We start from the raw sequence: 56,394 nt of genomic DNA, 5'->3' as shown, positions 1-56,394 counted from the left end.
GCACGCCGCGCATGTAGCAGGCGGCCGCAAAACCCGTCATGTCGCCGATCACGCCGCCGCCGAGCGCGATCAGCGTGGTCTTGCGATCGGCCCGTGCGCCGAGCAGCGCGTCGAAAATCAGATTCAGCGTTTCCCAGTTCTTGTGCGCCTCGCCATCGGGCAGCACGACCGTCGTCACTTCCTTGCCGAGCGGCGCGAGTGCCTGACGCAAGGCGTCGCCGTACAGCGGGTCGACCGTCGTGTTGGTGACGATCGTCACCGACGCGCCGCGAATGTGCGGCGCGAACAGTTCGCTCTTGCCGATCAGATCGGAGCCGATGTGGATGGGATAGGCGCGCTCGCCCAGTTCGACGTTGACGGTAATCATGGCAGTCATCTCGTCATTATGACGCAGTAGGCTTGGCGACGCCCGCCATCTCGAGCTGCATCAGCACCATGTTGACGAGCCCGTTGACGGACGGACGGCCTGTTTCGATTACGAAGTCGGCGCATTCGCGGTAGAGCGGATCGCGGACTTCATAGAGTGCTTCGAGACGCCCTTTCGGGTCTTCCGTCTGCAGAAGCGGCCGGTTTTTGTCGCGGCGCGTGCGCAGCCAGAGGTCATGCGGATTGGCGCGCAGATAGACGACGATGCCGTGCGCGCGCAGCGCCTCGCGGTTTTCCGGGCGCAGGACCGCGCCGCCGCCCGTTGCGAGGACGATGCTTTCGCGGCCCGTGAGATCGGCGATCACCTGCGCTTCGCGGTCGCGGAAGCCCGATTCGCCTTCCATTTCGAAGATCACCGGGATGCGCGCGCCCGTGCGCGCTTCGATTTCATGATCGGAGTCGAAGAACGGGCGATCCAGCCGGCGCGCCACGGCCCGGCCCACGGTGGTCTTGCCTGCCCCCATGAGCCCTACGAAAAAAACGTTGGCGTGTGCGTCCCGCGGTTGCAACTTATCCTCTGGCTAATCCGGTGTAGTTCGTGCGGCAGCTTACTGGCAAAGCGCCTGCCTTGTCGAGCCTGACGGCCTGCGCGCCTGCCGCACGTCGTGCTTTCGGCCCGCGCCCGTGGCGCTTTGCCGACGATTGGTCAATTTGTCTGCACAACCCTCGGCGTGATGAAAACGACGAGTTCGCTGCTCAGATCGCGATGGGCGCGATGACGGAAAAAGACGCCCAAAAGCGGTATTTTGCCCAGGAGTGGCACGCGCGTCACATCATCGCGGCCGTCCGTCTCGTAGATTCCGCCGATCGAGACCGTTCCGCCGTCCTCGACTTCGACCCGCGTCTGCACGTGCTTGGTGTTGATGGCCGGTCCGGACGCGGTCTGCTCGCCGACGCTGTCCTTCGCGACATCGAGATCCAGTACCACCCGGCCGTCAGGCGTGATCTGCGGCTCGACCTCCAGTTTGAGGCTCGCACGGCGAAACTGCACGCCCGACACACCCTGGCCGACTTTTGCCTGGTACGGCAGTTCGGTGCCCTGCTCGACGATCGCCTTCATCCGGTCCGCCGTCACGACGCGCGGACTCGATACGATCTGGCCGCGCCCCTCGGCCTCCAGCGCGCTCAACTCGATGTTCACGAGCCGCGTCGCCTGTGCCGCGAACAGCGTCAGGCCCGCCGTGGCCGCGTCGAAACCGGAGATCGGCCGCGCCGACAGATCGAGAATCGCGCCGTCCTTGCCGCCGACCAAACCCGTCGCCTTGCCGTCCTCGTTGGTGCCGACCATCGACAGCTTCACGCCCAGATTGCGCGAAAAGCCTTTTTCCGCTTCGACGATACGCGCCTCGATCAGTACCTGGCGCGTCGGCCGGTCGAGCGACGCGATCAGTTCCGCGATCTGTGCGAGCCGTGCGTCGAGATCGGTGACGAACAGCAGGTTGGTGCGCGGGTCGGCCATCGCCGCGCCACGCTTCGAGAGCACGCGCTGATTGCCCGATGCCGTCAGCAGCTTGCGCAGCTCTTCGGCGTGCGCATAGTGCAACTCGAAGGTGCGGCTCGAGAGCGGTTCGAGTTCGGCAGCACGGGCGTGCGTCTCGAAACGCTGACGCTCGCGTGCGGCCAGTTCCGATAATGGCGCGACCCAGATCACGTTGCCGCGCTGCTCCATCGCGAGGCCGTTGACATCGAGCAGCGTATCGAATGCGGCGCGCCACGGCACATTGTCCAGATGCAGCGTGACCGCGCCGCGCGCCTTGTCGCTGGCGACGATATTCAGGCCGGTGAACTTCGCGAACGCGCCGAGCACCGCGCCGAGTTCGGCGCGCTGGAAATGCAGCGTGATCGGCCGGTCAGCGGGAATCGATGCCGACGCGTTCGTGCTCAGACGCGCAGCGGCCGCGAGCGGAACGGGCGGACCTTCGAGCACTTCCTGCCGTGCTTCCGGTCGTGTTTCGCCTTGAGATTTCGGCTCGGCGTCGTCGCGTGCGAGAGCGCGCGCATGCGCGACCTCCGACGTTGCTCCGTCCTCGCCCGTGTCCGGCGTGAACGGATTCGCGACGTCCGTCGTGATCACGCGGGGCAACGGCGGCATGCCCGACGGTGTCATCGCGTCGTCGAACGGCATGTCGGCGGGAAGCGGGGGCAAGGCAGCGCGTGCCGTCGTCGCGGCGACGACAGCACATGCGAGCGTCCATCGCAGGGTGGCGATCCATGTCATTCGATAGCCTCCGCCAACGTCAGCGAATGCGCGCTGCCGTCCCGTTTCGCCAGCGTCAGCGCACGGGCATCGACATTGGCGACACGTTCGTCACCCCACTGCTGCCCCGCTTCGAGCGTCGTTTCCCCCTCGCCCGTATCGATCAGCGCAAGCCCGCGCAGATGGTCGGCCAACAGCCCGCCCAGCCGCATCGGCGACGAACCGTCCTCAAGTGCCGATGCAATCGAAGCCGGCTGAAACGGATCGTAGAAAACGATCTCCTCATCGGGATCGAAAGCGTCGGGATCGTTACGCAAGCTTCGACGCGCAACGTCCTGCACGGGATGAATCGCGCCGAACGAGCGCAACGTCGCGTTGACGGACAAACCGTCGCCTTGATGCCTGAGCGTCACCTCGTCCGGCACGACAAGAACCGGCAAGCTCGTGAGCGCTTCGAAGAAGTCGACGACATGATCGAAATCCGCCCGCGCCGTCACATGCAGCGAACGCGCCGCCTCGAGCCCGCTTCCCGTGACGGCTGCCGGTTCGATCGAAAGCAGTGTCATGTCGTTGCGGGACGCGAGTTGCGAGATCACGCGAATGTCGTCCGCGGAGGTCCAGTTGGCCGGCATGCGCGCGACGCTCGCCGCCTTGCGCAGAACCGGCAATTGCGCGACGGCCGCTTCGACGTCGCTCAATTTGCGTTGCGCGGCAGACAATGCCTCGCGGCTCGACTGCACGCCGCTCATGTCCGTCGCAAGCCAGGCATTCGCGCCCAGCGCGAATGCCGCCACGGCGACGCACGACGCGACAAACCAGCGTCGCCGCACACTCCATGCTTCGAGCGGCATGCGCAGGCGTGCGGCGAGCGCGTGTACAACACGCTCGCGCGCCGCCGGCCTGCCGAAGCGCCCAGCAATCGTCATGTTCATTTTTTACCTCTTGTGATCGGCGATGAGACTGCCGGTACTTTGGACTTCACCGGTACGCCATCCCATCTCAGATGCGCGGTGACCTCGAAGGCCGTCGCCGGATCGGTTGCGTCCTTCACATTGGTCGCTCGATGCACGTCGCCCAGATCCGAGTCCTTCACGCCTTTCAGTGCTGCGAGGCGGTTCAGCCACGCCGCCGACGCCGCATGATCCGAGGACGCCGCGAGCAGTTCCGTGTCGCGCTCGCGGTGCCGCAACTGCCTCACGACGACAGACGCGGACGACTCCTGACTCAACGCATCGAGCAGATCGAGCAGATGAACGAGCGGCTCGGAAAGCGCCGCGGCGCGCTCGTTCTGCAGGCGCTCGTTGCGGGCTTCTTCCGTCAGCCGCCCATGCTCGGCAAGCGGCGACGCAAGCGCGGCAAGCTCTCGCCCGACGGCTGAACGCTCGCTGTCCAACCGCGAGCGTTCGAACGCCTGCCACGTCGTCAGTAACGCCACGGCAACACAACCGCACAGCGCGGCACCCGTCCATTCGATATAGCGGCGCCGGCGCGCGAGCCGCGCATCGCGCTGCCGGTGCGGCAACAGATTGAAGCCCGGCGGGCTCGAACGCGCCGCCGTCATTGCGCGACGCCACGCAGCGCCAGACCGAAAGCAACCGCGAACGCAGGCTCGTGCATCAGCTCCGAATGCGGGATGACGTTGCCTTCGGTCAGCGACGAACAGTCGAACGGCAGCACGGAGCAACCCAGCACATCGCCGATGTCGGCGAGCGAGAAGCACACGCCTTCGAGCAGCTCGATTTCGCCGCCCACCAGCGCACAGACGTTCAGACTGTTTTCCGCGAGATCGCGCAACGCATCGGCCACGCAGGAATACTCCGGCGACGGATACCGGATTTCTTCCGCGATGGTTTCGTCTTCGATGCGCCAGCCATATACACCATCGCTGCCGATCCAGATCGCGGCATACGGCTCATCCAGTTCGAGTTCGAACGTCGCGGCATGGCGCAGCGCGCGCAATGCTGCCTGGGGTTCGACATCGACCGTGGTGAGCGTGACACCTGCCATCGCGGCGCATTCGATGCGCGCTTCGAGATGCTCGCGCGCCGTCGCGGCGATGCACACGGCGCCGAGATGCGGCGGCGTGTCCTCGACGTACCAGTCGACGGCCAACGCATGACGCTCGATGCCCGCAACCCGCTCGGCCTCCATCAACACGGCCGGTTCAAGAGACGCGGACGGGCGCGGCGGACCGCTCACCTGACTTCCTGGCAGATGAGCAGTGAAGGTTGCGGAGCCGGGAATCGCCATCGCGCAACGCAACGCCGCCGACACGCATTGCGGCGGCACGCTGCCGAAGGCCGCGCACAACGCGCGCGCCACTGCCTGCCGGTCCACGATTTCCGCGCCCGCCATCGCGCCCGGCGCAAGCGGCTCCAACGCGACGCATTCGATGCGCACAGGTCCCATCTTTCGCCCGCTGCAACTCAGCACGACGAGCCTCACCGCTTGCGCGCCGACATCGATGCCGACTGCCTGACGGCGCATCGCCATCCGTAACGAGTCTTTCAACGCCATTCCTTTCCCCTCGGATATCAACGGAAACTGAAGGCCCGCGGCATGCAGACGACGCGGGCAACGGAAAGGATTCTGCGTAGCGCGAAACGGAAGCGAAATTCGTCCGAATGGCTAATGGTCGGGTCATCGATATCCGGCGACAATCAAACGAACTAGAGTGTTCTCATCGGTGTGCGATTGCGGCAGCCGTAAGCACGCCGAAAGCTGCCAGATCGGGCGGCTATAATCGCGGGACCGTTTTCTGGTGTTCATATGCAATCCACGACTCCTACGTCTCCGCCTCCGGCGCCGCAGAAGCGCAAGCGTCCTCTCTGGCTGAAGATCATCCTCGGCTTCGTCGGGCTGATCTTCGCCGGGATCATCAGCGTCGTGCTCGTGCTGGGTTACGCGCTGGTCGTCGCGACGCCGAATCTGCCGTCGCTCGACGCGCTCACCGACTATCGTCCGAAGGTGCCGCTGCGCATCTACACAGCCGACCACGTGCTGATCGGCGAATTCGGCGAGGAGCGGCGCGACATCGTGCACATGCGCGAGGTGCCGGACAACCTCAAGAAAGCCGTGCTCGCGATCGAAGATGCCCGCTTCTACGATCACGGCGGCGTCGATCTGATGGGCATCGCGCGCGCCGGTGTGGTCGCACTCACCAACGGCCACGCGACGCAAGGCGCGAGCACGATCACGATGCAGGTCGCGCGCAACTTCTTTCTCTCCAGCGAGAAGACCTACACGCGCAAGATCTACGAGATGCTGCTCGCGTACAAGATCGAATCGAAGCTGAGCAAGGATCAGATTCTCGAGGTGTACATGAATCAGATCTACCTCGGCCAACGCGCCTATGGCTTCGCGAGCGCCGCGCGCGTGTACTTCGGCAAAGACCTGAAGGACCTGTCGCTCGCCGAATGCGCGATGCTCGCGGGGCTGCCGAAAGCGCCGTCGGCATACAACCCGGTGGTGAATCCGAAGCGCGCGAAGGTGCGTCAGGAATACATCCTCCAGCGCATGCTCGAACTCGGCTACATCACGCAGGACCAGTACGACACGGCAAGCCGCCAGCCGCTCATCGTGAAGGGCGCGGGCAAGGAATTCAGCGTGCACGCGGAATACGTCGCGGAAATGGTGCGGCAGATGATGTACGCGCAATACCGCGAAGAGGCGTACACGCGCGGCCTGAACGTCGTGACGACGATCGATTCCGCCGATCAGGACGCCGCCTACCGCGCGCTGCGCAAAGGCTTGATGGACTATGAGCGGCGTCACGGCTACCGCGGTCCGGAAGCGTTCATCGACTTGCCGGGCGACGCCGACGAACGCGAGCAGGCAATCGACGACGCGCTTCTCGAACATCCCGACAACGGCGAGATCATCGCGGCCGTGGTGACGTCGGCAAGTCCGAAGCAGGTGCAGGCCACGCTGATCGACGGCAATGTCGTGACGATCCAGGGCGATGGGCTGCGCTACGCAATCTTCGCGTTGAGTTCGCGCGCGCAACCGAACCAGCGCGTGCGGCCGGGCGCCATCATCCGGCTCGTGAAGGGCGACGAAGGCAACTGGTCGATCACGCAATTGCCGCAGATCGAAGGCGCGTTTGTCTCGGTCGTGCCGCAGGATGGCGCGATCCGCGCACTCGTGGGCGGCTTCGACTTCAACAAGAACAAGTTCAATCACGTGACGCAGGCCTGGCGTCAGCCGGGTTCGAGCTTCAAGCCGTTCATCTACTCGGCTTCGCTCGAAAAAGGCCTCGGCCCGGCAACCGTCATCAACGACGCGCCGCTCTTCTTCAGCGCGGCCGAAACGGGCGGCCAGGCGTGGGAACCGAAGAACTACGGCGGCGGTTTCGACGGCCCGATGTCGATGCGCACCGCGCTGCAGAAGTCGAAGAACCTCGTGTCGATCCGCATCCTCAATCACATCGGCACGAAGTACGCGCAGCAGTACATCACGCACTTTGGCTTCGATGCGGAGCGGCATCCCGCGTATCTGCCGATGGCGCTCGGCGCCGGCCTCGTCACGCCGCTGCAGATGGCGGCCGGCTACTCGGTATTCGCGAACGGCGGCTATCGCGTGAATCCGTATCTGATCGCCGAAGTGACCGATCAGCGCGGCATGGTGGTCGCGCATGCGGAACCGCTCGTCGCGGCCAGCAACGCGCCGCACGCCATCGAGCCGCGCAATGCATACGTGATGAACAGCCTGCTGACGAGTGTCGCGCAGCGCGGCACGGGCGCGAAGTCGAACGTATTGAAGCGCACTGACCTCGCGGGCAAGACGGGCACCACCAACGATTCACGCGACGCCTGGTTTGCCGGCTATCAGCACACGCTGTGCGCGATTGCGTGGATGGGCTACGACAACCCGCGCAGCCTCGGCGACAAGGAAACGGGCGGCGGGCTCGCGCTGCCTGTGTGGATCGAGTACATGGGACGCGCGCTAAAGGGTGTGCCCGAGTACAAGATGCCGATGCCGGAAGACGTCGTGACGATCGGCGACGAGTTGTACTTCGACGACTTCACGCCGGGCAACGGCTTCGTGTCGACGGTCGGCGTATCGCAGGCGCCAACAGAAGCGAGCGGCGCAAGCGGCGCACCGGCTCAGGTCGACGCGCAGGAAAAAGAGAACATCATGAATCTGTTCAGGGGCCACTAGGTCTGCCGTGCCGACAGAAAAAAAGCCGCCGCGTGTCGTACGCGGTGGCTTTTTTTACTTTCTGCGCCTCACACCGGCTGCGAGTGCGCCAAAGCGATCTGCTTACGGCGCGATCTCGACCGGCTCGCCCGCCTGCTGCGTCGCGTATTCGGACAACGCGGCGTAGAACTCGGTGCCGTTGCGCGTATCGCGCCACTCGCCGTCGACGAAACGGAAGTGGTATCCGCCCGACTTCGCGGCGATCCAGATCTCCTGCATGGGCGGCTGCAGATTGACGATGATCTTCGTGCCGCTCTCGAATTCGAGCGTCAGTACGTTGCCGCTGCGCTCGAATTCGATGTCGGCATCCGCATCGTCGAGAGAGCGTTCGATGGCCGCGAGCACAGCCTCGGCACGGGTCAGGTATTCACTGTCGGACATGCTAAACTCCAGCGATTATTTATTCAGGGACAGTCATGCGCGGCGTTTTCCGGAAAAGCGGCACGGCCACGATTCTAGCGACTCTGGCTATTGTCGCAGGTGTCGCGCTCAGCGGCTGCGGCCAACGCGGTTCGCTGTATATGCCGACCGTTCCGCCGCTTCCGGCCAAGCCGGTCCAGACGCAGCCCGCGTCGTCGGACGCAGTGAAATCCGACAACGCCCAAGGTTCCGTTCCCGATACGTCGGGCACGCCGCTGTCCCTGTCGCCTGATTCCGAACTGCGCACTGCGCCGAATTCGAACACGCCCGCCCAACCGGCGTCCGGCGCGTCCGAAGCTCAATAAGACTGTCGCAATGACTCAATCCGCTTTTGCTTATGTCGACGGTGTGCTGCACGCCGAAGGCGTGTCCGCCGTGTCGCTTGCCGAGCAATTCGGCACGCCGCTCTATGTCTACTCGCGCGATGCGCTGACCAAAGCGTGGCACGCCTACGCCGATGCATGCGCCGGCCGCCGCGCCACCGTGCACGTCGCCGTCAAGGCGAACAGCAACCTGGCCGTGCTGAATCTGTTCGCACGCGTGGGTGCAGGGTTCGACATCGTGTCGGGCGGCGAGCTGGCCCGCGTGCTCGCAGCGGGCGGCAAAGCGGAAAACACGGTGTTCTCCGGTGTCGGCAAGAGCGTCGCGGAAATGCGCGAAGCACTGGCGGCAGGCGTGAAGTGCTTCAACGTCGAATCGATTCCCGAACTGGACCGCCTCAACGCAGTGGCGGGCGAAATGGGCAAGAAGGCGCCCGTGTCGCTGCGCGTGAATCCTGACGTCGACGCGAAGACGCATCCGTATATCTCAACGGGCCTGAAGTCGAACAAATTCGGCGTCGCATTCGACGACGCGCGCGCAACGTATCGCGCCGCCGCGGCGATGAAGCATCTCGACGTAGTCGGCATCGACTGCCATATCGGTTCGCAGATCACGGAAGTCGCGCCTTATCTCGACGCCGTCGACAAACTGCTCGAACTCGTCGCCCAGATCGAAGCGGACGGCGTGACGATCAAGCACGTCGACGTAGGCGGCGGCCTCGGCATCACGTACGACGACGAAACGCCGCCGGACATCGGCGACTTCGTGCGCACGCTGCTCGACCGGATCGAAGCGCGTGGCCACGGTCATCGCGAAGTGTATTTCGAACCGGGCCGCTCGCTCGTCGGCAATGCGGGCATGCTGCTCACGCGCGTCGAATTTCTGAAGCCCGGCGCCGAGAAGAACTTCGCCATCGTCGACGCCGCGATGAACGATCTCGCCCGTCCCGCGATGTACGAGGCGTATCACGCGATCGAACCCGTGGTGCAGCGTGACGGCGCCAGGCATGTCTACGACATCGTCGGCCCGGTGTGCGAAAGCGGCGACTGGCTCGGCCGCGAACGCGAACTCGCCGTCGAACCCGGCGATCTGCTCGCGATCCGTTCGGCAGGCGCCTACGGCTTCGCGATGAGCTCGAACTACAACACGCGCGCGCGCGCCGCCGAAGTGATGGTCGACGGCGACAAGGCGTACGTCGTGCGCAAGCGCGAGGAAGTGAGAGACCTGTTCGCTGGCGAGACGGTGCTTCCGTAACAGCGCTGGGCGTTTTCAGACGCTCAAAGCAAAAAGGCGATGCGTTCATCACGCATCGCCTTTTTTGTTGCCGTCGGATTCCGGCTTCTCATTCTCTCGCCCGCTGTCTGACCCGGTCACGCGCCCAGACGGCCACGCGCCAACCCAGCAACGCGATTACGATCGCGCCGTAAATCTTCGGCAAGATCAGATCGTGCTTGCCCGCTTTCATCCACCAGAAATGCAGGATCGCGAGTGCCGCGGTCGCGTAGATCGCGCGATGCAGCGTCTGCCATCGACGGCCGAGCTTGCGCACCATCGCTTTCGGCGACGTGACGGCAAGCGGAATCAACAGCACGAACGCCGCGAAGCCCACCGTGATGAACGGCCGCTTGCCGATATCTTTCACGATCTCGGCGAGATCGAACCACTTGTCGAACCAGAAATACGTCGTGAAATGCAGCGCGCCGTAGAAGAACGCGTAGAGGCCGAGCATCCGGCGAAAGCGCAGCAACGCGTTCCAGCCCGTCAGCTTGCGCAGCGGTGTCACGGCAAGCGTGATGCAAATGAACACGAGCGTCCACAAGCCTGTCGAGCGCGTGATGAACTCGATGGGATTGGCGCCGAGCCGGTCGGTGAAGCCGAACAGCACGATGCGCGCAAGCGGATACAACGCCGCGACGAACACGGCGATTTTTGCGGGCACGATCCAGCCGCCTGCGCTCGTGCCTGGCTTGCGCGGCGCGGCCGCCGGTTTCATGGCTTTGGCGTCCGTGCGCGCACCGTTGCCTGCAGTCAGAGTTCGTGTCGTGTCGGTTCCCATGCGCGCCGCCATCAGAAGTTCTTCTTCAGATCCATGCCCTGATACATCGACGCGACCAGATCGCCGTAGCCGTTATAGATCAGCGTCTTGCGCTTCGGCGTGAAGAAACCGTCCTCACCGATGCGCCGCTCCGTCGCCTGGCTCCAGCGCGGATGATCGACGTTCGGATTCACGTTCGAATAAAAGCCGTACTCGTTCGGCGCGTAGGTGTTCCAGCTGGTCGGCGGCTGCTTGTCGACGAAGCGGATTTTCACGAGCGACTTCGCGCTCTTGAAGCCGTACTTCCACGGCACGATGATGCGCACGGGCGCACCGTTCTGATTCGGCAACACCTGGCCGTAGACGCCCATCGTCAGCAATGTCAGCGGGTTCATCGCCTCGTCCATCCGCAGCCCTTCGGAATACGGCCATTCGAGAATCGGCTCGGACAAACCGGGCATCTGCGACGGATCGGCGAGCGTGATGAACTGCACGTACTTCGCGTTCGCGGTCGGCTGCGCGCGCTTGATCACTTCCGACAGCGGAATGCCGATCCACGGAATCACCATCGACCAGCCCTCGACGCAGCGCAACCGGTACACGCGCTCTTCGAGCGGCGCGAGCTTCAGCAATTCGTCGATGTCGTACACCTTCGCGTTCTTCACCTCGCCCTCGACACTCACCTTCCACGGATGCGGCCTCAGCGAGCCCGCGTTGTGCGCCGGGTCGCTCTTGTCGGTGCCGAACTCGTAGTAGTTGTTGTAGGTGGTGATGTCTTTGTACGGCGTGACCTTGTCGGTGACGACGAACTTCGGATTGGTCTTGGCGCCGAGCTTTTGCGCCTTCGGGTCGGACGACGAATACGCCGCGAACGCTTCACCGTGCACGCCCATCAATCCGCCGAGCGCCACCGCGCCCGCTGCCTGCAGGATTCGCCGGCGATTCTCGAACACGCGTTGCGGCGTAATTTCGCTGCGCGCGATGTCGTCGCCGTAGAGTTGGCTCCGTTCGCTTCGCTTGATCCACATGCTGAAAACTCCTTGCCGGGCATTGGGCGCCCATCGGTATTCGTTCGACTCGCGCCTGGGAGTCGCCGTTCTTCGTTTGGTTAACACACGAGGCGCGCGATCCTTCCATATCGGCATAAAAAAACCGCCGGTGCAGTGCACGCGGCGGTTTTTCATCATTCGAAACCTAGCGACTATTACAGCTTGCCGTAGCTGTGCAGTCCCGACAGGAACATGTTGACGCCGAGGAACGCGAACGTCGTGACCACCAGGCCCGTCAACGCCCACCATGCCGCTGCCACGCCACGCAGGCCTTTCATCAGACGCATGTGCAGCCACGCCGCGTAGTTCAGCCAGACGATCAGCGCCCACGTTTCCTTCGGATCCCAGCTCCAGTAGCCGCCCCATGCTTCCGCGGCCCACAGCGCGCCGAGAATCGTCGCGATCGTGAAGAACGCGAAACCGACGGCGATCGATTTGTACATCACGTCGTCGAGCACGTCGAGCGTCGGCAGACGATCGGACAGCACGCCGTGTTCCTTCATCAGATACGCCACCGCGACCATCGCCGACAGCGCGAAGCTGCCGTAGCCGATGAAGTTCGCCGGCACGTGAATCTTCATCCACCAGCTTTGCAGCGCGGGGACGAGCGGCTGGATCTGCTGCGCGTCGCGCGCGATCGAGTACCACATCAGGAAGCCGACGGCCGCGCTGATCACCAGCAGCACGAACGCGCCGAGCGAGCGCGTGTTGTAGTGCTGCTCGTAGTACAGATAGAACAGCGCTGTAATCAAACTGAACAGTACGAACACTTCGTACAGGTTCGAGATCGGAATGTGCCCGACGTCCGAGCCGATCAGATACGACTCGTACCAGCGAACCATCAGGCCGACGAAGCCCATCAGCACCGCCACCCACGTCATCTTCGAACCGATCGCGGCGCCCGTCGGCGAGCGCGACAGCATGCCGATCCAGTAGAACAGCGTGGCCAGCACGAACAGCGCGCTCATCCACAGGATGGCCGACTGGCTCGACAGGAAATACTTGAGGAAGAACGCGTGATCGGCGCGGGCCAGATCGCCGCCGTAAATCTGGATTGCCGACAGCGACAGCACCGCGATACACGCCATCAAGAGACGCGCAGGCTTCCATCGCCAGCCGAGCACGACGCCAGCGGGCACCGTGCACACCAGCACCAGCTTGTCGTAGTAATTCATGTACGGGTGATAGCGCGACAGCGCGAACCCGGCGCCTGCCACCATCGCCAGGGCGAACAGCCAGTCGAACAGACCGAGACGCTTCAGGAACGGACGATCGTCCAGCAACGTCTGGCCAGGCAGATGCGGGGTCGCATGCGCCGCCGTATCGGCGCGCGGCTTGGCGCGCGAGGATGAGGAAACTTGGGTCAGGTCCATATGCTTACCGGGTCGAATCGGATGAATCTGCGGACGCCTCGCTCGTAGCCCGGGCGGCGTCCTTTGCCTCGGGGGCGGAATCGGCGTCGACGGGCTTGCCGCCCAGCGCCGCGCCCACCGCGTCGCGCGTCTGGGCGAATTCCTTCTCGAAATCGAAGGTCTTGCGTGCACTCGACATCGCCATCACGACGCTCACGCCGCGGTTCGAATCCTTGAGCCAGAACCACAGGCGCCGTTCGCGGACGTAGAACATCGAAAAGATGCCCAACACGAGGAGCAGGCTGCCAAGATACACGACTTTTTTGCCCGGCGCGCGCGTCAACTGAAATACCGAAGCTTGCACCTGCTTGAAGGAGTCAAGCTGCAAATAGACGGGCGAACCGTACAGAAAGCTGTCGGATAGCGCGTTGATCGAGCTCTGGACGAAACGGCTCGCGGTCGCATCGGCCGTTACCGGGGCTTCCCCGGCTTGCTTCCGCGCGATCTGCCATACGTCCCACATCGAACCTTCCAGCATGCGAAGCAAGAGTCCTGCCGCCTTCTCCTGCTCACCCTTGGGGACGGAACGATCGATGAACGCGGCGATCGCCTGAAAACCGCCGACCTTCTGACCATTGGCTGCCTTGCCGAGCGACGGGTCATCGCCTGCGAAGAGCGTCAGCACGCGCGACGCGCTTTCTTCCAGATGCTGCTGCAGCTCCGCGTTCGACTGCACCGAGCGCTCCGCGAAGTCGCGCGCCGCCTGCGCGCGGACGGCGGGATCTTCCAGCGCCGAACGGATATGCATCCATTCGTTGACGGTGCCGCTTGCATCGGCGGGGATGCGCAGATAGCGGAATGCGTCGTCCGGGTTCGCGCGCATGCCGGCGAGGAACACGCGCTCGCCGCTCACATCGACGGGCAGCATGTAGTTGTTGTACTCGCGCGCCTGGCCGTCCTTGTCGCGCACCTTGTACTGGACCGACGGGCCGACGTTGCGCAGGTCGACCGGCCTCGACGTCTTCGCGCCGGAGCCGAGGCGCTCGTCGAAGGCCTCTTTCAGCGACTGATGCGCGGCCACGCCGCGCGCATCGTTCTGACCGTTACCGTTCGAGATGTTCTCGACGTTGATCGCGCGGAAATCGGCGAATTCGACCGTCTGGCCATCGGCGCCCGGCACCGACGCGCTCAGCACCTTCGAGCCGCCAATCTCACCGTTGAACGGCTCGGTCTTGTTGCTGCTGCCCGTCATCGGCCAGGCCGTCATCTGCATCTGCGAGCCGCCGTCCTGGAAGCTGGACTGGTAGATCGACACGCCGGCGTATTCGAAGGGCTTGTTCACCTCGACACGCGCCGGAATGCGCGCGCCCGTCTTGTGATCGATCACGACGATGTCGCTCGCGAAGAGCTTCGGCATGCCCGTCGTGTAGTAATCGACGATGAACTTCTTCAGTTCGATCGAAAAAGGCAGGTCCTGGATCAGCGAGCCGTCTTGCTGGTTCAGGATCGCCGTCGACACGTGCTGGCCCTCGGGCACCCACGCATAGCCGCGGAACGTCGGATTGCCCTGCGACAGCCGGTGTTCGGGCGGAATGTCGTTGATGACGGTGTTGCTGCGGATCGGTGTCTTGTCGAAGAGCCACATCTGCAGCTTGATGGGCAGATTGCTGTCCAGCAGGCCGCCGATACAGATGATCACGATGGCAAGATGCGCGGAGATGTAGCCGAGCTTGGTCAGCGCGCCGCGCTTCGCGGCGATCAGCGTCGCGCCTTCGCTCTCGCGCGTCACGTACTTGTAGCCGAGCTTCGCCGACAGCTTGCCCAGCGTGGCCGCGGCTTGCGCGCGCGTCGCGTTCGGCACGTCGAACTCGCCCTTGTGATGGAACGCGCGCAGGCTGCCTTCGCGGACCTTGTCCTTCCAGCTCTTGGTATCCGCGATCATCTTCGGCGCATTGCGGATCACGCACAGCGAGACCGACACGACCAGAAAGCCGAGGATCAGCATGAACCACCACGCGCTGTACACGTTGTACAGGCTCAGCGACCGGAAGATGTCCGCCCAGAACGGGCCAAACTGGTTGACGTAGTTCGGATACGGGTCGTCCTGCGTGAGCACCGTGCCGATGATGCTCGCGATCGACAGGATCACGAGCAAGGCGATCGCAAAGCGCATCGAACTCAGCAATTCGACCGACGTGCGCACGAAGCGCTGCCGCGACTTCAATTCCAGACCCGACGTGGTGACGCTCATTCAAACTCCGACTGAACAGCAAAAAAGGGTGCAGGGACATCGCTGTATGCGATTCCCTCACCCTTTTCTTGTTTTCTCGCCAACCGCTTTTACTGTCTTGCGGCCGGCTTCGCTTTCGTGCGGACTCTTAATGCAAGCCCGCGATGTAATCGGCGACGGCCTTGATCTCGCTATCCGACAGGCGGGACGCAATGGCATGCATCGCTTCGTTGTTGTTGCGCGCGCCCGGCCCCTGCGTGAACGCGCCCAACTGCGCCACGGTGTAATCCGACCATTGCCCCGAGAGGCGCGGATACTGTGACGGAATCCCCTGCCCCGTCGGCCCGTGACAGCTTGCGCACGCCGGGACGCCCTTGTCGGCGATGCCCCCCCGATAGATCTTCTGCCCGAGGGGCACCGTGTCCTTGTTGTGCGCGTAACCGGGCTTCGGTGCCTGCGACGCGAAGTACGCCGCCACGTTGACCATGTCCTGATCGGTCAATGCTGCCGCCATTCCCGCCATGATCGCATTGTTGCGAGCGGGCTGCCTGGCGCCGGCTTGTGTCTTGAAGTCTTTGAGCTGCTTGACGAGATATTCGGGGTGTTGCCCGGCAAGCTTGGGATACGCGCCGCCCGCGCTGTTGCCGTCCGCACCGTGACACGAAGCGCACACCTGCGTCGCGATGGCCTGCCCCCGATTCAAATCCGGCTTTGTCTGATCTGCCGCTGCTGCCTGTACCGCGAAACCTGAAAGACCTGCTGCTGTGTGAAGTACCACCAGAAACTTGCCCAGTCGATTCATTCGCACACCCTGTTTCGTCTTGTGGGAATTAGAGGTTCTGCAAAATACGACAACGACCACCCGGTCGCCGAGGCCCGCGCGGCGGCCTCACAGGTTTTCAGTAAACCATCGTATTGTACAATACCTTGCTAATCGATCTGGCGCCAGTCGGGCCTCTCCGGCCTTTACGGCGGGGCTGCATCACCCTTGCACGGCTTTTCACCATCTCCGTCGATGTGCGCAGGACGTCCGCTCGACGTCCATTCACCCGTCCTTCTGGTCCTCTCATGTCTTTCCTGCTCCACCAAGCCCGCTTCTTCACGACCGTCAATCACTTGCGCGATCTGCCGCCCTCGCCGCAGCCTGAGGTCGCTTTCGCCGGGCGGTCGAACGCGGGGAAGTCAACGGCCATCAACATCCTCTGCAACCAGAAGCGGCTCGCGTTTGCGAGTAAGACGCCGGGGCGCACGCAGCACATCAACTACTTTTCGGTTGGGCCGGCGGCCGAGCCGGTCGCGAATCTCGTCGATCTGCCTGGCTACGGCTACGCCGAAGTGCCCGGTGCCGCGAAAGCCCATTGGGAACAGTTGCTGTCGACGTATCTGCAAACGCGCTCGCAGCTGCGCGGCATGATCCTGATGATGGATTCGCGACGGCCGCTGACGGAACTGGATCGCCGGATGATCGAGTGGTTCGCGCCGACGGGCAAACCGATTCACACACTGCTCACCAAGTGCGACAAATTGACCCGGCAGGAGAGCGTCAACGCACTGCGTGCGACGAAGAAGGGGCTGGATGAATATCGTGCGGCGGGCTATCAGGGCGAACTGACCGCCCAGCTCTTTTCCGCGCTCAAGCGGATCGGCCTCGATGAGGCGCACGAGCTGATCGAAAGCTGGGTCGCGCCCGGCCTGGCGGGTGATTCCGACGAGCCGGCGGCCGCGGAATAAGGCGCGAACGCCCGCAAGCGGCGCTTTTCGTTCGCCCAGAAAAAAACCCGCCGCTATTGACGGCGGGTTAAACAGCCTAATCGAAAAACGACAGGCACCCGCTCAGGGAGGAGAAGCGGGGAGGTCAGCGCTAGGCGCCTTGCTCGATCGGTATGATATACCATTGTCTCGAAAAGTTTCTGGCAAGGCACGGCCAGCATTTTTGACCTTTGCAGATATCCTCACATGAGCTTCTATCCGCATCACCGCCCGCGCCGCATGCGCCGGGACGACTTCTCGCGCCGCATGATGCGCGAGAACATCCTCACCACCAATGATCTGATTTACCCCGTCTTCGTGATCGAAGGGACGAACGTGCGTCAGGCCGTTCCGTCGATGCCGGGCGTCGAGCGCGTATCGGTCGACCTGCTGATGGGTGTCGGCGAGCAGTGCATGGAACTCGGCGTGCCCGTTCTGTCGCTGTTCCCAGTGATCGAACCGTCGCTGAAGACGCCCGACGGCCGCGAGGCAACCAACGAAGCCGGTCTGATTCCGCGCGCCGTGCGCGAACTGAAAAAGCGCTTCCCAGAACTGGGCGTGCTGACGGACGTCGCGCTCGATCCGTACACGAGCCACGGCCAGGACGGCGTGCTCGACGAAAATGGCTACGTGATCAACGACGAAACCGTCGAAATCCTGGTCGAGCAGGCGCAGACGCAGGCGCAGGCAGGCGTCGACATCGTTGCGCCATCCGACATGATGGATGGCCGGATCGGCGCGATTCGCGAGATGCTCGAAAGCGAAGGCCACATCCACACGCGGATCATGGCGTATTCAGCGAAGTTCGCGTCCGCGTTCTACGGCCCGTTCCGCGATGCCGTGGGTTCGGCAGCGAACCTCGGCAAGGGCAACAAGATGACGTATCAGCTCGATCCTGCCAACTCCGACGAGGCGCTGCGCGAAGTGCGCGCCGACATCGAAGAAGGCGCGGATATGGTGATGGTCAAGCCGGGCATGCCGTATCTGGATATCGTGCGTCGCGTGAAGGACGAATTCCGATTCCCGACTTACGTCTATCAGGTCAGCGGCGAGTACGCGATGCTGAAGGCCGCTGCGCAGAACGGCTGGCTGGATCACGACAAGGTGATGATGGAATCGCTGCTTGCGTTCAAGCGCGCCGGCGCGGACGGCGTGCTGACGTATTTCGCGCTGGACGCTGCGCGGTTGTTGCGGGCGCAGAAGTAAGCGGGGCAATGGCCGCGTATATCGTTACACGGTGGTCGTCTCACGATAGTGAATGAAAGCGGAGGTTGCCTTGTGGCAGCTTCCGCTTTTTTGTATCCGGTTGATGCAGGATGCAGGCATTGGCGCAGGCGATTCGCGCCAGTCTGCCGCTCGATTCTCAGGTTTGAGGGCCCGGCATCGCGCGGTCGAGGCTTTTCAGAAATTTGTCCGCCGACTCATACCCGACGACGCGCAGCACTTCTTTGCCGCCACGGTCGAAGAAGATGATTCCGGGCGGTCCGAACAGGTTGAACCGTTTGAGCAACACCTGATCGTCCGTGTTGTTGGCTGTTACATCGGCACGCAGCAGGTTCATTTGCTTGAGCTTCGCCTGCACGCGCGGATCGCTGAAGGTGAACTTCTCCATTTCCTTGCAGCTGACACACCAGTCTGCGTAAAAATCGAGCATGGCGGGCTGTGCAGCCGTTTTGACGGCTTCGTCGAGCTGGCCTGAGCTACGCACAGGGGCAAACGCCAGATCGGTCTGCTGAGCCTGCTCGGAAGCCGCGTTCGATGTACGGCCGGCGAGCACGGCGAGCGGTTTCAGCGGATCCGTCGACCCCGCCGCCAGACCGACCAGCAACGTCGCGGCCCAGATCGCCAAAGCAGCGCCCAGCCCGCGACCAAGACCGCGCCAGATCGAGCCCGCCGCTCCCGCATGCGGAGAAAACAGTCCCAGAGCGGCAGCCGCAGTCAGCAGCCACGATGCGGCCAACAACATTTGCGCGGTCGAGCCCAAAACCGGCCAGACGATCCACAACGCCGCCGCGAGCAGAATCACGCCAAAAAAGACTTTCACACGATCCATCCAGGCGCCGGCACGCGGCAGCAACGTTCCCGCGCCTAGCCCGATGATCAGCAACGGTACCCCGAGGCCGACACCCATCGAAAACAAGGCCGCACCGCCCAGCGCGGCGTTGCCTGTGTGCGCGATGAAGGCTAGTACCGCGAACAGGGGCGCCGTCATGCACGCCCCAACCACCAGCGCCGAAAGCGCCCCCATCACCGCAACAGCGGCGAACTTGCCGCCCGAACGCCCCTCAGATGCCTGCGAAACGCCGCTCTGCCAGCGGTGAGGCAACACGATATCGACGCCGGCGATCAGCGTCAGAGCAAATGCGGTGAGCAGCACTGCAAACGCGCCGAGCACCCACGGGTTTTGCAGCCAGGCGCCGAGGCTCTGTCCGACGAGCGCCGCGGCGATTCCAAGCACCGTGTACACGAGCGCCATCCCGACAACATAGGCCAGCGACAGCGCGAAACCGCGCGCCCGCGTCACGCGCGGCCCTTCGCCAATGATGATCGCAGACAGGATCGGGATCATCGGGTAAGAACACGGCAACAGACTCAGCACGACACCGGCGACGAAGTACAGGCCGACGATCGCGAAGAAGCCGCCGCCTTGAAGCAGCGATTGCGCGTAGTCGGCGCTGGTTGCGCGCTCGTACCAAGAGGTGTTGCTCGAGTTGTCCTGGGGCTGTGCAGTGCCTGCGGCGGCGGCATGCAGGGCGGCGCCTGTTACTTGGTAGACGCGCTCCATCGGCGGATAGCAGATGCCGGCGTCCGCACAGCCCTGCGACGTCACCGCAAGATCAAACGGACCGCTCGCCTGGCTCACGGGCACGTGAATGGTCAATTCGCCGCGATATGTCTCGACATTCTTGTTGAACGTCTGGTCGAACTTTACGTGACCTGCAGGCAATTGCGCTTCGCCGATCGTGGCGGCGCCGTTGCGTGTCGCGAACGCGAACCGCTCGCGGTACATGTAGTAACCGTCGGCGATCTTGTAGTGCACCAGCACCTCGCCCGGTTGCTCGGATGCGCTGAATTTGAATGCGACAGCAGGATCGAGGAAGTCGTCCGCGTGGACAAAGCCAAACGAACCCAGCGACACCAACAAGATGCCGGCGACAAAGGTGAGGACGCGCGCGACATCGCGCCAGCGACGGGACAAACGGTTAAACATGGATCGGGCGTTGTGTTTCGGTGTTCACCCATTGGCCGTAAGCGGCCGATGCGGTGACTTGCCATGAAAGGATCTCGGGCGTGTCGTACGGATGCTGAGCCTGAATGAACCGTTCGAGTTCGAGCGCACGCACGACGCTCGTCTTGAACATCAACTGGATCTCTTCCGCCGATTCGATCTTGCCCTGCCAGTGGTAGCTCGACTGGACACTGCCAAGTTGTGTCACGCAGGCAGCGAGACGCGCTGAGAGCGCGTCCTGAGCCAATTTTTGCGCCGTTGCCCGGTCCGGCACGGTCGTCAGTACCAAGCTCACATTCACGTTCACCGACCGCTCCAACACTTTCCAAGACAGGGTGACGGTATCGTATCACCTTGCCCCGACACCACGCTGGCTGTCGAATGGCATAGGCAAAGTGGACGCTGAAAACAAAAAAGCCAAGCTTTCGCCTGGCTTTTTAGTCGTTGCCGGAACGCTTATTCAGCTTCTGCAACGTTTTCGACTTCCTCGACTTCCGGACGGTCGAGCAGTTCGACCAGTGCCATCGGTGCGTTGTCGCCGACGCGGAAACCGAACTTCAGGATGCGCAGATAGCCACCCGGACGGTTCGCGAAACGCGGGCCCAGCACGTCGAACAGCTTCGAGACCGAGTCACGATCGCGCAGGCGGTTGAACGCCAGACGACGGTTAGCCAGCGACGGCTTCTTGCCGAGCGTGATCAGCGGCTCGACGACTTTACGGAGTTCCTTCGCCTTAGGCAGCGTCGTCTTGATGACTTCGTGCTCGATCAGCGAGTTGGACATGTTACGGAGCATTGCCAGACGGTGGCTGCTCGTGCGGTTCAGTTTCCGCAGACCATGACGGTGACGCATTTCAATTTCCTTGAATCAAAGTTTTGGTCCAGCTCTTCTATCGCTTTCTTTGAAACCGAAAGCACGGGCCGGTAGTGAAAAAGGCAAGACGCGGATTTTAAAGGAAAATCCGCGTCCTGACCAGTTGCGGTACTACTTCAGTTCGACCGTATTACTTGTCGAGACCAGCCGGCGGCCAGTTTTCGAGCTTCATGCCGAGCGTCAGGCCACGCGAAGCGAGCACTTCCTTGATCTCGTTCAGCGACTTGCGGCCCAGGTTCGGCGTCTTCAGCAGCTCGTTTTCCGTGCGCTGGATCAGGTCGCCGATGTAGTAGATGTTCTCGGCCTTCAGACAGTTCGCCGAACGAACCGTCAGTTCGAGGTCGTCCACCGGACGCAGCAGGATCGGATCGATCTGCGGAGCGCGCGACGGTGCTTCTGCCGCTGCTTCCGTGCCTTCCAGCGCCGCGAACACCGACAGCTGATCGACCAGAATACGCGCCGATTGACGGATCGCTTCTTCCGGCGAAATCACACCGTTCGTTTCGATGTTCATCACGAGCTTGTCGAGGTCGGTACGCTGTTCGACACGCGCGCTTTCCACGGCATAGCTGACACGGCGAACCGGCGAGAACGATGCGTCCAGCACGATGCGGCCGATGATCTTCGCCGACTCTTCGCCGTAACGACGCACGTTGCCCGGCACATAGCCACGGCCCTTCTCGACCTTGATCTGCACGTCGAGCTTGCCGCCCTTCGACAGATGCGCGATCACGTGATCCGGGTTGATCACTTCGCAGTCGTGCGCGAGCTCGATGTCGCCAGCCGTGACGACGCCTTCGCCTTCCTTGCGCAGCGTAACCGTGACTTCGTCGCGGTTATGCAGCTTGAACACCACGCCCTTCAGGTTCAACAACAGGTTGACCACGTCCTCTTGCACACCATCGAGCGTCGAATATTCATGCACGACGCCTGCGATCGTCACTTCGGTCGGCGCGTAGCCCACCATCGACGACAGCAACACGCGCCGAAGCGCGTTACCCAAGGTGTGGCCATAGCCGCGTTCAAACGGCTCCATGACCACTTTCGCGTGGCTTTCGCCAAGCGATTCAACTGCGATGATCTTGGGCTTCAACAAACTGGTTTGCATAGGTTTTCCTTTTCAATACCCTCGGCTCGTTACACCGATAAGGCTGACCGGTAACAACCTGAAATTAAACAGCCGAGGCGCCCCCTTGCCCAAGGCAATCAGGGAACCTCGGCCGTTAATCCGATTAGCGCGAATACAATTCGACGATCAGGCTTTCGTTGATGTCGCCGGCGATGTCGCTGCGTTCCGGCATCGACTTGAACGTGCCTTCGAATTTCTTCGAATCGACAGCAACCCACTGCGGCAGACCGCCTTGTTCGGCGAGCGACAGCGCTTCGAGAATACGAGCCTGCTTCTTCGCCTGTTCGCGCACAGCGACCACGTCGCCCGCCTTCACTTGCAGCGACGGGATGTTCGCGACGACGCCGTTCACCGTGATCGACTTGTGGCTCACGAGCTGACGCGCTTCTGCGCGCGTCGAGCCGAAGCCCATGCGATACACGACGTTGTCGAGACGCGACTCGAGCAGCTTCAGCAGGTTTTCACCCGTGTTGCCCTTGCGACGGTCGGCTTCAGCGAAGTAACGGCGGAACTGACGCTCGAGCACGCCGTAGATGCGCTTCACTTTTTGCTTTTCGCGCAGCTGCGTGCCGTAGTCGGACGTACGGGCGCCCGAGGTGCGGCCATGTTGACCCGGCTTGCTGTCAAGCTTGCACTTGTCAGCGAGCGAACGACGTGCGCTCTTCAGGAAGAGATCGGTGCCTTCACGGCGAGACAGCTTGGCTTTAGGGCCGATATAGCGTGCCACTTTGCATTCCTTCTATGATTGATCACGTGAACTTGCGTTCACGCTAGTCCGAACCCTTTGGGTCGAACGGTGGGCTTAGTCAATTCAATAACGCAAGCAGCCTGCTACCGCCTTTAGCGGCAACAGGCGCATGCGGAGCAAGCGTCTTAGATACGACGACGCTTCGGCGGACGGCAGCCGTTGTGCGGAACCGGCGTCACGTCGGAGATCGCGGTGATCTTGATACCAAGACCATGCAGCGCGCGCACCGCGGACTCGCGGCCGGGGCCGGGGCCCTTGATCCGCACTTCGAGGTTCTTCACGCCGTATTCCATCGCCACGCGGCCAGCCGATTCAGCGGCAACCTGAGCTGCAAACGGGGTCGACTTACGCGAACCCTTGAAGCCCTGACCACCCGACGTTGCCCAGGCCAATGCATTGCCTTGACGATCGGTGATCGTGATGATGGTGTTGTTGAACGACGCGTGAACGTGAACCACGCCCTCGGCGACGTTCTTCTTGACCTTCTTGCGAACGCGTTGCGCCGCGGAGTTGTTCGAAGCCTTAGCCATTACGTTTTCCTGTAACTGTCAGTCCCGCTTACTTCTTCAGCGATTGCGCTGCGCGACGCGGACCCTTGCGCGTACGGGCATTCGTACGCGTACGCTGGCCACGCAGGGGCAGACCCTTACGATGACGCACGCCACGATAGCAACCGAGATCCATCAGGCGCTTGATGTTCATCGTCGTTTCACGGCGCAGATCGCCTTCAACGATGAACTTGCCGACTTCTTCGCGCAGCTTTTCGAGATCTGCGTCGGTCAGGTCCTTCACCTTCTTCGAAAATGCCACACCAGCGGCGACGCAAATGTCGCGCGAGCGCGTGCGGCCAACACCGTAAATTGCCGTCAGGCCGATTTCGGTATGCTGGTGATTCGGGATGTTAACCCCTGCGATACGAGCCATTGTTTTTCCTCAAACAAAAAGCGCAAACAAAAGCGCGGCGTTCAGCCTTGACGCTGCTTGTGGCGCGGATCAGAGCTGCAAATCACGCGAACGACGCCCTTGCGCTTGATGATCTTGCAATTGCGGCAAATGCGCTTAACCGATGCCATCACTTTCATGATATTACCCTTTTTTCAAATCACTTCGCCCGGAACACGATCCGCGCACGCGACAGATCGTAAGGCGTCAATTCAACCGTCACCTTGTCGCCGGGGAGGATACGGATGTAATGCATCCGCATCTTGCCGGATATGTGTCCCAATACGACATGGCCGTTTTCCAGCTTCACCCGGAAGGTAGCGTTGGGGAGGTTTTCGATCACCTCGCCCTGCATCTGGATTACATCGTCTTTGGCCATAAGTCCTTTCAACGCATCGGGACGCCGCCGCCCTTGAAGTTTGCCTTCTTCAGCAGCGACTCATACTGTTGCGACATAACGTACGACTGCACCTGCGCCATGAAATCCATTGTGACGACGACAATGATCAGCAGCGACGTTCCACCAAAATAAAACGGCACATTCCAGCGCAGCACCAGGAACTCGGGCAGCAAGCAAACGAACACGATGTAGATCGCACCAGCCAACGTCAGACGCGTCAGAATGCGGTCGATATAGCGTGCCGTCTGGTCACCCGGACGAATACCCGGGACGAATGCACCACTCTTCTTCAGGTTGTCGGCCGTCTCTCTGCTGTTGAACACCAGTGCGGTGTAGAAGAAGCAGAAGAATACGATCGCCAACGCATACAGCAACACGTACACCGGCTGACCTGGCTTGAGCGCTTCGGCCACATTGTGCAGCGTGTCTGCGAACCAGCCAGTCCGCGATCCGGAACTGAACCAGTTCAGGATGGTTGCCGGGAACAGGATGATCGACGATGCGAAGATCGGCGGAATCACGCCCGACATGTTCAGCTTCAGCGGCAGATGAGACGACTGTCCACCGTAAATCTTGTTGCCAACCTGACGCTTCGCATAGTTCACGAGGATCTTGCGCTGGCCGCGTTCGATGAACACTACCAGGTACGTCACGGCTGCGATCAGCGCCACGATGATGATCGCCGAGACGGGGCCCATCGAGCCGGTTTGCACCAGCGAGAAGAGACCGCCGATCGCGTTCGGGAAACCCGCTGCGATCCCGCCGAAGATGATGATCGAGATACCGTTACCCAGACCACGTTCCGTGATTTGCTCACCGAGCCACATCAGGAACATCGTGCCGGTCACGAGCGTCACAACCGTCGTCAGCCGGAAGACCATACCAGGATCGATCACCAGTGCCGGCTGGTTTTCCAGCGCAACAGCGATACCGAAAGCCTGGAACGTCGCCAGAACCACCGTGAAGACCCGCGTGTACTGCGTAATCTTCCGTTGACCTGCCTGCCCTTCCTTCTTCAGCGCTTCCAGCTGCGGCGAGACGATCGCCAGCAACTGCATGATGATCGACGCCGAGATGTACGGCATGATCCCCAGCGCGAAAATCGTGAACCGCGAAAGTGCGCCACCCGAGAACATGTTGAACATGCCAAGGATGCCGCCCGACTGGCTTTGGAACAGCTTTGCCAGCTGGTCCGGGTCGATGCCCGGCACCGGAATATGCGCGCCGATTCGGTAGACGACCAGCGCCAGCAGCAGGAACACTGCTCGCCGACGCAGATCGCCAAACTTCGCCGCGCTTCGACCGGGTTTTGCGAGACTCGGGCTGTTAGCCAAGTACCTTCTCCGATGCAAATGCTAGTGACGGCAATCGACTTGCACGTTACTCGGCGAAAGAACCGCCCGCTGCTTCGATCGCAGCGCGCGCGCCCTTCGTCGCAGACAGGCCCTTCACGACGATCTTGCGCTTCAGCTCGCCCGTCGCGATGATCTTGGCGCTCGTCATCATCTCGCCAATCAGACCGGCTTGCTTCAGTGCCAACAGATCGATGTCGTCGACCGGCAGCTTCTCGAGGTCACCGAGGCGCACTTCACCGACGAATTCCTTCGTCAGCGAGGTGAAACCACGCTTCGGCAGACGGCGTTGCAGCGGCATTTGACCGCCTTCGAAGCCGACCTTGTGGAAGCCACCCGAACGCGACTTCTGACCTTTGTGACCACGGCCAGCGGTCTTGCCGAGGCCCGAGCCGATGCCGCGACCCACGCGACGCTTCGCGTGCTTCGAGCCTTCAGCCGGCTTCAGGTTATTCAATTCCATTATCAACTCCTTGAGTGCCCGAACGGCCGCTTAGCTGATGACCTTAACGAGGTACGAGACCTTGTTGATCATGCCGCGCACAGCCGGCGTGTCCTGCAGCTCGCTAACCGAGTTCAGGCGACGCAGGCCAAGACCGCGCACGGTAGCGCGGTGCGATTCGCGGGTCCCAATCAGGCTCTTGACGAGCTGAACCTTGACAGTTTTTTCAGACATGGTGACCACCTTAGCCCAGAATGTCTTCGACGGACTTACCACGCTTCGCCGCGATGTCAGCCGGCGTGGACTGCTTGCGCAGACCGTCCAGCGTTGCGCGAACGAGGTTGTACGGGTTCGTCGAACCGTGGCTCTTGGCCACAACGTTTTGCACGCCCATCACGTCGAACACTGCGCGCATCGGGCCGCCAGCGATCACGCCGGTACCGTCCTTCGCCGGAGCGAGGAGAACCGTCGATGCGCCATGCTTGCCGTGCACTTCGTGTTGCAGCGTACCGTTCTTGAGCGGCACCTTAAACATGTTGCGGCGGGCCTGTTCCATTGCCTTCTGAACAGCGACCGGAACTTCCTTGGCCTTGCCCTTGCCCATGCCGACGCGGCCATCACCGTCGCCAACCACGGTCAGTGCGGCGAAACCGAGAATACGGCCACCCTTCACGACCTTGGTCACGCGATTGACCGAAATCATCTTTTCGCGAAGGCCGTCGTCGCGTTCGTCAGCCTGAACTTTCGCTTGCATCTTTGCCATGACGAATTTCTTCCTTAGAACTTGAGCCCGGCTTCGCGCGCCGCATCAGCCAGCGCCTTCACGCGGCCGTGGTAGCGGAAACCCGAGCGGTCAAAGGCGACGGATTCGATGCCGGCAGCCTTAGCCTTTTCTGCAATGCGCTTGCCGATCAGGGTTGCAGCAGCAACGTTGCCACCCTTGCCCGATTGGTCGGCCAGTTGCGCACGCACTTCGGCTTCGAGCGTCGATGCGCTTGCGAGCACCTTGGTGCCGCACGGCGAGAACACTTGCGCATAGATGTGCGTGTTCGTGCGGTGCACGGCCAGACGCGCGACTTGCAGCTCAGCGATCTTGATCCGCGTCTGACGAGCGCGGCGCAGGCGAGATTGAGTCTTATCCATGATTGCGCACCCTTACTTCTTCTTCGTTTCTTTGAGGATCACAACCTCGTTGGCATAGCGCACGCCCTTGCCCTTGTAGGGCTCCGGCGGACGGTAGCCGCGCACTTCTGCAGCGACCTGGCCAACTTTCTGCTTGTCGATCCCCTTGATCACGATTTCGGTTTGCGACGGGGTTTCAGCCTTGATACCTTCCGGCATCTGGTGCACCACAGGGTGCGAGAAACCCAGCGACAGATTCAGCTTGTCGCCTTGCGCTTGCGCACGATAACCGACGCCAACCAGCGTCAGCTTGCGCTCGAAACCCTTCGTCACGCCGTGCACCATGTTCGCGACCAGCGCGCGCATCGTGCCCGACATCGCATTTGCTTCGCGGCTTGCGTCAACCGGCTCGAACTTCAGCGTGCCGTTGTCGTTCACCACTTTCACCAGGCGATTCGCGTTCTGCGAGATCGAACCCAGCGGGCCCTTGACGGTAATGCGCTCGTCGCTCAGGGCCACTTCTGCGCCTTGCAGCGCGATCGGGCTTTTACCTACTCGAGACATGTTTCTTCTCCCTTCGGCTTTAAGCGACGTAGCAGATGACTTCGCCGCCCACGCCCGTAGCGCGCGCCTTGCGATCAGTCATCACACCCTTCGGCGTCGAAACGATCGCAACGCCCAAGCCATTCATGACCTGAGGAATGTCGTTGCGGCCGCGGTACACGCGCAGACCAGGCTTCGAAACGCGCTCGAGGCGCTCGATAACCGGACGGCCGGCGTAGTACTTCAACGCGATGTTCAATTCCGACTTCGCACCTTCAGCCTTCACTGCGAAATCGTCGATATAGCCTTCATCCTTCAGGACTTGCGCGATTGCAACCTTGACTTTCGACGAGGGCATCGTCACCGAAACCTTCTCGACCATCTGCGCGTTGCGGATGCGAGTCAGCATATCGGCGATAGGATCACTCATGCTCATTTACGTTTCTCCTATTACCAGCTCGCCTTGGTCAGGCCAGGGATTTCGCCGCGGAACGCGATTTCACGAATCTTGTTACGCGCCAGCCCGAATTTACGGAACGTGCCACGCGGACGACCGGTGATCGCGCAACGGTTGCGCTTACGGGTCGGATTCGAATTGCGCGGCAGTTGTTGCAGCTCAAGGCGAGCCGAGTAACGCTCTTCTTCCGACTTGCTTTGGTCGTCGATGATTGCCTTCAGTTCTGCACGCTTCGGTGCGAACTTGGCAGCCAGGCGCGCACGCTTCTTTTCACGTTCGATCAGTGCCAGTTTAGCCACGGTAACCTCAGTTTCTGAACGGGAACTTGAAGCTGGCGAGCAGTGCCTTTGCTTCGTCGTCAGTCTTCGCAGTCGTCGTGATGCTGATGTTCAGCCCACGCAGCGCGTCGATCTTGTCGTAGTCGATTTCGGGGAAAATGATCTGCTCTTTCACACCGATGTTGTAGTTACCACGGCCGTCGAACGCCTTGCCCGATACGCCACGGAAGTCACGCACGCGGGGGAGCGCAACCGTCACGAAACGGTCCAGGAATTCGTACATAGCCTGGCCACGCAGCGTGACCATCGTGCCGATCGGGTAGCCTTCACGGATCTTGAAGCCCGCAATTGCCTTACGCGACTTCGTGATAACCGGCTTCTGGCCAGCGATCTTCGTGAGATCGCCAACAGCGTGCTCGAGCACCTTCTTGTCGGCGACGGCTTCGCCAAGACCCATATTCAGGGTGATCTTGGTGAGGCGCGGCACTTCCATGATCGACTTGTAACCGAACTTCTCGATCAGGCCGGGAACGACCTTCTCTTTATAAAATTCTTGCAAACGTGCCATTTTTTACTCCGCAGCGTCAGGCGCTCAGAACAGCACCGGTCGTCTTCAGGAAACGAACCTTCTTGTCCCCTTCGACCTTGATGCCCACGCGCGACGGCTTGCCGTTCGCGTCGACCAGCGCGACGTTGGAAATCTGCAGCGGCATTGCCTTCGCTTCCACGCCGCCCGTCGTACCCTTCATCGGGTTCGGCTTCACATGCTTCTTGGCGATGTTGAGGCCTTCGACGGTCACACGGTTTTCGCCAACAGCCAGCACGACACCGCGCTTGCCCTTGTCTTTGCCGGTGATGACGACGACCTCGTCACCTTTACGAATCTTGTTCATCTCGGCTCCTTACAGCACTTCCGGCGCGAGCGAAACGATCTTCATGAAGCGTTCGCTACGCAGCTCACGCGTGACCGGCCCGAAAATGCGGGTGCCGATTGGCTCGAGCTTGGTATTCAAAAGCACGGCGGCGTTGCCGTCGAACTTGATCAGCGAGCCGTCTTGACGGCGCACACCCTTGGCGGTGCGAACCACAACGGCGTTGTAAATTTCGCCTTTCTTCACGCGCCCGCGCGGCGTTGCCTCTTTGACGCTCACCTTGATGATGTCGCCGATGTTGGCATAACGACGCTTCGAGCCGCCGAGCACCTTGATGCACATGACTTCACGTGCACCCGTGTTGTCGGCCACTTCGAGCCGAGTTTCGGTCTGGATCATGGTTTATCTTTCCCAACTTAATCCGATCGCACCACCATGATGCATTCGGTCAGTCTTGGTCCCGTCAGCCAACGGCTGCTTGGGTTAGAACAGCAGCGACGGCAAACGAAACCCGCCATCGCAATCCGGTGAATCTGCCGACACGGACTGGCGTCCATATCGCTTCCCCCACCTACAACTTCGCCCGCGATGGGGCTCCCACAAAGAGGGAAGACCGAGATTATAACAAATAACCTCGGTCTTGCAAGCGAAATCTACTGCGATTTCAACAACTTCTGTTGCTCAGCTGCTTAGATGATGCGAGCAGCTTCGACCAGACGGGACACCGTCCAAGCCTTCGTCTTCGACAGAGGACGAGTTTCCTGGATTTCGACGAGGTCGCCCTCGTTATAGGTGTTCGCTTCGTCGTGAGCGTGGTACTTCTTCGAACGTACGACGTACTTGCCGTAGATCGGGTGCTTCACGCGGTGCTCGACCAAGACGGTAACCGTCTTGTCCATCTTGTTGCTGACGACCTTGCCGACCAGCGTCCGCTTGAGCGAGGTTTTTACGCTATCGTTCATTTCTGGTTCGCCTTCTCAGTCAGGACGGTCCGCACACGTGCGATGTCGCGACGAACCTTCTTCAGCTGGCTCGTGTTCGTGAGCTGCTGGGTCGCGAGTTGCATGCGCAGGCCGAATTGCGCCTTCAACAGGTCCGACAGCTCCTTGTTGAGCGCGGCCTTATCTTTCTGGTGAAGTTCGGATGCCTTCATCATTCACTCCTTAGGCGCCGAGCTGACGAACCATGAACGTCGTCTTCAGCGGCAGCTTCGCTGCAGCCAGACGGAACGCTTCACGTGCCAGTTCTTCGGTCACACCGTCCATTTCGTACAGCATCTTGCCCGGTTGAATCTCGGCGACATAGTACTCAGGGTTGCCCTTACCGTTACCCATACGTACTTCAGCCGGCTTTTGCGAGATCGGCTTGTCCGGGAAAATGCGAATCCAGATGCGGCCGCCGCGCTTGATGTGACGCGTCATTGCACGACGCGCTGCTTCAATCTGACGCGCGGTCAGGCGGCCGCGACCGATAGCCTTCAGACCGTATTCACCGAACGACACCGCGTTACCACGCGTTGCGACGCCCGTATTACGACCCTTCTGCTCTTTGCGATACTTCCTGCGTTTCGGTTGCAGCATCGTTATTCTCCAGTCTTACCGTCGCCAGCACCGCCACGGCGCGGAGCGCCACGGCGAGCACCTGCCGGTGCACCTTCACCATCGCGACGCGGACGGCGGTCGCCCGGACGTGCGTTGCGGCGCGGACGCTTTTCTTCGGCGACTTCTTCAACCACCGGAGCGTCGTTGCGGCCGAGCGTGTCGCCCTTGTAGACCCACACCTTCACGCCGATGATGCCGTACGTCGTCTTCGCTTCCGAGGTCGCGTAGTCGATGTCAGCGCGCAGCGTGTGCAGAGGCACGCGACCTTCGCGATACCATTCCGTACGAGCGATTTCGATACCGTTCAGACGGCCTGCGCTCATGATCTTGATGCCTTGAGCACCCAGACGCATCGCGTTTTGCATCGCACGCTTCATCGCGCGGCGGAACATGATCCGGCGCTCGAGCTGTTGCGTGATCGAATCGGCGATCAGTTGCGCATCGGTTTCCGGCTTGCGGATTTCTTCGATGTTGACGTGAACCGGAACGCCCATGCGCTTTTGCAGCTCGGACTTCAGCAGTTCGATGTCTTCACCCTTCTTGCCGATCACGACACCCGGGCGCGAGCTGAAAATCGTGATACGTGCGTTCTTTGCAGGACGCTCGATCACCACGCGGCCGACGGACGCGTTCTTCAGCTTCTTCTTCAGGTATTCACGAACACCGATGTCTTCCTGCAACATCGCCGCGAAATTGTTGTTGTTCGCGTACCAACGCGAAGCCCAATTGCGGCTGACGGCCAAACGGAAGCCAGTCGGATGAATTTTCTGTCCCATCGTATGGCTCCTTAATTCCCGACCGTCACAGTGATGTGACAGGATTGCTTCTCGATGCGGTTACCGCGACCCTTTGCACGTGCGGTGAAACGCTTCAGCGAAGCAGCCTTGTCGACGTAGATGCTCTTGATCTTGAGCTCGTCGATATCGGCGCCTTCGTTGTGCTCCGCATTCGCGATCGCAGACAGCACGACCTTCTTAACGATACCCGCCGCCTTCTTCGGCGAGAACGTCAGAACGTTCAGCGCCTTGTCGACCGGCAAACCACGAATCTGGTCAGCCACAAGGCGCGTCTTCTGCGCCGAGATGCGGGCACCGCGATGAATTGCTTTCACTTCCATCTTGATTGCCCCTTATTTCTTGGCCTTCTTGTCGGCCGCGTGACCCTTGAACGTACGGGTCAGTGCGAACTCGCCAAGCTTGTGGCCGACCATGTTTTCCGTGACATACACCGGAACGTGTTGACGGCCGTTGTGAACGGCGATAGTCAGGCCGATGAAGTCCGGCAGGATCGTCGAGCGACGCGACCAGGTCTTGATAGGCTTCTTGTCGCGCGATGCTGCAGCCGCCTCAACCTTCTTCAGCAAATGGGCGTCGCAGAACGGACCTTTTTTAATAGAACGTGCCATTGCCTACTCCTTAACGCTTGTGACGGCGCTGGACGATCATGCTCGTCGTGCGCTTGTTGCTACGGGTGCGATAACCCTTCGTCGGCGTGCCCCACGGGCTCACCGGATCGCGACCTGCAGCCGTCTTGCCTTCACCACCACCGTGCGGGTGATCGACCGGGTTCATTGCAACGCCACGCACCGTCGGGCGGATACCGCGCCAGCGGTTCGCACCAGCCTTACCGATTTGACGGAGGCTATGCTCTTCGTTGCCCACTTCACCGATCGTCGCGCGGCACTCGATGTGAACGCGGCGGATTTCGCCCGAACGCAGACGAACCTGTGCGTACGTGCCTTCACGAGCCAGCAGCATCGCCGACGTACCAGCCGAACGCGCCATTTGCGCGCCCTTGCCCGGCAGCATTTCGATGCAGTGAATCGTCGTACCGACCGGGATGTTGCGGATCGGCAGCGCGTTGCCTGCGCGGATCGGAGCTTCCGAACCCGACATCAGTTGCTGACCAACCGTCACGCCCTTCGGAGCGATGATGTAACGGCGCTCGCCATCTGCGTACACGACCAGCGCGATGTTCGCGCTACGGTTCGGATCGTATTCAAGGCGTTCAACCTTTGCCGGAATACCATCTTTCGTGCGACGGAAGTCGACAATACGATAGTGTTGCTTGTGACCACCGCCCTTGTGGCGGGTGGTGATACGACCGTTGTTGTTACGGCCGGCGGTCGAGCTCTGCGTGTCGAGCAGCGGTGCGTACGGCTTGCCCGTGTGCAGATCCTTGTTGACCACCTTGACCATCGCGCGGCGACCCGGCGAAGTCGGCTTAACTTTCACGATTGCCATGATTACTTGGCCTCCGCTTCAAAGTTGATTTCCTGGCCGGGCTTCAGGCAGACGTACGCCTTCTTCACGTCCTTGCGCTTGCCCATGAAGCGGCCAAAGCGCTTGGCTTTGCCCTTCTGGACCAGCACGTTGACGGAATTGACTTCCACCTTGAACAGCAGCTCGACAGCAGCCTTGACTTCCTGCTTCGTAGCGTCCGGCGCAACTTCGAACACGACTTGCTCGTTCTTGTCAGCCACCAGCGTCGCCTTTTCGGAGATCACCGGCGCGAGCAGAACTTGCATCAAACGATGATCGTTTTTGCGAACTTCGCTCATGACAGCAACTCCTCGATCTGGGCGACCGCAGCCTTCGTGATCAGCACTTTCTTGAAGTAGATCAGCGACAGCGGGTCGGCGTAACGCGGCTCGACAACGGCCACGTGGGCCAGATTGCGCGACGCGAGGTACAGGTTTTCGTCAACCGTGTCGGTGATGACCAGCACGGAATCGAGACCCATCGCCTTGAACTTTTCGGCCAGCAGCTTCGTCTTCGGCGCCTCGAGCGTCAGCTCGTCGACAACCGCGATGCGGCCTTCGCGGGCCAGCTGCGAGAAGATCGAGCAGAGACCTGCGCGATGCATCTTCTTGTTGACCTTGTGCGAGAAATTTTCTTCCGGCGAATTCGGGAAGATACGACCACCGCCACGCCACAACGGGCTCGACGACATACCGGCACGAGCACGGCCCGTACCCTTCTGGCGCCACGGCTTCTTCGTGGTGTGCTTGACCTGCTCGCGATCCTTCTGCGCGCGGTTGCCGCTACGTGCGTTCGCCTGATAAGCGACGACGATCTGGTGGATCAGGGCTTCGTTGTAGTCACGACCGAACACGACGTCCGATGCGTTGACTGCCGCGCCTTCCTGACCGTTGGCGTTCAGGAGCTTAAGTTCCATTATTTCGCTCCTTTCACGGCACGCGTCTTCACAGCCGGCGTCACGAACACCTTGCCGCCCTTCGCACCTGGAACAGCACCCTTGATCAACAGCAACTTGCGGTCTGCGTCGATACGCGCGATTTCGAGGTTCTGCACGGTGACCGTCTCGTCACCCATGTGACCCGTCATGCGCTTACCCGGGAAAACACGACCCGGATCCTGCGCCATACCGATCGAACCCGGCACGTTGTGCGAACGCGAGTTACCGTGCGTAGCACGACCCGAAGCGAAGTTGTAACGCTTGATAGTACCGGCGTAGCCCTTACCGATCGAGGTGCCTTGCACGTCGACCTTCTGACCTACTTCGAAGAGATCCACACCGACCACAGCGCCATTCGACAGTTCGGCGGCCTTCGCGGCGTCGATCTGGAATTCCTTGAGGATTTCACCGGCTTGGACGCCGGCTTTGGCGAGATGACCTGCCAGCGGCTTCGTCACGCGCGATGCACGGCGCGTACCGAAGGCAACCTGAACGGCCGTGTAGCCGTCGGTTTCAACAGTCTTGATCTGCGTCACGCGGTTGTCGGACACGTCCAGCACGGTGACGGGAATCGAATCCCCTTCAGCCGTGAAGATACGGGTCATGCCAACCTTGCGACCTACGAGTCCAAGGCTCATCGTTTTCTCCATTCCCGACTGCGATTGGTCGGGGCTAATTTACAAAATGCCGCGCATTTCGAAGTCGAAGTGCGACGACTTTTTTGCGCAAATGCGCGAAAAGCCTTGCATTATAGCGAGGCTTTTCGTTTTCTGCAAGCAATCAAAGACTTAGCGGCATCCAATAGTCTGGATGCCGCTCGGAACCTTTACTGCAGCTTGATTTCGACGTCCACGCCAGCCGGCAGATCCAGCTTCATCAGTGCGTCGACGGTCTTGTCCGTCGGATCGACGATGTCCATCAGGCGTTGGTGCGTGCGAATTTCGAGCTGATCGCGCGACGTCTTGTTCACGTGCGGCGAACGCAGGATGTCGAAACGCTGAATGCGGGTCGGCAGGGGCACCGGACCACGAACGATTGCGCCAGTCCGCTTTGCCGTGTCGACGATCTCAGCTGCCGATTGATCGATCAGACGATAGTCGAAAGCCTTCAGGCGAATGCGGATTTTCTGGTTCTGCATGACGAATTCCTTGGAAAGAGCGAGGCGATATTGCACCGCCGATGAATAAAAGAACGTAGGTCTGGGCCGCTCGCGGAGGGTGAGTACCCAGACCCGGGCACTGCATACTACTACAGCAATCGTCGATTTTACTCGATGATCTTGGCGACGACACCTGCGCCGACGGTACGGCCACCTTCGCGGATTGCGAAGCGCAGACCTTCTTCCATCGCGATCGGAGCGATCAGCTTCACCGTGATCGACACGTTGTCGCCCGGCATGACCATTTCCTTGTCCTTCGGCAGCTCGATCGAGCCCGTCACGTCCGTCGTACGGAAGTAGAACTGCGGACGGTAGTTGTTGAAGAACGGCGTGTGACGGCCGCCTTCGTCCTTGCTCAGCACGTACACTTCAGCCGTGAAGTGCGTGTGCGGCGTGATCGAACCCGGCTTCGCCAGAACCTGGCCGCGCTCCACGTCTTCACGCTTCGTGCCGCGCAGCAGGATACCGACGTTGTCGCCTGCCTGACCCTGGTCGAGCAGCTTGCGGAACATTTCCACGCCCGTGCAGGTCGTCTTCACCGTCGGCTTGATACCGACGATTTCGATTTCCTCGCCGACCTTGACCACACCGCGCTCAACGCGGCCCGTCACCACCGTGCCACGACCCGAGATCGAGAACACGTCTTCCACCGGCATCAGGAACGCGCCGTCAACTGCGCGCTCCGGCGTCGGGATGTACGTGTCCAGCGCGTCGGCCAGATTCATGATCGCCACTTCGCCCAGCTCGCCCTTGTCGCCTTCCAGCGCCAGCTTCGCCGAACCCTTGATGATCGGCGTGTCGTCGCCCGGGAAGTCGTACTTCGACAGGAGTTCGCGAACTTCCATTTCGACCAGCTCGAGCAGCTCGGCGTCGTCGACCATGTCGCACTTGTTCAGGAACACGATGATGTACGGAACGCCAACCTGACGCGCCAGCAGGATGTGCTCACGCGTTTGCGGCATCGGGCCGTCAGCAGCCGAGCACACCAGGATTGCGCCGTCCATCTGCGCCGCGCCCGTGATCATGTTCTTCACATAGTCAGCGTGGCCCGGGCAGTCGACGTGTGCGTAGTGGCGGTTCGCCGTTTCGTACTCGACGTGTGCCGTGTTGATCGTGATACCACGCGCCTTTTCTTCCGGCGCCGCGTCGATCTGGTCGTAGGCCTTTGCTTCGCCACCGAACTTCGCGGTCAGCACCGTCGTGATCGCTGCCGTCAGCGTGGTCTTGCCGTGGTCAACGTGACCGATCGTGCCGACGTTCACGTGCGGCTTGGTCCGTTCGAATTTACCTTTAGCCATGTTTCTCTTCTTTCAAAAAAGTTGTTCGATGAATGACTATGCGAGGTCTTACTTCGACTTCGCGTTGATGATCGCTTCCGACACGTTACGCGGTGCTTCAGCGTAGTGCTTGAATTCCATCGTGTACGTTGCGCGGCCTTGCGTCAGCGAGCGCAGCGACGTCGAGTAGCCAAACATCTCCGACAGCGGCACTTCGGCGCGGACGATCTTGCCGCCGCCCACCATGTCTTCCATGCCCTGGACGATACCGCGACGGCCCGACAGGTCGCCCATCACGTTGCCCATGTAGTCTTCAGGCGTTTCGACTTCCACGGCCATCATCGGCTCGAGGATAACCGGGCTCGCCTTGCGCATTGCTTCCTTGAACGCCATCGAACCGGCCATGCGGAACGCATTTTCGTTCGAGTCAACGTCGTGGTACGAACCGAAGGTCAGGTGAACCTTGACGTCGACGACCGGGAAGCCTGCCAGCACGCCGGCCTTCAGCGTTTCCTGGATACCCTTGTCGACTGCCGGGATGTATTCACGCGGAATCACACCACCCTTGATCTCGTCGAGGAACTCGTAGCCCTTGCCCTGCTCGTTCGGCTCAAGCGTAATGACAGCGTGACCGTACTGGCCGCGACCGCCCGACTGCTTGACGAACTTGCCGTCGACGTCGGCTGCCGTGCTGCGGATCGTTTCACGATACGCGACTTGCGGCTTGCCAACCGTTGCCTCGACGTTGAACTCGCGCTTCATCCGGTCGACCAGAATTTCGAGGTGGAGTTCGCCCATGCCCGAAATGATGGTTTGACCCGATTCTTCGTCCGTTTGAACGCGGAACGACGGATCTTCCTGAGCCAGACGGTTCAGCGCCATGCCCATCTTTTCCTGGTCGGCCTTCGTCTTCGGCTCGACGGCCTGCGAAATCACCGGCTCCGGGAAAATCATGCGTTCCAGAACGATCGGGTTTGCCGGGTCGCACAGCGTGTCGCCCGTCGTCGCTTCCTTCAGGCCCACAGCGGCAGCGATGTCGCCTGCGCGCACTTCCTTGATTTCTTCGCGCTGGTTCGCGTGCATCTGCAGAATACGACCCAGACGTTCCTTCTTGTCCTTCGTCGCGTTCAGCACCGTGTCGCCCGAATTGACGACGCCCGAATACACACGGAAGAAGATCAGCTGACCGACGAACGGATCCGTCATGATCTTGAATGCCAGTGCCGAGAACTTTTCGTCGTCCGATGCGCGGCGCTCTGCCTTTTCACCGTTTTCGAGTTCGCCCGTGACCGGGGGAATGTCGATCGGCGACGGCAGGAAGTCGAGCACGGCGTCGAGCATACGCTGCACGCCCTTGTTCTTGAACGCGGTACCGCACAGCATCGGCTGGATTTCGCAAGCGATCGTACGGTCGCGCAGACCCTTGATGATTTCCGCTTCGCTCAGTTCGCCGGACTCGAGGTACTTGTTCATCAGTTCCTCGCTCGACTCAGCCGCAGCTTCGATCATCTTTTCACGCCATTCGTTGCACGTGTCGACGAGTTCTGCCGGGATGTCTTCGTACGAGAACTTGGTGCCTTGGGACGCTTCGTCCCAAATGATCGCCTTCATCTTCATCAGATCGACGACGCCCGTGAAGTTCTCTTCTGCACCGATAGGCACAACGACGGGAACCGGGTTCGCCTTCAGACGCAGCTTGAGCTGGTCGTAGACCTTGAAGAAGTTCGCGCCGGTACGGTCCATTTTGTTGATGAACGCGAGACGGGGCACCTTGTACTTGTTAGCCTGGCGCCACACCGTTTCCGACTGCGGCTGCACGCCGCCCACTGCGCAGTAGACCATGCACGCACCGTCGAGCACGCGCATCGAGCGCTCGACTTCAATCGTGAAGTCGACGTGACCCGGGGTGTCGATGATGTTGATGCGATGCTCGGCGCGGTCGCCTGCCATGCCCTTCCAGAACGCCGTGGTAGCAGCGGACGTGATCGTGATACCACGTTCCTGTTCCTGCTCCATCCAGTCCATGGTTGCGGCACCGTCGTGCACTTCACCAATCTTGTGGTTCACGCCGGTATAGAACAGGATGCGCTCGGTCGTCGTCGTCTTGCCGGCGTCGATGTGAGCGCTAATACCGATGTTGCGGTAGCGCTCGATAGGAGTCTTGCGAGCCACTTTGATCCTCTATTGGGATGACGCGATGAAAACTAGTCCATCGCGCTTTAACACAAACGGGCGAGGCGCTTTGTAAGCGCACCCGCCCGGAATTTCTTTCCGCTTTACTGCCAACCCGGGACGGGATGCTTAGAAACGGAAATGCGAGAACGCCTTGTTGGCTTCTGCCATCCGGTGAACTTCGTCGCGCTTCTTCATTGCGCCACCACGGCCTTCAGCCGCTTCCGACAGTTCACCTGCGAGACGCAGAGCCATCGACTTCTCGCTGCGCTTCTTCGCGGCTTCACGCAGCCAACGCATCGCCAATGCCATACGACGCGACGGACGCACTTCGACCGGAACCTGATAGTTCGCACCACCAACGCGGCGGCTCTTCACTTCGACCACCGGCTTGACGTTGTTGAGCGCTACCGTGAACACTTCCAGCGGGTCCTTGCCACCCTTGGTCTGGATCTGTTCGAAAGCGCCGTACACGATGCGCTCGGCAACCGACTTCTTGCCGGAGAGCATCAGCACGTTCATGAACTTTGCTACATCAACGTTACCGAACTTCGGATCCGGCAACACTTCCCGCTTGGGGACTTCGCGACGACGCGGCATGTTTCTTCCTTTAACTTTTCAGTTGGAGCAGTTCTTCTGCTCCGCGGCCACCAACTAACCCGATTCATCCATTACGACTTACCAGCCTGGTCGGGTGACCACTTACTCGACAGCACCGGCTATCCGGCACCACCGCTAAACCGCTCTTGCGAGCGACCTGTTACAGCTTGACCGGCTGATTACTTGCCAGCCTTGGCACGCTTCGCGCCGTACTTCGAGCGAGCTTGCTTACGATCCTTGACGCCCTGGGTATCCAGCGAGCCGCGAACCATGTGGTAACGCACACCCGGCAAGTCCTTCACACGGCCGCCGCGAATCAGCACGACCGAGTGTTCCTGCAGGTTGTGGCCTTCACCACCGATGTACGAAATGACTTCGAAGCCGTTCGTCAGACGAACCTTGGCGACCTTACGGAGCGCCGAGTTCGGCTTCTTCGGCGTCGTGGTGTACACACGGGTGCACACGCCGCGACGCTGGGGGCAGTCCTGCAAAGCCGGGCTCTTGCTCTTCGTCGTTTCCGACGTGCGGCCTTTGCGAACCAGTTGATTGATGGTTGGCATTGTTTATTCCTGAAATTGAACAAAATCGACGTGTTCGTTTCTGGGCAAAGCAAAAACGAACGCGCTTTTGACTACTTTCTGACTACTGCTGACTTCCAGCCTGGGCCGAACTGGCGACGCACTTACGCCGCGCGCAACCCTGCCAAGAACCGGAACCTAGCATCATATTCCGAAAATCCTAAGCGAGTCAACAGGTTGCGTCGATCTGAAAGGCTCGGCGAGGCATCGAAGGTCAATCCGCGGCGACGACTTCGAGCAGTTCGTCGCCGAAACGGTCGAGCTTGCGCGCGCCCATGCCCGGAATGTGCCGCAAATCGTCGAGCGATTCGGGACAATTCCGCGCGATTTCGGCGAGCGTCGCGTCGTGGAAGATGACATAGGCCGGCACGCCGTCGCTTTTCGCGGTCTCGGTGCGCCACGTGCGCAGCCGATCCCAGCGTGCCCGCTCGCGCGCGTTCATGCCCGCGGTCGGATCGGCGCGCTCGCTCGTGCGGCCTGACGACTGCCGCGTCCGCACGGGCTTCACGTAACGGCGCATGGTCACAGTCTGTTCACCCTTGAGCACAGGCTTGCTCGTCTCCGTCAGCACGAGCGAGCCGAAGCCTTCGTGATCGACTGTGAGAAATCCGAATGCCACCAACTGGCGAAACACGGCGCGCCACTCGTGTTCGGACAACGCCGCACCGATTCCGAACGTGCTCAGCTTCTCGTGACCGCGCTGCAGAATTTTCTCCGTGCGATTGCCGCGAAGAATGTCGATCAGGTGCCCGGCGCCAAAGTTGAACCCGCTCGCACGCTGCGCCCGGAATACGCACGACAGCGCCATTTGCGATTCGCGCGTCGCGTCCCACGATGCCGGGGGCTCGAGACACGTATCGCAGTTGCCGCAGGGCTTCCCTTCTTCGCCGAAATAGGCGAGCAGCCGCACGCGCCGGCACGTCGCCGTTTCGCACAAGCCCAGCAGCGCATCGAGCTTGCCTGTCTGCACGCGCTTGTGTGCATCGTCGGCCTCGGATTCGTCGATCATCTTGCGCTGCTGCACGACGTCGCCGAGGCCGTAGGTCATCCACGCGTTGGCCGGCAAACCGTCACGGCCGGCGCGCCCCGTCTCCTGGTAGTAGCCCTCGACGCTCTTCGGTAAATCAAGATGCGCGACGAAACGCACGTCTGGTTTATCGATACCCATGCCGAACGCGATCGTTGCGCACATCACGATGCCTTCTTCGCGCTGGAACATCTCCTGATGCTTCTGACGAACCTCGAATTCCATTCCCGCGTGATACGGCAGCGCACGCACGCCCTGCGTCTTGAGCCACTCTGCCGTCTCTTCGACCTTGCGGCGCGACAGGCAATACACGACGCCGGCGTCGGTCGTGCCGTCGGGACGTGAGTGCTCTGCGCGGATGAAGTCGAGCAACTGCGAGCGCGCATTGTCCTTTTCGACGATCCGATAGCGAATGTTCGGCCGATCAAAGCTCGACACGAACACGCGTGCGTCATCGAGTGCGAGCCGATGAATGATCTCGTCGCGCGTGATCGCGTCGGCGGTCGCAGTGAGCGCGATGCGTGGCACCGAGGGAAAGCGCTCGTGAAGGACGGAAAGCTGAATGTACTCGGGCCGGAAGTCGTGCCCCCATTGGGACACGCAATGCGCTTCGTCGATCGCGAAGAGGCCAATGCGCGCGCGCTCGAGCAGATCGAGAAAGCGCGGCGTCATCAAACGCTCGGGCGCGACATACAGCAGATCGATTTCGCCCTCGCGCAATGCGCGTTCCGTCGCAGCGGCTTCGGCCCCCGACAGCGTCGAATTCAGGTACGCAGCGCGCACACCGACTTCCGTCAGCGCCGCCACCTGATCCTGCATCAGCGCAATCAGCGGCGACACGACGATGCCAGCGCCCAGGCCCGCCTCGCGCCGCACCAGCGATGGAATCTGATAGCACAGCGACTTGCCGCCGCCCGTCGGCATCAGCACCAGACAGTCGCCGCCCGCCGAAACGTGTTCGACGATTTCGCCCTGCTGCCCTCGAAACGCGGGATAACCGAAAACTTCGTTGAGGATCTGGAGCGGACGGGACATGAAGGAGCGAGAGAAGAGAGAAGAGCGCGGGAACGGGTGAGTCGAATTTTACCAACCCAATCGCGTTTCGCCTGGTGTTTGTCGCGCAACTAGCCATTCGGCAGAGTGCAGATGGCATCAGAAAACGTGAGACGAAAAAAAACCGCCCGGTCGAAACCGGGCGGCTTTGCCAACGTAGGTGCAGATGACAGCTTACGCCGCCAGCCCGCTTACTCGTTGGTGTGCGGCGTTTGCTCGGCGGCCGGGCTTTCCGGCGTACCGAACTCGAAAGCCTCTTCGGCAGCGATCTGGTCGAAACGCTCGCGATCCGCCATTTCCTTGGTCTTGCGCGCCTTGTGGAACGCGAGACCCGTACCGGCCGGAATCAGACGGCCCACAATCACGTTTTCCTTCAGGCCACGCAGATCGTCGCGCTTGCCCATGATCGCGGCTTCCGTCAGCACGCGCGTCGTTTCCTGGAACGATGCCGCCGAGATGAACGAATCCGTCGACAGCGACGCCTTCGTAATACCCAGCAGGATGTTCTCGTACGTTGCCGGACGCTTGTCTTCCGCGTTCATACGGTCGTTCTCGTCGAGCATGTCCGACCGCTCGACCTGTTCGCCCGGGATGAAGCGCGTATCGCCGTTGTCCGAGATCTGCACACGACGCAGCATCTGACGCACGATCACTTCGATGTGCTTGTCGTTGATCTTCACGCCTTGCAGACGGTACACGTCCTGCACTTCGTCCACGATGTAACGCGACAGCGCTTCGATACCCTGCAGACGCAGGATGTCGTGCGGATCGGCCGGTCCGTCCACGATCATTTCGCCCTTGTTGACGACCTGACCATCGTGGACCAGAACCTGCTTTTCCTTCGCGATCAGGAACTCGTGCTGGTTGCCCTCGAGGTCCGTGATAACGAGACGCTGCTTGCCCTTCGTGTCCTTACCGAACGACGTCGTACCCGTGACTTCCGCCAGGATACCTGCGTCCTTCGGCGAACGTGCTTCGAACAGTTCCGCCACACGCGGCAGACCACCCGTAATGTCACGCGTCTTCTGCGCTTCAGTCGGGATACGTGCGAGCACTTCACCCACCTGAACCTGCTGACCGTCCTTCACGGTGATCAGAGCGCCGACCTGGAAGCCGATCTGAACCGAGTGCTCCGAGTTCGGGATCTTGACTTCTTCGCCGTTCGCGTCGAGCAGCTTCACCTGCGGACGCACGCTCTTCGAGGCTTGCGAACCGCGACGCTTCACGTCGATCACGACCAGCGTCGAAAGACCCGTCACGTCGTCGATCTGCTTTGCGACCGTTACGCCTTCCTCGACGTTTTCGAACTTCACCGTACCGCCCCACTCGGTGATGATCGGACGCGTCAGCGGATCCCACGTGGCCAGCTGCGTGCCTGCCTTGATCTGCGCGCCGTCGAGTTGCAGCAGCGTCGCGCCGTACGGCACCTTGTGACGCTCGCGCTCGCGGCCGTGATCGTCGGTGATGAGCGCTTCGCCCGAACGCGAGATGACGATCTGCTCGCCCTTCGCATTCGTGACGTAACGCATCGTCGCCGTGAAACGCACCGTACCGTTCGACTTCGCCTCGACCGACGACGCCACTGCCGCACGCGATGCCGCACCACCAATGTGGAACGTACGCATGGTCAGCTGCGTGCCCGGCTCACCGATCGACTGTGCAGCGATCACGCCGACAGCTTCACCGACGTTCACCAGCGAGCCGCGGCCCAGGTCGCGGCCATAACATGCCGCGCACAGACCGTAACGCGTTTCGCAGGTAAGCGGCGTACGCACGCGCACTTCGTCGATGCCCAGACGCTCGATCTCTTCGACCGAATCTTCGTCGAGCAGCGAGCCCGCTTCGTAGAGCGTTTCCTGCGTTTCCGGATTGACGACGTCCGCCACCGCGACACGGCCGAGAATACGGTCGCGCAGCGCTTCGACGACTTCACCGCCTTCCACGAGGGCCTTCATCGCCACGCCGTTCGACGTGCCGCAATCGTCCTCGACCACCACGAGATCCTGCGTGACGTCGACGAGACGACGCGTCAGGTAACCCGAGTTTGCCGTCTTCAGTGCCGTATCAGCCAGACCCTTACGTGCACCGTGGGTCGAGATGAAGTACTGCAACACGTTCAGACCTTCGCGGAAGTTCGCGGTAATCGGCGTTTCAATAATCGAGCCGTCCGGCTTCGCCATCAGGCCGCGCATCCCCGCCAGCTGACGGATCTGGACCGCGGAACCCCGCGCGCCCGAGTCGGCCATCATGTAGATCGAGTTGAACGATTCCTGACGCGTTTCATTACCGTCGCGATCGACCACCGGCTCCGTAGCGAGCTGTTCCATCATCGCCTTGCCGACCGCTTCCGACGTTGCCGACCAGATGTCGACCACGTTGTTGTAGCGTTCCTGCGCGGTGACGAGACCCGACATGTACTGACGGTCGTATTCCTTCACCTTCTTCGCCGCGTCGCCGACGATCGTTTCCTTCTGCGGCGGCACGAGCATGTCGTCGACGCAGATGGAGATACCGGCGCGCGTTGCCAGGCGGAAGCCCGACTGCATCAGCTGGTCAGCGAAGATCACCGTTTCGCGCAGACCGCACTTGCGGAACGCCGTGTTGATCAGACGCGAAATTTCCTTCTTCTTCAGCGGCTTGTTCAGCACCGTGAACGGCAGACCCGGCGGCAGAATTTCCGACAGGATCGCGCGGCCGACCGTGGTCGCGTACAGCGAGATCTTCGGCACGAACTTCGGCGCGCCTTCCGACGTGTCTTCGTTGTGGACCATTTCCGTGATCCGCACGTTGACGCGCGAGGCCAGCTCGACTTCCTTGTTCTCATAGGCGCGCAGTGCTTCCGACACGCCCGTGAAGGTCATGCCTTCGCCCTTGCCGTTGATCGCTTCACGCGTCGCGTAGTACAGGCCGAGCACGATATCCTGCGACGGCACGATCGACGGATCGCCGTTAGCCGGAAACAGCACGTTGTTCGACGCCAGCATCAGCGTGCGCGCTTCCATCTGCGCTTCGAGCGACAGCGGAACGTGAACAGCCATCTGGTCACCGTCGAAGTCGGCGTTGAACGCCGCGCAAACGAGCGGGTGCAGCTGGATTGCCTTACCTTCGATCAGCACCGGCTCGAAAGCCTGAATGCCAAGACGGTGCAGCGTCGGCGCACGGTTCAGCATGACCGGATGTTCGCGAATAACTTCTTCGAGAATGTCCCACACCACCGGCGTCTGGTTCTCGACTTCCTTCTTCGCAGCCTTGATGGTCGTCGCGACGCCCATCACTTCCAGCTTGTTGAAGATGAACGGCTTGAACAGTTCGAGCGCCATCAGCTTCGGCAGACCGCACTGGTGCAGCTTCAGCGTCGGGCCGACCACGATGACCGAACGGCCCGAGTAGTCGACGCGCTTGCCCAGCAGGTTCTGACGGAAGCGGCCGCCCTTACCCTTGATCATGTCGGCGAGCGACTTCAGCGGACGCTTGTTCGCGCCCGTCATCGCCTTGCCACGACGGCCGTTGTCCAGCAGCGAATCGACGGCTTCCTGCAGCATCCGCTTTTCGTTGCGGACGATGATTTCAGGCGCCTTCAGTTCGAGCAGACGCTTCAACCGGTTGTTACGGTTGATCACGCGGCGATACAGGTCGTTCAGGTCCGAGGTCGCGAAGCGGCCGCCGTCCAGCGGAACCAGCGGACGCAGTTCCGGCGGCAGCACGGGCAGCACTTCGAGAATCATCCACTCGGGCTTGATACCCGAACGCTGGAAGGCCTCAAGCACCTTCAGACGCTTAGCGTACTTCTTGATCTTCGCTTCCGAACCGGTGTTCTTCAGCTCCGAACGCAGCGTTTCGACCTGTTCGTCGATGTTGATCGCGCGCAGCAGTTCGCGCACGCCTTCCGCGCCCATTTCAGCGCGGAATTCGTCACCGTACTCTTCGACCTTATTGTAGTAATCCTCTTCCGTCATGATCTGACGCGCCTTCAGCGGCGTCATGCCCGGATCGATCACCACATATGCTTCGAAGTACAGCACGCGCTCGATGTCGCGCAGCGTCATGTCGAGCACCATGCCCAGACGCGACGGCAGCGACTTCAGGAACCAGATATGCGCGACAGGCGAGGCCAGTTCGATGTGGCCCATGCGCTCGCGACGCACCTTCGCGAGCGTCACTTCGACGCCGCACTTCTCGCAGATCACGCCACGGTGCTTCAGGCGCTTGTACTTGCCGCAAAGGCATTCGTAGTCCTTGATCGGACCAAAAATCTTCGCGCAGAACAGACCATCCCGCTCCGGCTTGAACGTGCGGTAGTTGATCGTTTCCGGCTTCTTGACTTCGCCGAACGACCACGAACGGATCTTGTCCGGCGAGGCCAGACCGATCTTGATCGCGTCGAAAACTTCTTCCTGTTGGACTTGCTTGAATAGATCGAGCAGAGCTTTCATTGCTTTCTCTCCGTAGTCCGATTAGTTGCGGTCGAGGTCGATGTCGATACCGAGCGAGCGGATTTCCTTCACCAACACGTTGAAGGATTCCGGCATGCCCGCGTCGATGACGTGATCGCCCTTGACCAGGTTCTCGTAAACCTTGGTCCGGCCTGTCACGTCGTCCGACTTGACCGTCAACATTTCCTGCAGCACGTACGATGCGCCGTACGCTTCGAGCGCCCACACTTCCATTTCACCGAAGCGCTGACCACCGAACTGCGCCTTACCACCCAGCGGCTGCTGCGTGACCAGCGAGTACGGACCCGTCGAACGTGCGTGCATCTTGTCGTCGACCAGGTGGTGCAGCTTCAGGTAGTGCATGTAGCCGACCGTCACCGTACGTTCGAAGCCTTCACCCGTGCGACCGTCGTACAGACGCACCTGGTTCTTCGACTTCGTCATGCCGAGGTTCTGCGCGATGTCGTCCGGGAAGGCGAGATCCAGCATGCTGGACATTTCTTCTTCCGTCGCACCATCGAACACCGGCGTTGCGAACGGCACGCCTTCGCGCAGGTTCTTCGCCAGTTCGATGATTTCGTCGTCGGAGAAGCTTTCCAGCTCTTCCGCGCGGCCCGACTCGTTGTAGATCTTGGTCAGGAACTTGCGAACTTCTTCGATCTTCGCCTGACGCTGCAGCATTTCGCCGATACGCCAGCCGAGACCCTTCGCTGCCCAGCCCAGATGCACTTCGAGAACCTGACCCACGTTCATCCGTGACGGAACGCCGAGCGGGTTCAGCACGACGTCTGCAGGACGGCCATCGGCCATGTACGGCATGTCTTCGATCGGAACGATCTTCGACACCACACCCTTGTTACCGTGACGGCCTGCCATCTTGTCGCCAGGCTGCAGGCGGCGCTTGACTGCCAGGTACACCTTGACCATCTTCAGCACGCCCGGCGGCAGTTCGTCGCCTTGCGTGAGCTTCTTGCGCTTCTCTTCGAACGCGAGGTCGAACTGATGACGCTTCTGTTCGATCGAATCCTTGATGGCTTCGAGCTGCGCCGCTGCTTCTTCGTCCGCGAGGCGGATGTCGAACCAGTGGTAGTGATCGAGATCTTCCAGGTAAGCGCGTTCGATCTTCGTGCCCTTCGCGAGCTTCTTCGGACCGCCGTTCGCAACCTTGCCTTCGAGCATGCGTGCCAGACGCTGGAACGCGTCGCCTTCCACGATACGCAGCTGGTCGTTCAGGTCGAGGCGATAGCGCTTCAGTTCGTCGTCGATGATCTGTTGCGCACGCTTGTCGCGCTGGATGCCTTCACGCGTGAACACCTGCACGTCGATGACCGTGCCGCTCATGCCCGACGGCACGCGCAGCGACGTGTCCTTCACGTCCGACGCTTTTTCGCCGAAGATCGCGCGCAGCAGCTTTTCTTCCGGCGTCAGCTGGGTTTCGCCCTTCGGCGTGACCTTGCCGACCAGCACGTCGCCTGCTTCGACTTCCGCGCCGATGTACACGATGCCCGACTCGTCGAGACGGCCAAGCTGCACTTCAGCGAGGTTCGAAATGTCGCGCGTGATTTCTTCCGGTCCGAGCTTCGTGTCGCGAGCGACGACGTTCAGTTCTTCGATGTGGATCGACGTGTAACGATCGTCCGCAACGACCTTTTCCGAGATCAGGATCGAGTCTTCGAAGTTGTAGCCGTTCCATGGCATGAACGCGACCAGCATGTTCTGGCCAAGTGCCAGTTCGCCGAGGTCCGTCGAAGCGCCGTCAGCCAGCACGTCGCCGCGCGCAACCTTGTCGCCGACCTTCGCGATCGGACGCTGGTTGATGTTCGTGTTCTGGTTCGAACGCGTGTACTTGATCAGGTTGTAGATGTCGACACCGACGTCACCGGCAACCGCTTCATCGTCGTTCACGCGAATCACGATACGGCCCGCGTCGACGTAATCGACCACACCGCCGCGCAGTGCCTGCACGGTCGTACCCGAGTCGACTGCCACCGTACGCTCGATGCCCGTACCGACGACCGGCTTTTCCGGACGCAGACACGGCACAGCCTGACGCTGCATGTTCGAGCCCATCAGTGCACGGTTCGCGTCGTCGTGCTCGAGGAACGGAATCAGCGATGCTGCCACCGACACGATCTGCGACGGCGCCACGTCCATGTACTGGATGCGGTCCGGCGTGACCATCAGCGTTTCGCCCGCTTCACGCGACGACACGAGTTCGTCGGTCAGCGTGCCGTCTCCAGCCACTGCCGCGTTCGCCTGAGCGATCACGTAACGGCCTTCTTCGATTGCCGACAGGTAGTCGATCTGGTCCGTGACCTTGCCGTCCGTCACCTTGCGATACGGCGTTTCGAGAAAGCCGTATTCGTTCAGGTGCGCATACAGAGCCAGCGAGTTGATCAGACCGATGTTCGGACCTTCCGGCGTTTCGATCGGGCACACACGGCCATAGTGCGTCGGGTGCACGTCGCGGACTTCAAAGCCAGCGCGCTCACGCGTCAGACCACCCGGGCCAAGTGCCGACACGCGGCGCTTGTGGGTGATTTCCGACAGCGGGTTGGTCTGGTCCATGAACTGCGACAGCTGCGACGAACCGAAGAACTCGCGAATCGCCGACGAAATCGGCTTCGAGTTGATCAGGTCGTGCGGCATCAGGTTTTCGCTTTCGGCCTGGCCGAGGCGTTCCTTCACAGCACGTTCGACACGCACGAGACCGGCGCGGAACTGGTTCTCCGCCAGTTCGCCGACGCAACGCACGCGACGGTTGCCGAGGTGGTCGATGTCGTCCACTTCGCCCTTGCCGTTGCGCAGTTCGACCAGGATCTTGATCGTCGCGAGGATGTCGTCGTCCTGCAGCGTCATCGGGCCGACGATTTCGTCACGGCCGACGCGGCGGTTGAACTTCATACGACCCACCTTCGACAGGTCGTACGCTTCTTCGCTGTAGAACAGACGGTTGAACAGCGCCTCGACGGCTTCTTCCGTCGGCGGTTCGCCCGGACGCATCATGCGGTAGATCGCGATGCGCGCGGCCATCTTGTCAGCCGTTTCATCGATACGCAGCGTCGACGAGATGTACGGACCTTGGTCCAGATCGTTCGTGTAGAGCGTCTGGATGTCCTTGATCTTCGCTTCGCGCAGCTTGTCGAGCACGCTTTCGGTGACTTCGTCGTTCGCGTTCGCGATCACTTCGCCCGTATCGCCGTCGACAACGTTCTTCGCGAGCACGCGGCCGAGCAGATAGTCTTCGGGGACCGAAATGTATTTCGTCTTCGCGTTCTCGAGGTCGCGAATGTGCTTCGCGTTGATACGCTTGTCCTTCTGGACGATGACCTTGCCGTCACGGTCTGTGATGTCAAAGCGCGCGACTTCACCGCGCAGACGCTCCGGCACGAACTCCATCTGCGCGCCTTCCGGCATCAGCGTGAAGTTGTCGAACACGAAGAAGTTCGCGAGGATTTGTTCCGGCGTCAGGCCAATCGCCTTTAGCAGGATCGTGACGGGCATCTTGCGACGACGGTCGACGCGGAAGTACAGAACGTCCTTCGGGTCGAATTCGAAGTCGAGCCACGAGCCGCGGTAAGGAATGATACGTGCCGAGAACAGCAGCTTGCCGGAGCTGTGCGTCTTGCCCTTGTCGTGCTCGAAGAACACGCCGGGCGAACGGTGCAGCTGCGACACGATCACACGTTCCGTGCCGTTGATGACGAACGAGCCAGTCGGCGTCATGAGCGGAATTTCGCCCATGTAGACTTCCTGCTCCTTCACTTCCTTGACGACGGGCTTGCTCGGCGATTCTTTGTCGAGCAGAACCAGACGCACCTTGGCACGCAGCGCCGAACAGTAAGTCAGACCGCGCTGCTGACATTCCTTGATGTTGAATGCCGGCGGCGACAGCATGTAGCTGACGAACTCGAGACGAGCGAAACCGTTGTGCGAAACAATGGGGAAAACTGACGTGAACGCAGCCTGCAGACCTTCCGGTTTGCGCTGCGCCGTTGGCACTTCTGCTTGCAGAAACGTGCTGAATGATTCAAGCTGGGTAGCCAGCAGGAAAGGTACTTGGTGAACGATGGGGCGCTTCGCGAAACTCTTGCGAATGCGCTTCTTCTCGGTGAAGGAATATTGCATACGATCTCCGAATCACGGCGGGCATTGTTGTCGAGGCGGGATACCTTGATGTGACAACCCGAGTGTTCACCGACTGAGACCCGTTGGCCGTCCTACGGCCTGAACGAGCCTTGAAGCTTGGTGGTTGGCCGCTACCAACCGCTGGCTGACGGCAGCGGATGCCTGTGTTGCCCGCTACCCGACCAAACTTGCCTTCTGCAGTCGCTTCAGAAGACAAAGAGAAGCGCCAGTCGAACTTGCCGAACGACGATTTTCTTTGGCTTCTGGGTGGACATTTTTGCCGATGCAAGCGAGCAAAAACGTCGTTCCCACAAAGCACAAAAAGGCCGGCGGTGTGAAAACCGCCAGCCTTCGCACAGCGCGCTGAAACTTACTTGATTTCAGCCTTCGCGCCGGCTTCTTCCAGCTTCTTCTTGGCTTCTTCAGCTGCAGCCTTCGGTACCGCTTCCTTAACAGGCTTCGGTGCACCGTCGACCAGGTCCTTCGCTTCCTTCAGGCCGAGACCCGTCAGTTCACGAACTGCCTTAATCACGGAAACCTTGTTTGCGCCCGTTTCGGTCAGGATAACCGTGAATTCGGTTTGCTCTTCAGCTGCAGCAGCGCCGCCGCCTGCACCTGCGGGGCCAGCAACTGCAACAGCAGCAGCCGACACGCCAAACTTTTCTTCGAACGCCTTAACGAGTTCGTTCAGTTCCAGAACCGACATCGAGCCTACGGCTTCGAGGATGTCTTCTTTTGCGATTGCCATTTGAAATACTCCTAAATTGAATTCGGATACAGCCAGCGATCAATTACGCCCGACTGAAGTGCGTCGATGCGCTGCTTACGCAGCTTCGCCTTGCTTCTTTTCTGCCAGCGCGGCCAGAGCGCGCGCAAAGCCAGAAACAGGCGCTTGCATGACGAACAACAGCTTGGAGAGCAGCTCTTCGCGGCTCGGGATGTTGGCCAGCGCTTGCACGCCTGCCTTGTCCATCACCTTGCCTTCGTAGGAACCAGCCTTGATGACCAACTTGTCATTGCTCTTGCTGAAGTCGTTGACGACCTTAGCAGCGGCAATTGCATCTTCCGAGATGCCGTAGATCAGCGGACCAGTCATCTGCTCAGCCAGCGGAGCAAACGGGGTACCTTCGACAGCGCGACGCGCCAGCGTGTTCTTCAACACGCGCAGATACACCTGTTGCTCGCGCGCTTTCGCGCGCAGCTTGGTCAGATCGCCAACCGTGATCCCACGATACTCAGCCAGAACCACGGTCTGAGCTTTCGCGACTTGCGCGGAAACCTCAGCTACGACGGCCTGCTTACTTTCTTTGTTCAGTGGCACGGTTAACCTCCAGATTCGACGCACTAGGTATGCACTTTGTGCGTCGCGTTCAACAACGGCGTCCGACCAGTCAGGAGTATTTCAACCATCCGAAGTCCGCATCGCTGCGGGGATCAAACAGCTTCATCACTTCAAAACCTTTTCGGGTTCGCCATCTGCGTTGGCTTGAATTAAGGCAACGCCTGACTGCTGCGTTCCCGCCAACGGTCTTTGACAACCGGTCGCTCCATCCAGACTGCAATGTTGCGACCGCCCAAAGCCCTTAAAATCCGCCCCGGCTTTTCGACCGAGGCAGTTAAAACTTTTACTGTGCCGCGAGCGTTGCCTGGTCGACACGCACGCCGACACCCATCGTGCTCGACAGTGCGATCTTGCGCAGGTACACGCCCTTGCTCGTTGCCGGCTTCGCCTTTTGCAGCGCTTCGACCAGAGCGTTCAAGTTCGAACGCAGAGCCGTCGGCTCGAACGATGCGCGACCGATCGTTGCGTGGATGATACCGGCCTTGTCGACACGGAACTGGACCTGACCAGCCTTGGCGTTCTTCACTGCTGTCGCGACGTCCGGCGTAACCGTGCCGACCTTCGGGTTCGGCATCAGGCCACGCGGACCGAGGATCTGACCGAGCGTACCGACGACGCGCATCGTGTCCGGCGAAGCGATCACGACGTCGAAGTTCAGGTTACCGGCCTTGACCTGCTCAGCCAGGTCTTCCATACCGACGATTTCCGCGCCGGCTGCACGAGCTTGCTCGGCCTTCTCGCCTTGCGCGAACACTGCGACGCGAACCGACTTACCCGTACCAGCGGGCAGAACGACGGAGCCACGAACCACTTGGTCCGACTTCTTCGCGTCGATGCCGAGTTGCACTGCGACGTCGATCGACTCGTCGAACTTCGCGCTTGCGCATTCCTTCACGAGCGACAGCGCTTCTTCGATCGCATACAGCTTTTGACGATCGACTTTGTTTGCAAATGCTTGCAGACGCTTCGAAAGCTTAGCCATTTACACGCCCTCCACGGTGATGCCCATCGAGCGGGCGCTACCAGCGATCGTACGGACCGCTGCGTCCAGATCAGCTGCCGTGAGGTCAGGCATCTTGGTCTTGGCAATTTCTTCAGCTTGAGCACGCGTGATCTTGCCGACCTTGTCGGTATGCGGCTTGCTCGAACCCTTGTCGATCTTCGCTGCCTTCTTGATCAGCACGGTTGCCGGCGGCGTCTTCAGGACGAACGTGAAGCTCTTGTCCGCGAAAGCCGTGATGACGACGGGAATCGGCAGACCCGGTTCCAGTGCTTGAGTCTGCGCGTTGAACGCCTTGCAGAACTCCATGATGTTCAGGCCGCGCTGACCCAGTGCCGGACCAACCGGCGGCGACGGATTGGCTTTACCTGCAGGAATCTGCAGCTTGATAAAGCCGATGATTTTCTTTGCCATGTTGAAAACCTCTTTGGAACGCAGCTGCGTTCGGTGAGTAGTAGCGCGCCTTCGTCGAACTTCGACTACCGACGCTCCTCAACGGCCATTACGCGGACCGTAAGCGCGAAAGACGGATCGCGCCGTCTGGCGCGATCCGCAAAAACCTGAATTACAGCTTCTCGACCTGGCCGAATTCCAATTCGACCGGCGTCGCGCGACCAAAAATCGTCACGGAGACACGAACACGCGACTTTTCGTAGTTCACTTCTTCGACGCTGCCGTTGAAGTCAGTGAACGGACCGTCCTTCACACGCACCATCTCGCCGACTTCGAACAGGGTCTTCGGACGCGGCTTCTCAACGCCTTCCTGCATCTGCGACATGATCTTTTCTACTTCCCGCGGGGAAATCGGACTCGGACGATTGCGCGCACCGCCCACGAAACCCGTCACCTTGGCCGTGTTCTTCACGAGGTGCCACGTTTCGTCCGTCATTTCCATCTCGACGAGCACATAGCCTGGGAAGAAACGACGCTCGGTCACGGACTTGTGACCGCCTTTCACTTCAACCACTTCTTCGGTCGGAACCAGAATCTGACCAAACTTGTCCTGCATGCCAGCACGTTCGATGCGCTCTTGAAGCGCGCGTTGCACGCTCTTCTCCATACCGGAGTAGGCGTGCACCACGTACCAACGTTTTCCGCTCGGGGATGCCGGAATATCACTCATATCATTTCCAACCCAGAATCGCCGAGAAAATCGCCCACTCGATGGATTTGTCACAAATCCAGAGGAACACCGCCATGATCAGCACGAAACCGAAAACCACCAGAGTCGTTTGACTGGCTTCCTTGCGGGTCGGCCAAACAACTTTGCGGACTTCTTTGTACGAATCTTTGGCGAACGCGATAAAACCCTTGCCGGGCGCTGAGAGAAGACCGACTGCGACGCCTGCGATCAGTCCGACAGCCAGAGGCGCTCCGCGGACGTACCACTCTTGGCCATTCAGCCAGAAGAACCCCACGAACCCGGCCAAGACCAACAATACGCCGGCAACGAGCATCAGCTTGTCGCTGGAAGTATTAACAGTTTCGACGGAAGGATTCGCCATAACACCTTAACGAGCGCCACAAGCGACGCGAGAATTGGCAGGGGCAGAGGGAATCGAACCCCCAACCTTCGGTTTTGGAGACCGACGCTCTGCCAGTTGAGCTATACCCCTAAACCATTTTGGGGTTGGCGGCATCGCCAACCCCGAAACCACTTAGTCGATCAACGAGACTGGCAAAAACTTACTCGATGATCTTGGCGACGACACCTGCGCCGACGGTACGGCCACCTTCGCGGATTGCGAAGCGCAGACCTTCTTCCATCGCGATCGGAGCGATCAGCTTCACCGTGATCGACACGTTGTCGCCCGGCATGACCATTTCCTTGTCCTTCGGCAGCTCGATCGAGCCCGTCACGTCCGTCGTACGGAAGTAGAACTGCGGACGGTAGTTGTTGAAGAACGGCGTGTGACGGCCGCCTTCGTCCTTGCTCAGCACGTACACTTCAGCCGTGAAGTGCGTGTGCGGCGTGATCGAACCCGGCTTCGCCAGAACCTGGCCGCGCTCCACGTCTTCACGCTTCGTGCCGCGCAGCAGGATACCGACGTTGTCGCCTGCCTGACCCTGGTCGAGCAGCTTGCGGAACATTTCCACGCCCGTGCAGGTCGTCTTCACCGTCGGCTTGATACCGACGATTTCGATTTCCTCGCCGACCTTGACCACACCGCGCTCAACGCGGCCCGTCACCACCGTGCCACGACCCGAGATCGAGAACACGTCTTCCACCGGCATCAGGAACGCGCCGTCAACTGCGCGCTCCGGCGTCGGGATGTACGTGTCCAGCGCGTCGGCCAGATTCATGATCGCCACTTCGCCCAGCTCGCCCTTGTCGCCTTCCAGCGCCAGCTTCGCCGAACCCTTGATGATCGGCGTGTCGTCGCCCGGGAAGTCGTACTTCGACAGGAGTTCGCGAACTTCCATTTCGACCAGCTCGAGCAGCTCGGCGTCGTCGACCATGTCGCACTTGTTCAGGAACACGATGATGTACGGAACGCCAACCTGACGCGCCAGCAGGATGTGCTCACGCGTTTGCGGCATCGGGCCGTCAGCAGCCGAGCACACCAGGATTGCGCCGTCCATCTGCGCCGCGCCCGTGATCATGTTCTTCACATAGTCAGCGTGGCCCGGGCAGTCGACGTGTGCGTAGTGGCGGTTCGCCGTTTCGTACTCGACGTGTGCCGTGTTGATCGTGATACCACGCGCCTTTTCTTCCGGCGCCGCGTCGATCTGGTCGTAGGCCTTTGCTTCGCCACCGAACTTCGCGGTCAGCACCGTCGTGATCGCTGCCGTCAGCGTGGTCTTGCCGTGGTCAACGTGACCGATCGTGCCGACGTTCACGTGCGGCTTGGTCCGCTCAAACTTACCTTTGGCCATTTTCGACTCCTAAGAGGATTTTTCCGTACGTTGCGCCGGGCGCAAACAATCACTTGGTACTAGCTGGTGCCCATGGGCAGGATCGAACTGCCGACCTCTCCCTTACCAAGGGAGTGCTCTACCACTGAGCCACATGGGCGCTACATCTACTTTGCTTGCTGGAGCGGGTGAAGGGAATCGAACCCTCGTCGTAAGCTTGGAAGGCTTCTGCTCTACCATTGAGCTACACCCGCAAGGATCTATCGATTCCCGACAACTGCTGTACAGCTTTTGAAATCTGGTGGAGGAGGTTGGATTCGAACCAACGTAGGCGTAAGCCAACAGATTTACAGTCTGCCCCCTTTAGCCACTCGGGCACCCCTCCGTAGAGAACTGATGATTATGGGGGAGCGATTAACTCTTGTCAAGTATTTCTTGACCGCTCGGAACCCATAGGCTCTCACTTATAGTGAGAGCTAGAAACGCCAAGACCCCGCTTTTGAGGGCGGGGTCTTGGACTGGGTAAGGAGCCTGACGATTACCTACTTTCACACGGGCAATCCGCACTATCATCGGCGTGGAGTCGTTTCACGGTCCTGTTCGGG

Annotated in this window: 62 protein-coding genes and 4 tRNA genes (1 of these 66 only partly in view); 5 read left to right on the top strand and 61 right to left on the bottom strand. The window is 60.7% G+C overall.

Features of this window, described 5'->3' with window-relative positions:
- From aroB to pilM, 6 genes are all read right to left on the bottom strand, one after another.
- A protein-coding gene (aroB, locus tag G3N95_RS19260) for a 3-dehydroquinate synthase (RefSeq protein WP_205971663.1) crosses the window boundary here: on the bottom strand, positions 1–376 show its 5' end (the start). The gene continues 716 nt to the left of window position 1, outside the view; only the first 376 of its 1,092 coding nucleotides appear in the window; its start codon is at positions 374–376; its stop codon lies off the left edge, out of view.
- A gap of 7 nt (positions 377–383) precedes the next feature.
- The gene (locus G3N95_RS19255) at positions 384–935 is read right to left on the bottom strand and encodes a shikimate kinase (RefSeq protein ID WP_205971662.1); all 552 of its coding nucleotides are present in this window, start codon (positions 933–935) and stop codon (positions 384–386) included.
- 137 nt (positions 936–1,072) lie between these two features.
- A complete protein-coding gene (gene pilQ / locus G3N95_RS19250; RefSeq protein WP_205971661.1) occupies positions 1,073–2,644 on the bottom strand; it encodes a type IV pilus secretin PilQ in 1,572 nt (523 codons plus the stop codon).
- Complete coding sequence (locus G3N95_RS19245) at positions 2,641–3,555, bottom strand: hypothetical protein (protein ID WP_205971660.1); 915 nt, start codon at positions 3,553–3,555, stop codon at positions 2,641–2,643. Before G3N95_RS19245 ends, pilQ begins: the two co-directional genes overlap by 4 nt.
- On the bottom strand, positions 3,552–4,184 hold the full coding sequence (locus G3N95_RS19240; protein WP_205971659.1) for a fimbrial assembly protein: 633 nt from the start codon (positions 4,182–4,184) through the stop codon (positions 3,552–3,554). The genes G3N95_RS19245 and G3N95_RS19240 overlap by 4 nt, the downstream gene beginning before the upstream one ends.
- Positions 4,181–5,140, bottom strand: a complete 960-nt coding sequence (gene pilM, locus G3N95_RS19235; RefSeq protein ID WP_205971658.1) for a pilus assembly protein PilM — start codon at positions 5,138–5,140, stop codon at positions 4,181–4,183. Before pilM ends, G3N95_RS19240 begins: the two co-directional genes overlap by 4 nt.
- Before the next feature lie 252 nt (positions 5,141–5,392).
- Between pilM and G3N95_RS19230 the strand changes: the two genes are divergently transcribed.
- Positions 5,393–7,783: a penicillin-binding protein 1A gene (locus G3N95_RS19230; RefSeq protein WP_205971657.1), complete on the top strand. Its 2,391-nt coding sequence runs from the start codon at positions 5,393–5,395 to the stop codon at positions 7,781–7,783.
- Positions 7,784–7,885: 102 nt separating this feature from the next.
- On the opposite strand, the gene cyaY is transcribed toward G3N95_RS19230, so the two are convergent.
- On the bottom strand, positions 7,886–8,203 hold the full coding sequence (gene cyaY, locus G3N95_RS19225; protein WP_205971656.1) for an iron donor protein CyaY: 318 nt from the start codon (positions 8,201–8,203) through the stop codon (positions 7,886–7,888).
- Between the two features lie 35 nt (positions 8,204–8,238).
- Between cyaY and G3N95_RS19220 the strand changes: the two genes are divergently transcribed.
- Complete coding sequence (locus G3N95_RS19220; protein WP_205971655.1) at positions 8,239–8,547, top strand: lipoprotein; 309 nt, start codon at positions 8,239–8,241, stop codon at positions 8,545–8,547.
- Positions 8,548–8,557: 10 nt separating this feature from the next.
- Positions 8,558–9,817: a diaminopimelate decarboxylase gene (gene lysA / locus G3N95_RS19215; RefSeq protein WP_205971654.1), complete on the top strand. Its 1,260-nt coding sequence runs from the start codon at positions 8,558–8,560 to the stop codon at positions 9,815–9,817.
- Positions 9,818–9,905: 88 nt separating this feature from the next.
- On the opposite strand, the gene msrQ is transcribed toward lysA, so the two are convergent.
- The 5 genes from msrQ to G3N95_RS19190 form a co-directional block, all read right to left on the bottom strand.
- Entirely contained in the window at positions 9,906–10,631 is a 726-nt protein-coding gene (gene msrQ / locus G3N95_RS19210; protein ID WP_205971653.1) for a protein-methionine-sulfoxide reductase heme-binding subunit MsrQ, read from the bottom strand.
- A complete protein-coding gene (gene msrP, locus G3N95_RS19205) occupies positions 10,631–11,626 on the bottom strand; it encodes a protein-methionine-sulfoxide reductase catalytic subunit MsrP (protein ID WP_205971652.1) in 996 nt (331 codons plus the stop codon). The genes msrQ and msrP overlap by 1 nt, the downstream gene beginning before the upstream one ends.
- A 176-nt stretch (positions 11,627–11,802) precedes the next feature.
- On the bottom strand, positions 11,803–13,020 hold the full coding sequence (gene ccsB, locus G3N95_RS19200; RefSeq protein WP_205971651.1) for a c-type cytochrome biogenesis protein CcsB: 1,218 nt from the start codon (positions 13,018–13,020) through the stop codon (positions 11,803–11,805).
- 4 nt (positions 13,021–13,024) lie between these two features.
- Positions 13,025–15,250: a cytochrome c biogenesis protein ResB gene (locus G3N95_RS19195; RefSeq protein ID WP_205971650.1), complete on the bottom strand. Its 2,226-nt coding sequence runs from the start codon at positions 15,248–15,250 to the stop codon at positions 13,025–13,027.
- A 127-nt stretch (positions 15,251–15,377) separates the two neighbouring features.
- On the bottom strand, positions 15,378–16,031 hold the full coding sequence (locus G3N95_RS19190) for a c-type cytochrome (RefSeq protein WP_205971649.1): 654 nt from the start codon (positions 16,029–16,031) through the stop codon (positions 15,378–15,380).
- A gap of 266 nt (positions 16,032–16,297) precedes the next feature.
- On the opposite strand from G3N95_RS19190, the gene yihA reads away from it, so the two are divergent.
- Positions 16,298–16,960, top strand: a complete 663-nt coding sequence (gene yihA, locus G3N95_RS19185) for a ribosome biogenesis GTP-binding protein YihA/YsxC (RefSeq protein WP_205971648.1) — start codon at positions 16,298–16,300, stop codon at positions 16,958–16,960.
- Positions 16,961–17,185: 225 nt separating this feature from the next.
- Complete coding sequence (gene hemB / locus G3N95_RS19180; RefSeq protein WP_205971647.1) at positions 17,186–18,184, top strand: porphobilinogen synthase; 999 nt, start codon at positions 17,186–17,188, stop codon at positions 18,182–18,184.
- Between the two features lie 157 nt (positions 18,185–18,341).
- On the opposite strand, the gene dsbD is transcribed toward hemB, so the two are convergent.
- The 49 genes from dsbD to G3N95_RS18935 all read right to left on the bottom strand — a co-directional run bounded on the left by dsbD (position 18,342) and on the right by G3N95_RS18935 (position 56,174).
- Positions 18,342–20,189 (bottom strand): protein-disulfide reductase DsbD, encoded by a 1,848-nt coding sequence (gene dsbD, locus G3N95_RS19175; RefSeq protein WP_205971646.1) that lies wholly within the window; start codon positions 20,187–20,189, stop codon positions 18,342–18,344.
- Complete coding sequence (gene cutA, locus G3N95_RS19170) at positions 20,182–20,508, bottom strand: divalent-cation tolerance protein CutA (protein WP_205971645.1); 327 nt, start codon at positions 20,506–20,508, stop codon at positions 20,182–20,184. The genes dsbD and cutA overlap by 8 nt, the downstream gene beginning before the upstream one ends.
- Before the next feature lie 155 nt (positions 20,509–20,663).
- The gene (gene rplQ, locus G3N95_RS19165; RefSeq protein ID WP_205971644.1) at positions 20,664–21,059 is read right to left on the bottom strand and encodes a 50S ribosomal protein L17; all 396 of its coding nucleotides are present in this window, start codon (positions 21,057–21,059) and stop codon (positions 20,664–20,666) included.
- A gap of 151 nt (positions 21,060–21,210) precedes the next feature.
- Positions 21,211–22,188, bottom strand: a complete 978-nt coding sequence (rpoA, locus tag G3N95_RS19160) for a DNA-directed RNA polymerase subunit alpha (protein WP_007730697.1) — start codon at positions 22,186–22,188, stop codon at positions 21,211–21,213.
- A 124-nt stretch (positions 22,189–22,312) separates the two neighbouring features.
- Entirely contained in the window at positions 22,313–22,936 is a 624-nt protein-coding gene (gene rpsD, locus G3N95_RS19155) for a 30S ribosomal protein S4 (RefSeq protein WP_205971643.1), read from the bottom strand.
- 146 nt (positions 22,937–23,082) lie between these two features.
- Positions 23,083–23,487: a 30S ribosomal protein S11 gene (gene rpsK / locus G3N95_RS19150; protein WP_006052224.1), complete on the bottom strand. Its 405-nt coding sequence runs from the start codon at positions 23,485–23,487 to the stop codon at positions 23,083–23,085.
- Between the two features lie 28 nt (positions 23,488–23,515).
- The gene (rpsM, locus tag G3N95_RS19145) at positions 23,516–23,881 is read right to left on the bottom strand and encodes a 30S ribosomal protein S13 (protein ID WP_013589830.1); all 366 of its coding nucleotides are present in this window, start codon (positions 23,879–23,881) and stop codon (positions 23,516–23,518) included.
- Between the two features lie 41 nt (positions 23,882–23,922).
- Positions 23,923–24,039: a 50S ribosomal protein L36 gene (rpmJ, locus tag G3N95_RS19140; RefSeq protein WP_004199844.1), complete on the bottom strand. Its 117-nt coding sequence runs from the start codon at positions 24,037–24,039 to the stop codon at positions 23,923–23,925.
- Between the two features lie 20 nt (positions 24,040–24,059).
- Complete coding sequence (gene infA, locus G3N95_RS19135) at positions 24,060–24,278, bottom strand: translation initiation factor IF-1 (RefSeq protein ID WP_004521905.1); 219 nt, start codon at positions 24,276–24,278, stop codon at positions 24,060–24,062.
- 8 nt (positions 24,279–24,286) lie between these two features.
- Entirely contained in the window at positions 24,287–25,633 is a 1,347-nt protein-coding gene (secY, locus tag G3N95_RS19130; protein ID WP_205971642.1) for a preprotein translocase subunit SecY, read from the bottom strand.
- 46 nt (positions 25,634–25,679) lie between these two features.
- On the bottom strand, positions 25,680–26,114 hold the full coding sequence (gene rplO / locus G3N95_RS19125; RefSeq protein WP_205971641.1) for a 50S ribosomal protein L15: 435 nt from the start codon (positions 26,112–26,114) through the stop codon (positions 25,680–25,682).
- 30 nt (positions 26,115–26,144) lie between these two features.
- Complete coding sequence (gene rpmD, locus G3N95_RS19120; RefSeq protein ID WP_205971640.1) at positions 26,145–26,327, bottom strand: 50S ribosomal protein L30; 183 nt, start codon at positions 26,325–26,327, stop codon at positions 26,145–26,147.
- 10 nt (positions 26,328–26,337) lie between these two features.
- Complete coding sequence (gene rpsE, locus G3N95_RS19115; protein WP_007730604.1) at positions 26,338–26,856, bottom strand: 30S ribosomal protein S5; 519 nt, start codon at positions 26,854–26,856, stop codon at positions 26,338–26,340.
- A gap of 14 nt (positions 26,857–26,870) precedes the next feature.
- Positions 26,871–27,236 (bottom strand): 50S ribosomal protein L18, encoded by a 366-nt coding sequence (gene rplR / locus G3N95_RS19110; RefSeq protein ID WP_008923336.1) that lies wholly within the window; start codon positions 27,234–27,236, stop codon positions 26,871–26,873.
- 12 nt (positions 27,237–27,248) lie between these two features.
- Positions 27,249–27,779 (bottom strand): 50S ribosomal protein L6, encoded by a 531-nt coding sequence (rplF, locus tag G3N95_RS19105; protein WP_205971639.1) that lies wholly within the window; start codon positions 27,777–27,779, stop codon positions 27,249–27,251.
- Between the two features lie 19 nt (positions 27,780–27,798).
- Entirely contained in the window at positions 27,799–28,194 is a 396-nt protein-coding gene (gene rpsH / locus G3N95_RS19100; RefSeq protein ID WP_007730595.1) for a 30S ribosomal protein S8, read from the bottom strand.
- A gap of 14 nt (positions 28,195–28,208) precedes the next feature.
- Positions 28,209–28,514: a 30S ribosomal protein S14 gene (rpsN, locus tag G3N95_RS19095; protein ID WP_012402186.1), complete on the bottom strand. Its 306-nt coding sequence runs from the start codon at positions 28,512–28,514 to the stop codon at positions 28,209–28,211.
- A gap of 7 nt (positions 28,515–28,521) precedes the next feature.
- Positions 28,522–29,061: a 50S ribosomal protein L5 gene (gene rplE, locus G3N95_RS19090; protein WP_201655303.1), complete on the bottom strand. Its 540-nt coding sequence runs from the start codon at positions 29,059–29,061 to the stop codon at positions 28,522–28,524.
- Positions 29,062–29,077: 16 nt separating this feature from the next.
- Positions 29,078–29,386, bottom strand: coding sequence for a 50S ribosomal protein L24 (rplX, locus tag G3N95_RS19085; RefSeq protein ID WP_201655300.1), 309 nt, complete (start codon positions 29,384–29,386; stop codon positions 29,078–29,080).
- A 9-nt stretch (positions 29,387–29,395) separates the two neighbouring features.
- Complete coding sequence (gene rplN / locus G3N95_RS19080; RefSeq protein ID WP_012402188.1) at positions 29,396–29,764, bottom strand: 50S ribosomal protein L14; 369 nt, start codon at positions 29,762–29,764, stop codon at positions 29,396–29,398.
- A gap of 290 nt (positions 29,765–30,054) precedes the next feature.
- Positions 30,055–30,327, bottom strand: a complete 273-nt coding sequence (gene rpsQ / locus G3N95_RS19075; protein ID WP_012402190.1) for a 30S ribosomal protein S17 — start codon at positions 30,325–30,327, stop codon at positions 30,055–30,057.
- Entirely contained in the window at positions 30,324–30,518 is a 195-nt protein-coding gene (gene rpmC / locus G3N95_RS19070) for a 50S ribosomal protein L29 (RefSeq protein WP_075159014.1), read from the bottom strand. Before rpmC ends, rpsQ begins: the two co-directional genes overlap by 4 nt.
- Positions 30,519–30,528: 10 nt before the next feature.
- Positions 30,529–30,945, bottom strand: a complete 417-nt coding sequence (gene rplP, locus G3N95_RS19065; protein WP_007730545.1) for a 50S ribosomal protein L16 — start codon at positions 30,943–30,945, stop codon at positions 30,529–30,531.
- Between the two features lie 2 nt (positions 30,946–30,947).
- Positions 30,948–31,742 (bottom strand): 30S ribosomal protein S3, encoded by a 795-nt coding sequence (gene rpsC, locus G3N95_RS19060; protein ID WP_012402193.1) that lies wholly within the window; start codon positions 31,740–31,742, stop codon positions 30,948–30,950.
- Positions 31,743–31,753: 11 nt separating this feature from the next.
- Positions 31,754–32,083: a 50S ribosomal protein L22 gene (rplV, locus tag G3N95_RS19055; protein ID WP_004199272.1), complete on the bottom strand. Its 330-nt coding sequence runs from the start codon at positions 32,081–32,083 to the stop codon at positions 31,754–31,756.
- Between the two features lie 12 nt (positions 32,084–32,095).
- The gene (rpsS, locus tag G3N95_RS19050) at positions 32,096–32,371 is read right to left on the bottom strand and encodes a 30S ribosomal protein S19 (RefSeq protein ID WP_006998484.1); all 276 of its coding nucleotides are present in this window, start codon (positions 32,369–32,371) and stop codon (positions 32,096–32,098) included.
- 10 nt (positions 32,372–32,381) lie between these two features.
- Entirely contained in the window at positions 32,382–33,209 is an 828-nt protein-coding gene (gene rplB / locus G3N95_RS19045) for a 50S ribosomal protein L2 (protein WP_205971638.1), read from the bottom strand.
- A gap of 2 nt (positions 33,210–33,211) precedes the next feature.
- The gene (gene rplW / locus G3N95_RS19040) at positions 33,212–33,526 is read right to left on the bottom strand and encodes a 50S ribosomal protein L23 (RefSeq protein WP_007730525.1); all 315 of its coding nucleotides are present in this window, start codon (positions 33,524–33,526) and stop codon (positions 33,212–33,214) included.
- Entirely contained in the window at positions 33,523–34,143 is a 621-nt protein-coding gene (gene rplD, locus G3N95_RS19035; protein ID WP_007730523.1) for a 50S ribosomal protein L4, read from the bottom strand. The genes rplW and rplD overlap by 4 nt, the downstream gene beginning before the upstream one ends.
- Positions 34,143–34,802 (bottom strand): 50S ribosomal protein L3, encoded by a 660-nt coding sequence (rplC, locus tag G3N95_RS19030; protein ID WP_205971637.1) that lies wholly within the window; start codon positions 34,800–34,802, stop codon positions 34,143–34,145. The genes rplD and rplC overlap by 1 nt, the downstream gene beginning before the upstream one ends.
- Before the next feature lie 188 nt (positions 34,803–34,990).
- Positions 34,991–35,302, bottom strand: a complete 312-nt coding sequence (gene rpsJ / locus G3N95_RS19025; RefSeq protein WP_006998489.1) for a 30S ribosomal protein S10 — start codon at positions 35,300–35,302, stop codon at positions 34,991–34,993.
- Between the two features lie 128 nt (positions 35,303–35,430).
- Positions 35,431–36,621, bottom strand: coding sequence for an elongation factor Tu (gene tuf, locus G3N95_RS19020; RefSeq protein ID WP_102645092.1), 1,191 nt, complete (start codon positions 36,619–36,621; stop codon positions 35,431–35,433).
- A 48-nt stretch (positions 36,622–36,669) separates the two neighbouring features.
- A complete protein-coding gene (gene fusA, locus G3N95_RS19015) occupies positions 36,670–38,772 on the bottom strand; it encodes an elongation factor G (RefSeq protein ID WP_205971636.1) in 2,103 nt (700 codons plus the stop codon).
- 129 nt (positions 38,773–38,901) lie between these two features.
- On the bottom strand, positions 38,902–39,372 hold the full coding sequence (gene rpsG, locus G3N95_RS19010; protein WP_006053291.1) for a 30S ribosomal protein S7: 471 nt from the start codon (positions 39,370–39,372) through the stop codon (positions 38,902–38,904).
- A gap of 179 nt (positions 39,373–39,551) precedes the next feature.
- The gene (gene rpsL, locus G3N95_RS19005) at positions 39,552–39,932 is read right to left on the bottom strand and encodes a 30S ribosomal protein S12 (RefSeq protein ID WP_006053290.1); all 381 of its coding nucleotides are present in this window, start codon (positions 39,930–39,932) and stop codon (positions 39,552–39,554) included.
- A gap of 232 nt (positions 39,933–40,164) precedes the next feature.
- Complete coding sequence (gene recQ, locus G3N95_RS19000) at positions 40,165–42,012, bottom strand: DNA helicase RecQ (protein ID WP_205971635.1); 1,848 nt, start codon at positions 42,010–42,012, stop codon at positions 40,165–40,167.
- Between the two features lie 209 nt (positions 42,013–42,221).
- A complete protein-coding gene (gene rpoC, locus G3N95_RS18995; RefSeq protein ID WP_205971634.1) occupies positions 42,222–46,463 on the bottom strand; it encodes a DNA-directed RNA polymerase subunit beta' in 4,242 nt (1,413 codons plus the stop codon).
- Positions 46,464–46,484: 21 nt separating this feature from the next.
- Positions 46,485–50,591 carry a DNA-directed RNA polymerase subunit beta gene (gene rpoB / locus G3N95_RS18990; protein WP_205971633.1) on the bottom strand — a complete coding sequence of 1,369 codons (4,107 nt, stop codon included), beginning with the start codon at positions 50,589–50,591 and terminating at the stop codon, positions 46,485–46,487.
- Positions 50,592–50,961: 370 nt separating this feature from the next.
- The gene (gene rplL, locus G3N95_RS18985) at positions 50,962–51,339 is read right to left on the bottom strand and encodes a 50S ribosomal protein L7/L12 (protein ID WP_205971632.1); all 378 of its coding nucleotides are present in this window, start codon (positions 51,337–51,339) and stop codon (positions 50,962–50,964) included.
- Positions 51,340–51,414: 75 nt separating this feature from the next.
- Positions 51,415–51,912, bottom strand: a complete 498-nt coding sequence (gene rplJ / locus G3N95_RS18980) for a 50S ribosomal protein L10 (RefSeq protein WP_205971631.1) — start codon at positions 51,910–51,912, stop codon at positions 51,415–51,417.
- A 304-nt stretch (positions 51,913–52,216) separates the two neighbouring features.
- Positions 52,217–52,915: a 50S ribosomal protein L1 gene (rplA, locus tag G3N95_RS18975; RefSeq protein WP_028371054.1), complete on the bottom strand. Its 699-nt coding sequence runs from the start codon at positions 52,913–52,915 to the stop codon at positions 52,217–52,219.
- A complete protein-coding gene (gene rplK / locus G3N95_RS18970; protein ID WP_012402205.1) occupies positions 52,916–53,347 on the bottom strand; it encodes a 50S ribosomal protein L11 in 432 nt (143 codons plus the stop codon).
- A gap of 151 nt (positions 53,348–53,498) precedes the next feature.
- Positions 53,499–54,056: a transcription termination/antitermination protein NusG gene (gene nusG, locus G3N95_RS18965; RefSeq protein ID WP_007578364.1), complete on the bottom strand. Its 558-nt coding sequence runs from the start codon at positions 54,054–54,056 to the stop codon at positions 53,499–53,501.
- 1 nt (position 54,057) lies between these two features.
- Positions 54,058–54,438, bottom strand: a complete 381-nt coding sequence (secE, locus tag G3N95_RS18960) for a preprotein translocase subunit SecE (RefSeq protein WP_205971630.1) — start codon at positions 54,436–54,438, stop codon at positions 54,058–54,060.
- 35 nt (positions 54,439–54,473) lie between these two features.
- A tRNA-Trp gene (locus G3N95_RS18955) sits at positions 54,474–54,549 on the bottom strand.
- Positions 54,550–54,619: 70 nt separating this feature from the next.
- Entirely contained in the window at positions 54,620–55,810 is a 1,191-nt protein-coding gene (gene tuf / locus G3N95_RS18950; protein ID WP_102645092.1) for an elongation factor Tu, read from the bottom strand.
- A 64-nt stretch (positions 55,811–55,874) separates the two neighbouring features.
- Positions 55,875–55,949 (bottom strand) — tRNA-Thr (locus G3N95_RS18945).
- A gap of 20 nt (positions 55,950–55,969) precedes the next feature.
- Positions 55,970–56,043 (bottom strand) — tRNA-Gly (locus G3N95_RS18940).
- A 45-nt stretch (positions 56,044–56,088) separates the two neighbouring features.
- A tRNA-Tyr gene (locus G3N95_RS18935) sits at positions 56,089–56,174 on the bottom strand.
- Between the last annotated feature and the right edge of the window lie 220 nt (positions 56,175–56,394).

Source organism: Paraburkholderia sp. Tr-20389, from assembly GCF_017104565.1.
Taxonomy (GTDB): Bacteria; Pseudomonadota; Gammaproteobacteria; order Burkholderiales; family Burkholderiaceae; genus Paraburkholderia.
Note: the sequence above shows the minus strand (reverse complement) of the source record. Positions and strands in the feature narration are given on the sequence as shown.

Coding starts and splice junctions, on each gene's coding strand:
- cyaY (WP_205971656.1), bottom strand. CDS start 8,203: ATGTCCGACAGTGAATACCTGACCCGTGCCGAGGCTGTGCTCGCGGCC.
- rplE (WP_201655303.1), bottom strand. CDS start 29,061: ATGGCACGTTTGCAAGAATTTTATAAAGAGAAGGTCGTTCCCGGCCTG.
- secE (WP_205971630.1), bottom strand. CDS start 54,438: ATGGCGAATCCTTCCGTCGAAACTGTTAATACTTCCAGCGACAAGCTG.
- rpsL (WP_006053290.1), bottom strand. CDS start 39,932: ATGCCAACCATCAATCAACTGGTTCGCAAAGGCCGCACGTCGGAAACG.
- rpsM (WP_013589830.1), bottom strand. CDS start 23,881: ATGGCTCGTATCGCAGGGGTTAACATCCCGAATCACCAGCATACCGAA.
- tuf (WP_102645092.1), bottom strand. CDS start 36,621: ATGGCTAAAGGTAAATTCGAACGGACCAAGCCGCACGTGAACGTCGGC.
- nusG (WP_007578364.1), bottom strand. CDS start 54,056: ATGAGTGATATTCCGGCATCCCCGAGCGGAAAACGTTGGTACGTGGTG.
- rpsS (WP_006998484.1), bottom strand. CDS start 32,371: ATGGCACGTTCTATTAAAAAAGGTCCGTTCTGCGACGCCCATTTGCTG.
- rpmC (WP_075159014.1), bottom strand. CDS start 30,518: ATGAAGGCATCCGAACTTCACCAGAAAGATAAGGCCGCGCTCAACAAG.
- rplR (WP_008923336.1), bottom strand. CDS start 27,236: ATGGATAAGACTCAATCTCGCCTGCGCCGCGCTCGTCAGACGCGGATC.
- rpsQ (WP_012402190.1), bottom strand. CDS start 30,327: ATGAACGATAGCGTAAAAACCTCGCTCAAGCGGACGCTGGTCGGCAAG.
- rplW (WP_007730525.1), bottom strand. CDS start 33,526: ATGAGCGAAGTTCGCAAAAACGATCATCGTTTGATGCAAGTTCTGCTC.
- rpsH (WP_007730595.1), bottom strand. CDS start 28,194: ATGAGCATGAGTGATCCTATCGCCGATATGCTGACTCGCATCCGCAAC.
- recQ (WP_205971635.1), bottom strand. CDS start 42,012: ATGTCCCGTCCGCTCCAGATCCTCAACGAAGTTTTCGGTTATCCCGCG.
- rplF (WP_205971639.1), bottom strand. CDS start 27,779: ATGTCTCGAGTAGGTAAAAGCCCGATCGCGCTGCAAGGCGCAGAAGTG.
- rplK (WP_012402205.1), bottom strand. CDS start 53,347: ATGGCAAAGAAAATCATCGGCTTTATCAAGCTGCAGATTCCTGCAGGT.
- rplX (WP_201655300.1), bottom strand. CDS start 29,386: ATGAACAAGATTCGTAAAGGTGACGAGGTCGTCGTCATCACCGGCAAA.
- msrQ (WP_205971653.1), bottom strand. CDS start 10,631: ATGGCGGCGCGCATGGGAACCGACACGACACGAACTCTGACTGCAGGC.
- yihA (WP_205971648.1), top strand. CDS start 16,298: ATGTCTTTCCTGCTCCACCAAGCCCGCTTCTTCACGACCGTCAATCAC.
- hemB (WP_205971647.1), top strand. CDS start 17,186: ATGAGCTTCTATCCGCATCACCGCCCGCGCCGCATGCGCCGGGACGAC.
- rplA (WP_028371054.1), bottom strand. CDS start 52,915: ATGGCTAAGCTTTCGAAGCGTCTGCAAGCATTTGCAAACAAAGTCGAT.
- G3N95_RS19220 (WP_205971655.1), top strand. CDS start 8,239: ATGCGCGGCGTTTTCCGGAAAAGCGGCACGGCCACGATTCTAGCGACT.
- lysA (WP_205971654.1), top strand. CDS start 8,558: ATGACTCAATCCGCTTTTGCTTATGTCGACGGTGTGCTGCACGCCGAA.
- rpsJ (WP_006998489.1), bottom strand. CDS start 35,302: ATGCAGAACCAGAAAATCCGCATTCGCCTGAAGGCTTTCGACTATCGT.
- pilM (WP_205971658.1), bottom strand. CDS start 5,140: ATGGCGTTGAAAGACTCGTTACGGATGGCGATGCGCCGTCAGGCAGTC.
- infA (WP_004521905.1), bottom strand. CDS start 24,278: ATGGCCAAAGACGATGTAATCCAGATGCAGGGCGAGGTGATCGAAAAC.
- G3N95_RS19240 (WP_205971659.1), bottom strand. CDS start 4,184: ATGACGGCGGCGCGTTCGAGCCCGCCGGGCTTCAATCTGTTGCCGCAC.
- tuf (WP_102645092.1), bottom strand. CDS start 55,810: ATGGCCAAAGGTAAGTTTGAGCGGACCAAGCCGCACGTGAACGTCGGC.
- rplQ (WP_205971644.1), bottom strand. CDS start 21,059: ATGCGTCACCGTCATGGTCTGCGGAAACTGAACCGCACGAGCAGCCAC.
- rpsK (WP_006052224.1), bottom strand. CDS start 23,487: ATGGCTAAGGCTTCGAACAACTCCGCGGCGCAACGCGTTCGCAAGAAG.
- dsbD (WP_205971646.1), bottom strand. CDS start 20,189: ATGTTTAACCGTTTGTCCCGTCGCTGGCGCGATGTCGCGCGCGTCCTC.
- rpsE (WP_007730604.1), bottom strand. CDS start 26,856: ATGGCAAAGATGCAAGCGAAAGTTCAGGCTGACGAACGCGACGACGGC.
- G3N95_RS19190 (WP_205971649.1), bottom strand. CDS start 16,031: ATGAATCGACTGGGCAAGTTTCTGGTGGTACTTCACACAGCAGCAGGT.
- rplD (WP_007730523.1), bottom strand. CDS start 34,143: ATGGAACTTAAGCTCCTGAACGCCAACGGTCAGGAAGGCGCGGCAGTC.
- pilQ (WP_205971661.1), bottom strand. CDS start 2,644: ATGACATGGATCGCCACCCTGCGATGGACGCTCGCATGTGCTGTCGTC.
- G3N95_RS19230 (WP_205971657.1), top strand. CDS start 5,393: ATGCAATCCACGACTCCTACGTCTCCGCCTCCGGCGCCGCAGAAGCGC.
- rpmJ (WP_004199844.1), bottom strand. CDS start 24,039: ATGAAAGTGATGGCATCGGTTAAGCGCATTTGCCGCAATTGCAAGATC.
- rpsC (WP_012402193.1), bottom strand. CDS start 31,742: ATGGGACAGAAAATTCATCCGACTGGCTTCCGTTTGGCCGTCAGCCGC.
- rplN (WP_012402188.1), bottom strand. CDS start 29,764: ATGATCCAGACCGAAACTCGGCTCGAAGTGGCCGACAACACGGGTGCA.
- rplV (WP_004199272.1), bottom strand. CDS start 32,083: ATGGAAGTGAAAGCAATTCATCGCGGTGCCCGCATCTCGGCGCAGAAG.
- G3N95_RS19195 (WP_205971650.1), bottom strand. CDS start 15,250: ATGAGCGTCACCACGTCGGGTCTGGAATTGAAGTCGCGGCAGCGCTTC.
- rpmD (WP_205971640.1), bottom strand. CDS start 26,327: ATGTCTGAAAAAACTGTCAAGGTTCAGCTCGTCAAGAGCCTGATTGGG.
- rpoC (WP_205971634.1), bottom strand. CDS start 46,463: ATGAAAGCTCTGCTCGATCTATTCAAGCAAGTCCAACAGGAAGAAGTT.
- rplL (WP_205971632.1), bottom strand. CDS start 51,339: ATGGCAATCGCAAAAGAAGACATCCTCGAAGCCGTAGGCTCGATGTCG.
- rpoA (WP_007730697.1), bottom strand. CDS start 22,188: ATGCAAACCAGTTTGTTGAAGCCCAAGATCATCGCAGTTGAATCGCTT.
- msrP (WP_205971652.1), bottom strand. CDS start 11,626: ATGTGGATCAAGCGAAGCGAACGGAGCCAACTCTACGGCGACGACATC.
- ccsB (WP_205971651.1), bottom strand. CDS start 13,020: ATGGACCTGACCCAAGTTTCCTCATCCTCGCGCGCCAAGCCGCGCGCC.
- rplP (WP_007730545.1), bottom strand. CDS start 30,945: ATGCTGCAACCGAAACGCAGGAAGTATCGCAAAGAGCAGAAGGGTCGT.
- rplO (WP_205971641.1), bottom strand. CDS start 26,114: ATGGAATTGAATAACCTGAAGCCGGCTGAAGGCTCGAAGCACGCGAAG.
- rpoB (WP_205971633.1), bottom strand. CDS start 50,591: ATGCAATATTCCTTCACCGAGAAGAAGCGCATTCGCAAGAGTTTCGCG.
- rplC (WP_205971637.1), bottom strand. CDS start 34,802: ATGAGCCTTGGACTCGTAGGTCGCAAGGTTGGCATGACCCGTATCTTC.
- G3N95_RS19245 (WP_205971660.1), bottom strand. CDS start 3,555: ATGAACATGACGATTGCTGGGCGCTTCGGCAGGCCGGCGGCGCGCGAG.
- rplB (WP_205971638.1), bottom strand. CDS start 33,209: ATGGCAATCGTGAAAGTTAAGCCGACTTCGCCGGGTCGCCGCGCGATG.
- rpsG (WP_006053291.1), bottom strand. CDS start 39,372: ATGCCGCGTCGTCGCGAAGTCCCCAAGCGGGAAGTGTTGCCGGATCCG.